At 36.0% G+C, this 57,473-nt stretch carries 65 protein-coding genes; 36 read left to right on the forward strand and 29 right to left on the reverse strand.

The annotated features are described in order from the left end of the window. Window positions 1-20: 20 nt before the first annotated feature. The 3 genes from NHE85_RS01405 to NHE85_RS01415 form a co-directional block, all read right to left on the reverse strand. On the reverse strand, window positions 21-1,340 hold the full coding sequence (locus NHE85_RS01405) for a dihydrolipoamide acetyltransferase family protein (RefSeq protein ID WP_252808976.1): 1,320 nt from the start codon (window positions 1,338-1,340) through the stop codon (window positions 21-23). Between the two features lie 112 nt (window positions 1,341-1,452). Further along, window positions 1,453-2,601: a glycosyltransferase family 2 protein gene (locus NHE85_RS01410; RefSeq protein WP_252808978.1), complete on the reverse strand. Its 1,149-nt coding sequence runs from the start codon at window positions 2,599-2,601 to the stop codon at window positions 1,453-1,455. 124 nt (window positions 2,602-2,725) lie between these two features. Continuing rightward, the gene (locus NHE85_RS01415; protein ID WP_252808980.1) at window positions 2,726-3,154 is read right to left on the reverse strand and encodes an Hsp20/alpha crystallin family protein; all 429 of its coding nucleotides are present in this window, start codon (window positions 3,152-3,154) and stop codon (window positions 2,726-2,728) included. 165 nt (window positions 3,155-3,319) lie between these two features. Between NHE85_RS01415 and NHE85_RS01420 the strand changes: the two genes are divergently transcribed. The 3 genes from NHE85_RS01420 (at window position 3,320) to NHE85_RS01430 (ending at window position 7,087) form a co-directional block, all read left to right on the forward strand. After that, window positions 3,320-4,498 carry a DUF1624 domain-containing protein gene (locus NHE85_RS01420; RefSeq protein ID WP_252808982.1) on the forward strand — a complete coding sequence of 393 codons (1,179 nt, stop codon included), beginning with the start codon at window positions 3,320-3,322 and terminating at the stop codon, window positions 4,496-4,498. A gap of 74 nt (window positions 4,499-4,572) precedes the next feature. Further along, window positions 4,573-6,441, forward strand: coding sequence for an ABC-F family ATP-binding cassette domain-containing protein (locus NHE85_RS01425; protein ID WP_252808983.1), 1,869 nt, complete (start codon window positions 4,573-4,575; stop codon window positions 6,439-6,441). Window positions 6,442-6,508: 67 nt separating this feature from the next. Continuing rightward, window positions 6,509-7,087, forward strand: a complete 579-nt coding sequence (locus tag NHE85_RS01430; protein WP_252808984.1) for a TylF/MycF family methyltransferase — start codon at window positions 6,509-6,511, stop codon at window positions 7,085-7,087. On the opposite strand, the gene NHE85_RS01435 is transcribed toward NHE85_RS01430, so the two are convergent. From NHE85_RS01435 to NHE85_RS01445, 3 genes are all read right to left on the reverse strand, one after another. Further along, complete coding sequence (locus NHE85_RS01435; RefSeq protein WP_252808985.1) at window positions 7,084-7,338, reverse strand: Rho termination factor; 255 nt, start codon at window positions 7,336-7,338, stop codon at window positions 7,084-7,086. The genes NHE85_RS01430 and NHE85_RS01435 overlap by 4 nt on opposite strands. Before the next feature lie 158 nt (window positions 7,339-7,496). After that, window positions 7,497-8,168 (reverse strand): hypothetical protein, encoded by a 672-nt coding sequence (locus NHE85_RS01440; protein WP_252808986.1) that lies wholly within the window; start codon window positions 8,166-8,168, stop codon window positions 7,497-7,499. 173 nt (window positions 8,169-8,341) lie between these two features. Continuing rightward, window positions 8,342-8,863 (reverse strand): DUF4833 domain-containing protein, encoded by a 522-nt coding sequence (locus tag NHE85_RS01445; protein WP_252808987.1) that lies wholly within the window; start codon window positions 8,861-8,863, stop codon window positions 8,342-8,344. Between the two features lie 178 nt (window positions 8,864-9,041). Between NHE85_RS01445 and NHE85_RS01450 the strand changes: the two genes are divergently transcribed. From NHE85_RS01450 to NHE85_RS01485, 8 genes are all read left to right on the forward strand, one after another. Further along, window positions 9,042-9,266, forward strand: coding sequence for a DUF2188 domain-containing protein (locus NHE85_RS01450; protein WP_252808988.1), 225 nt, complete (start codon window positions 9,042-9,044; stop codon window positions 9,264-9,266). A 106-nt stretch (window positions 9,267-9,372) separates the two neighbouring features. After that, window positions 9,373-9,639 (forward strand): hypothetical protein, encoded by a 267-nt coding sequence (locus NHE85_RS01455; protein ID WP_252808990.1) that lies wholly within the window; start codon window positions 9,373-9,375, stop codon window positions 9,637-9,639. A gap of 108 nt (window positions 9,640-9,747) precedes the next feature. Further along, window positions 9,748-10,449, forward strand: a complete 702-nt coding sequence (locus tag NHE85_RS01460; RefSeq protein ID WP_254004404.1) for an ABC transporter ATP-binding protein — start codon at window positions 9,748-9,750, stop codon at window positions 10,447-10,449. A gap of 34 nt (window positions 10,450-10,483) precedes the next feature. After that, the gene (locus tag NHE85_RS01465) at window positions 10,484-11,056 is read left to right on the forward strand and encodes a cob(I)yrinic acid a,c-diamide adenosyltransferase (RefSeq protein ID WP_252808991.1); all 573 of its coding nucleotides are present in this window, start codon (window positions 10,484-10,486) and stop codon (window positions 11,054-11,056) included. A gap of 211 nt (window positions 11,057-11,267) precedes the next feature. Beyond that, window positions 11,268-11,489, forward strand: coding sequence for a DUF2795 domain-containing protein (locus NHE85_RS01470; RefSeq protein WP_002986941.1), 222 nt, complete (start codon window positions 11,268-11,270; stop codon window positions 11,487-11,489). Window positions 11,490-11,585: 96 nt separating this feature from the next. Next, complete coding sequence (gene secA, locus NHE85_RS01475) at window positions 11,586-14,942, forward strand: preprotein translocase subunit SecA (RefSeq protein ID WP_252808992.1); 3,357 nt, start codon at window positions 11,586-11,588, stop codon at window positions 14,940-14,942. Between the two features lie 188 nt (window positions 14,943-15,130). Beyond that, window positions 15,131-15,838, forward strand: a complete 708-nt coding sequence (locus NHE85_RS01480) for a hypothetical protein (RefSeq protein ID WP_252808993.1) — start codon at window positions 15,131-15,133, stop codon at window positions 15,836-15,838. A 143-nt stretch (window positions 15,839-15,981) separates the two neighbouring features. Next, window positions 15,982-17,241 (forward strand): sodium:proton antiporter, encoded by a 1,260-nt coding sequence (locus NHE85_RS01485; protein WP_252808995.1) that lies wholly within the window; start codon window positions 15,982-15,984, stop codon window positions 17,239-17,241. Between the two features lie 13 nt (window positions 17,242-17,254). On the opposite strand, the gene NHE85_RS01490 is transcribed toward NHE85_RS01485, so the two are convergent. From NHE85_RS01490 to NHE85_RS01510, 5 genes are all read right to left on the reverse strand, one after another. Next, window positions 17,255-18,664, reverse strand: coding sequence for an FAD-binding oxidoreductase (locus tag NHE85_RS01490; RefSeq protein WP_252808997.1), 1,410 nt, complete (start codon window positions 18,662-18,664; stop codon window positions 17,255-17,257). A 47-nt stretch (window positions 18,665-18,711) separates the two neighbouring features. After that, on the reverse strand, window positions 18,712-19,143 hold the full coding sequence (locus NHE85_RS01495; RefSeq protein ID WP_252808999.1) for a DoxX family protein: 432 nt from the start codon (window positions 19,141-19,143) through the stop codon (window positions 18,712-18,714). Window positions 19,144-19,145: 2 nt separating this feature from the next. Then, window positions 19,146-19,676: a YceI family protein gene (locus NHE85_RS01500; RefSeq protein WP_252809001.1), complete on the reverse strand. Its 531-nt coding sequence runs from the start codon at window positions 19,674-19,676 to the stop codon at window positions 19,146-19,148. An 80-nt stretch (window positions 19,677-19,756) separates the two neighbouring features. Continuing rightward, window positions 19,757-20,980 (reverse strand): MFS transporter, encoded by a 1,224-nt coding sequence (locus NHE85_RS01505; RefSeq protein WP_252809002.1) that lies wholly within the window; start codon window positions 20,978-20,980, stop codon window positions 19,757-19,759. Between the two features lie 8 nt (window positions 20,981-20,988). After that, a complete protein-coding gene (locus tag NHE85_RS01510) occupies window positions 20,989-21,900 on the reverse strand; it encodes an AEC family transporter (protein WP_252809004.1) in 912 nt (303 codons plus the stop codon). 184 nt (window positions 21,901-22,084) lie between these two features. Between NHE85_RS01510 and NHE85_RS01515 the strand changes: the two genes are divergently transcribed. From NHE85_RS01515 to meaB, 3 genes are all read left to right on the forward strand, one after another. Beyond that, window positions 22,085-22,492: an Rrf2 family transcriptional regulator gene (locus tag NHE85_RS01515; RefSeq protein WP_252809006.1), complete on the forward strand. Its 408-nt coding sequence runs from the start codon at window positions 22,085-22,087 to the stop codon at window positions 22,490-22,492. Window positions 22,493-22,546: 54 nt separating this feature from the next. Continuing rightward, window positions 22,547-23,194, forward strand: coding sequence for an NAD(P)-dependent oxidoreductase (locus NHE85_RS01520; protein WP_252809008.1), 648 nt, complete (start codon window positions 22,547-22,549; stop codon window positions 23,192-23,194). 135 nt (window positions 23,195-23,329) lie between these two features. Further along, window positions 23,330-24,415, forward strand: coding sequence for a methylmalonyl Co-A mutase-associated GTPase MeaB (meaB, locus tag NHE85_RS01525; protein ID WP_252809010.1), 1,086 nt, complete (start codon window positions 23,330-23,332; stop codon window positions 24,413-24,415). A 115-nt stretch (window positions 24,416-24,530) separates the two neighbouring features. On the opposite strand, the gene NHE85_RS01530 is transcribed toward meaB, so the two are convergent. Continuing rightward, complete coding sequence (locus NHE85_RS01530; protein WP_252809012.1) at window positions 24,531-24,761, reverse strand: hypothetical protein; 231 nt, start codon at window positions 24,759-24,761, stop codon at window positions 24,531-24,533. 83 nt (window positions 24,762-24,844) lie between these two features. Then, window positions 24,845-26,227 (reverse strand): MATE family efflux transporter, encoded by a 1,383-nt coding sequence (locus tag NHE85_RS01535; RefSeq protein WP_252809013.1) that lies wholly within the window; start codon window positions 26,225-26,227, stop codon window positions 24,845-24,847. Window positions 26,228-26,421: 194 nt separating this feature from the next. On the opposite strand from NHE85_RS01535, the gene NHE85_RS01540 reads away from it, so the two are divergent. Continuing rightward, window positions 26,422-26,937, forward strand: coding sequence for a hypothetical protein (locus tag NHE85_RS01540; protein WP_252809015.1), 516 nt, complete (start codon window positions 26,422-26,424; stop codon window positions 26,935-26,937). Window positions 26,938-27,025: 88 nt separating this feature from the next. Further along, window positions 27,026-27,355, forward strand: coding sequence for a hypothetical protein (locus tag NHE85_RS01545; protein ID WP_252809017.1), 330 nt, complete (start codon window positions 27,026-27,028; stop codon window positions 27,353-27,355). A gap of 37 nt (window positions 27,356-27,392) precedes the next feature. Here NHE85_RS01545 and NHE85_RS01550 read toward each other — a convergent pair whose 3' ends face one another. After that, a complete protein-coding gene (locus NHE85_RS01550) occupies window positions 27,393-28,271 on the reverse strand; it encodes a PPK2 family polyphosphate kinase (protein WP_252809019.1) in 879 nt (292 codons plus the stop codon). Between the two features lie 71 nt (window positions 28,272-28,342). On the opposite strand from NHE85_RS01550, the gene NHE85_RS01555 reads away from it, so the two are divergent. From NHE85_RS01555 to NHE85_RS01575, 5 genes are all read left to right on the forward strand, one after another. Further along, a complete protein-coding gene (locus tag NHE85_RS01555) occupies window positions 28,343-29,188 on the forward strand; it encodes a hypothetical protein (protein WP_252809021.1) in 846 nt (281 codons plus the stop codon). A 161-nt stretch (window positions 29,189-29,349) separates the two neighbouring features. Next, complete coding sequence (locus NHE85_RS01560) at window positions 29,350-29,868, forward strand: RNA polymerase sigma factor (RefSeq protein WP_252813265.1); 519 nt, start codon at window positions 29,350-29,352, stop codon at window positions 29,866-29,868. A gap of 487 nt (window positions 29,869-30,355) precedes the next feature. Next, complete coding sequence (locus NHE85_RS01565) at window positions 30,356-32,683, forward strand: von Willebrand factor type A domain-containing protein (RefSeq protein ID WP_374676570.1); 2,328 nt, start codon at window positions 30,356-30,358, stop codon at window positions 32,681-32,683. A gap of 72 nt (window positions 32,684-32,755) precedes the next feature. Beyond that, complete coding sequence (locus NHE85_RS01570; RefSeq protein WP_252809025.1) at window positions 32,756-33,481, forward strand: carboxypeptidase-like regulatory domain-containing protein; 726 nt, start codon at window positions 32,756-32,758, stop codon at window positions 33,479-33,481. Window positions 33,482-33,485: 4 nt separating this feature from the next. Beyond that, the gene (locus tag NHE85_RS01575) at window positions 33,486-33,830 is read left to right on the forward strand and encodes a hypothetical protein (RefSeq protein ID WP_252809027.1); all 345 of its coding nucleotides are present in this window, start codon (window positions 33,486-33,488) and stop codon (window positions 33,828-33,830) included. Between the two features lie 52 nt (window positions 33,831-33,882). Here the strand turns inward: NHE85_RS01575 and NHE85_RS01580 are convergent, their stop codons facing one another. After that, a complete protein-coding gene (locus NHE85_RS01580) occupies window positions 33,883-35,517 on the reverse strand; it encodes an ABC-F family ATP-binding cassette domain-containing protein (RefSeq protein WP_252809029.1) in 1,635 nt (544 codons plus the stop codon). A 117-nt stretch (window positions 35,518-35,634) separates the two neighbouring features. Between NHE85_RS01580 and NHE85_RS01585 the strand changes: the two genes are divergently transcribed. The 4 genes from NHE85_RS01585 (at window position 35,635) to NHE85_RS01600 (ending at window position 36,877) form a co-directional block, all read left to right on the forward strand. Continuing rightward, window positions 35,635-35,865, forward strand: a complete 231-nt coding sequence (locus NHE85_RS01585; protein WP_252809031.1) for a hypothetical protein — start codon at window positions 35,635-35,637, stop codon at window positions 35,863-35,865. Next, on the forward strand, window positions 35,865-36,071 hold the full coding sequence (locus NHE85_RS01590; protein ID WP_252809033.1) for a hypothetical protein: 207 nt from the start codon (window positions 35,865-35,867) through the stop codon (window positions 36,069-36,071). Before NHE85_RS01585 ends, NHE85_RS01590 begins: the two co-directional genes overlap by 1 nt. Window positions 36,072-36,497: 426 nt before the next feature. Further along, complete coding sequence (locus tag NHE85_RS01595; protein ID WP_252809035.1) at window positions 36,498-36,695, forward strand: hypothetical protein; 198 nt, start codon at window positions 36,498-36,500, stop codon at window positions 36,693-36,695. Continuing rightward, window positions 36,692-36,877: a hypothetical protein gene (locus NHE85_RS01600; protein WP_252809037.1), complete on the forward strand. Its 186-nt coding sequence runs from the start codon at window positions 36,692-36,694 to the stop codon at window positions 36,875-36,877. The genes NHE85_RS01595 and NHE85_RS01600 overlap by 4 nt, the downstream gene beginning before the upstream one ends. Window positions 36,878-36,900: 23 nt before the next feature. Here the strand turns inward: NHE85_RS01600 and NHE85_RS01605 are convergent, their stop codons facing one another. The 9 genes from NHE85_RS01605 to NHE85_RS01645 form a co-directional block, all read right to left on the reverse strand. Next, a complete protein-coding gene (locus NHE85_RS01605) occupies window positions 36,901-37,398 on the reverse strand; it encodes a phosphoribosylaminoimidazolesuccinocarboxamide synthase (protein WP_252809038.1) in 498 nt (165 codons plus the stop codon). Next, a complete protein-coding gene (locus tag NHE85_RS01610; RefSeq protein ID WP_252809040.1) occupies window positions 37,388-37,822 on the reverse strand; it encodes a hypothetical protein in 435 nt (144 codons plus the stop codon). The genes NHE85_RS01605 and NHE85_RS01610 overlap by 11 nt, the downstream gene beginning before the upstream one ends. A 6-nt stretch (window positions 37,823-37,828) precedes the next feature. Beyond that, window positions 37,829-38,047, reverse strand: coding sequence for a putative signal transducing protein (locus NHE85_RS01615; RefSeq protein WP_252809041.1), 219 nt, complete (start codon window positions 38,045-38,047; stop codon window positions 37,829-37,831). A gap of 15 nt (window positions 38,048-38,062) precedes the next feature. After that, window positions 38,063-38,719, reverse strand: a complete 657-nt coding sequence (locus tag NHE85_RS01620; protein ID WP_252809043.1) for a DEAD/DEAH box helicase — start codon at window positions 38,717-38,719, stop codon at window positions 38,063-38,065. A gap of 158 nt (window positions 38,720-38,877) precedes the next feature. Next, window positions 38,878-40,041: a sigma-54 dependent transcriptional regulator gene (locus NHE85_RS01625; protein ID WP_252809045.1), complete on the reverse strand. Its 1,164-nt coding sequence runs from the start codon at window positions 40,039-40,041 to the stop codon at window positions 38,878-38,880. 117 nt (window positions 40,042-40,158) lie between these two features. Next, the gene (locus NHE85_RS01630; RefSeq protein ID WP_252813266.1) at window positions 40,159-41,457 is read right to left on the reverse strand and encodes an ABC transporter permease; all 1,299 of its coding nucleotides are present in this window, start codon (window positions 41,455-41,457) and stop codon (window positions 40,159-40,161) included. Next, the gene (locus NHE85_RS01635) at window positions 41,454-42,380 is read right to left on the reverse strand and encodes an ABC transporter ATP-binding protein (protein WP_252809048.1); all 927 of its coding nucleotides are present in this window, start codon (window positions 42,378-42,380) and stop codon (window positions 41,454-41,456) included. The genes NHE85_RS01630 and NHE85_RS01635 overlap by 4 nt, the downstream gene beginning before the upstream one ends. A gap of 204 nt (window positions 42,381-42,584) precedes the next feature. After that, the gene (gene dnaJ, locus NHE85_RS01640; protein ID WP_252809050.1) at window positions 42,585-43,700 is read right to left on the reverse strand and encodes a molecular chaperone DnaJ; all 1,116 of its coding nucleotides are present in this window, start codon (window positions 43,698-43,700) and stop codon (window positions 42,585-42,587) included. Window positions 43,701-43,736: 36 nt separating this feature from the next. After that, window positions 43,737-44,321: a nucleotide exchange factor GrpE gene (locus NHE85_RS01645; RefSeq protein ID WP_252809051.1), complete on the reverse strand. Its 585-nt coding sequence runs from the start codon at window positions 44,319-44,321 to the stop codon at window positions 43,737-43,739. A gap of 122 nt (window positions 44,322-44,443) precedes the next feature. Between NHE85_RS01645 and NHE85_RS01650 the strand changes: the two genes are divergently transcribed. Beyond that, window positions 44,444-45,124 carry a YceI family protein gene (locus tag NHE85_RS01650; RefSeq protein ID WP_252809053.1) on the forward strand — a complete coding sequence of 227 codons (681 nt, stop codon included), beginning with the start codon at window positions 44,444-44,446 and terminating at the stop codon, window positions 45,122-45,124. Window positions 45,125-45,139: 15 nt separating this feature from the next. Here NHE85_RS01650 and NHE85_RS01655 read toward each other — a convergent pair whose 3' ends face one another. Both NHE85_RS01655 and NHE85_RS01660 read right to left on the reverse strand, forming a co-directional pair. Further along, on the reverse strand, window positions 45,140-46,045 hold the full coding sequence (locus NHE85_RS01655; protein WP_252809055.1) for a TIGR01777 family oxidoreductase: 906 nt from the start codon (window positions 46,043-46,045) through the stop codon (window positions 45,140-45,142). 70 nt (window positions 46,046-46,115) lie between these two features. Then, window positions 46,116-46,568: a DUF4442 domain-containing protein gene (locus NHE85_RS01660; RefSeq protein WP_252809057.1), complete on the reverse strand. Its 453-nt coding sequence runs from the start codon at window positions 46,566-46,568 to the stop codon at window positions 46,116-46,118. A gap of 145 nt (window positions 46,569-46,713) precedes the next feature. Here NHE85_RS01660 and NHE85_RS01665 point away from each other — a divergent pair, with 145 nt between their 5' ends. The 8 genes from NHE85_RS01665 (at window position 46,714) to NHE85_RS01700 (ending at window position 52,756) form a co-directional block, all read left to right on the forward strand. Continuing rightward, entirely contained in the window at window positions 46,714-47,166 is a 453-nt protein-coding gene (locus NHE85_RS01665; RefSeq protein WP_252809059.1) for a DUF4870 domain-containing protein, read from the forward strand. Beyond that, a complete protein-coding gene (locus NHE85_RS01670) occupies window positions 47,166-47,558 on the forward strand; it encodes a hypothetical protein (protein ID WP_252809061.1) in 393 nt (130 codons plus the stop codon). Before NHE85_RS01665 ends, NHE85_RS01670 begins: the two co-directional genes overlap by 1 nt. Before the next feature lie 99 nt (window positions 47,559-47,657). After that, on the forward strand, window positions 47,658-48,416 hold the full coding sequence (locus NHE85_RS01675; protein WP_252809063.1) for a GIN domain-containing protein: 759 nt from the start codon (window positions 47,658-47,660) through the stop codon (window positions 48,414-48,416). Window positions 48,417-48,477: 61 nt separating this feature from the next. Next, the gene (locus tag NHE85_RS01680) at window positions 48,478-48,810 is read left to right on the forward strand and encodes a PadR family transcriptional regulator (protein WP_114757867.1); all 333 of its coding nucleotides are present in this window, start codon (window positions 48,478-48,480) and stop codon (window positions 48,808-48,810) included. A 2-nt stretch (window positions 48,811-48,812) separates the two neighbouring features. Continuing rightward, entirely contained in the window at window positions 48,813-50,555 is a 1,743-nt protein-coding gene (locus NHE85_RS01685) for a PspC domain-containing protein (protein ID WP_252809065.1), read from the forward strand. Window positions 50,556-50,570: 15 nt separating this feature from the next. After that, window positions 50,571-51,302 carry a head GIN domain-containing protein gene (locus NHE85_RS01690; protein WP_252809067.1) on the forward strand — a complete coding sequence of 244 codons (732 nt, stop codon included), beginning with the start codon at window positions 50,571-50,573 and terminating at the stop codon, window positions 51,300-51,302. 47 nt (window positions 51,303-51,349) lie between these two features. Then, entirely contained in the window at window positions 51,350-51,835 is a 486-nt protein-coding gene (locus NHE85_RS01695) for a nuclear transport factor 2 family protein (RefSeq protein WP_252809069.1), read from the forward strand. Between the two features lie 84 nt (window positions 51,836-51,919). Then, the gene (locus NHE85_RS01700; RefSeq protein WP_252809071.1) at window positions 51,920-52,756 is read left to right on the forward strand and encodes a GIN domain-containing protein; all 837 of its coding nucleotides are present in this window, start codon (window positions 51,920-51,922) and stop codon (window positions 52,754-52,756) included. A gap of 66 nt (window positions 52,757-52,822) precedes the next feature. Here the strand turns inward: NHE85_RS01700 and NHE85_RS01705 are convergent, their stop codons facing one another. Next, window positions 52,823-53,641 carry an alpha/beta fold hydrolase gene (locus NHE85_RS01705; RefSeq protein WP_252809073.1) on the reverse strand — a complete coding sequence of 273 codons (819 nt, stop codon included), beginning with the start codon at window positions 53,639-53,641 and terminating at the stop codon, window positions 52,823-52,825. Window positions 53,642-53,954: 313 nt separating this feature from the next. Between NHE85_RS01705 and NHE85_RS01710 the strand changes: the two genes are divergently transcribed. Continuing rightward, on the forward strand, window positions 53,955-55,166 hold the full coding sequence (locus NHE85_RS01710; RefSeq protein ID WP_252809074.1) for a DUF2254 domain-containing protein: 1,212 nt from the start codon (window positions 53,955-53,957) through the stop codon (window positions 55,164-55,166). 157 nt (window positions 55,167-55,323) lie between these two features. Here NHE85_RS01710 and NHE85_RS01715 read toward each other — a convergent pair whose 3' ends face one another. Both NHE85_RS01715 and NHE85_RS01720 read right to left on the reverse strand, forming a co-directional pair. Beyond that, window positions 55,324-55,830, reverse strand: a complete 507-nt coding sequence (locus NHE85_RS01715) for a DUF2231 domain-containing protein (RefSeq protein WP_252809075.1) — start codon at window positions 55,828-55,830, stop codon at window positions 55,324-55,326. After that, window positions 55,830-56,147 (reverse strand): hypothetical protein, encoded by a 318-nt coding sequence (locus NHE85_RS01720; RefSeq protein ID WP_252809076.1) that lies wholly within the window; start codon window positions 56,145-56,147, stop codon window positions 55,830-55,832. The genes NHE85_RS01715 and NHE85_RS01720 overlap by 1 nt, the downstream gene beginning before the upstream one ends. A gap of 799 nt (window positions 56,148-56,946) precedes the next feature. Between NHE85_RS01720 and NHE85_RS01725 the strand changes: the two genes are divergently transcribed. After that, entirely contained in the window at window positions 56,947-57,465 is a 519-nt protein-coding gene (locus NHE85_RS01725; RefSeq protein WP_252809077.1) for a contractile injection system tape measure protein, read from the forward strand. Window positions 57,466-57,473 lie beyond the last annotated feature (8 nt).

A 57,473-nucleotide genomic window follows, 5' to 3' on the forward strand; every position in this document is an offset into this window, starting at 1 on the left:
TTATTATCGTGTGCTGTTTCTTAATAATCCCTATTTACATCAAATGCTTCAAGGTAGTCTGCAACGCGTTTAACAAATGATCCTCCAAGGGCGCCATCTACCACACGGTGGTCATAGCTATGTGAAAGGAACATTTTCTGGCGGATGCCAATAAAATCTCCATCTGGTGTTTCTATAACCGCAGGCACTTTTCGGATAGCTCCTAGTGCAAGGATACCTACTTGCGGCTGATTGATGATTGGTGTACCAAACACACTGCCAAAAGTACCTACATTCGTTACAGTATAAGTACCACCCTGAGTATCGTCCGGTTTAAGTTTACCTGCTTTTGCACGATTACCAAGGTCATTAACTGCCTTAGCCATACCTACAAGGTTAAGCTGATCTGCATTTTTAATCACCGGAACAATTAAGTTACCATTTGGCAATGCCGCTGCCATACCAAGGTTTATATTTTTCTTTTTGATGATATAGTCCCCATCAACAGATATATTCATTCCTGGGAAGTCTTTCAACGCTTTTGCTACAGCTTCCATAAATATCGGAGTAAAAGTAAGCTTTTCTCCTTCGCGTTTCTCAAATGCACCTTTAACCTTATCTCTCCATTTTACAATATTGGTAACATCTACCTCAATAAAAGACTGCACGTGTGCTGATGTTTGAACAGACTGTACCATGTAACCCGAAATAAGCTTGCGCATACGGTCCATTTCAACAATCTCATCACCACCGTTAACAGAAACCGGAGCTGCTTTAGCTGCTGCTGGCTGGTTGTTGGCTGTCGGCTGCTGAACAGGAGCAGCTTGTGTTACTGCTGCCGGTTGTTGAGCTGGTTGGCTTCCGCGTGTTCTAATATAATCAAGTATATCATTTTTAGTTACCCTGCCTTCTTTACCTGAACCATTAATCGCTTCAAGTTCAGCAAGAGATATACCTTCTTCTTTTGCTATGTTTTTCACTAATGGTGAATAGAATTTTTCGGTATTAGAAAAATCTACAGGCGCTGCAACGGTAGCTGCGGCTGCTTGCACTGATTTTTCTATCACTTCAACATTAGCTGCGGTAGTTTTTTCAGCAGGAGCATCTACAACGACTCCACCTTCAGTTTCAATATAGGCAATAGTTTGCCCTACCTGAACCACATCATTAACCTGGAAAAGTACTTCTGTAAGTGTTCCTGAAACCTCCGATGGCACTTCAGAATCCACTTTATCTGTAGCGATTTCAAGCACAGCTTCATCAGCTGCAATATGATCGCCAACATTTTTTAACCAATTTGTTATTGTTGCCTCTGCAACGCTCTCACCCATTTTGGGTAATTTTAGTTCAAATTTTGCCATATTGTTAACCTAAAGGTAAAATTACTATTTCAGCTTGCGAATTTAATAAAAAAAACAACCCGATACCGTTTTTAGTATAATTATTCAACTACTATATCGTTTTTTCTTACTATCAAATTTCATCAAGCAGTATTACTTCCCCCCTGTCATTACTACTATTACTGCCTATTATAAATTTCGAGTCTGCAGGGCGTATTTTAAAAGTAAATCCACTATTTTTGTGCTCTTCAATAAAAGCAATGCAGTCTTTAAAACTTAACATCTCATTATCAAATACTATCTCAGCTTTTTTATTTTTAAAGGCAAGCACCTTTTCAATCAGTTCAGTACGTATTACCGATTTTCCCAATTTATACTGAAGTGCCTTCCTAAGCTTCTCATTCTTCGAAATTAAAATATAATGTTGAGGAATGTATAATGGGGCTGTTTTATTTTTTTTAGCTATCGCAAAAAAGAAAGCACCAATTTTCATAAGCAGTTCAAATTGTGGAGAACGCTTAAAATGCTTTTGATAAAAAAACTGCATGGCTTCCCTAAAACGCTTCATATAAGCACCGTCTTTCACAGTACTTTCTCCTTTATAATGCATTACTGAAGTTCCTGCAAAGTAATAATTATGAAGCCCTTTTTTAAGCACTGTGTATGATAAATCTACATCATCACTATACATAAAACAGTCTTCATCAAACCCTCCCACTTCCAGATAAAGTTCACGTTTCATAATCATAAAAGCCCCAACCAGTATATCAACTTTCCCGGTTTGGTCTTCCGTAATATGCTGTGCATAATAACGATTAAATATTTCCTTGCGCGGCAATAATTTATATAAGCCTCCTATCTTAGTAAATGCTACCCATGGTGTTGGCACTCCTCTTTTACTTTCGGGTAAAAAGAAACCCCTCCCATCTACAAGTTTTACACCCGCTATACCAAAATCTTTTTGTGCATTAATAAAAGTAAGAACTTTTTCAAAAGTATCTTCTGCAACAACAGTATCAGGATTTAATATACAAACATATTCTCCCTTTGCAGCATCGACTCCTATATTATTCCCTTTTGGAAAACCAGGATTATCTTTATTAGCTATAAGAGTTACTTCAGGAAAACGCTCCCTCATCATAGCACAGCTATCATCAGGCGAATTATTATCTACAACTATTATTTCTGCATCAATGCCTTTTATAGCCTGCTGTACGCTAAGCACACACTGCTCTAAAAAATAACGGACATTATAATTAAGTATAATTACTGACAACTGCATGGAGGCAAAGATATAAGAATTTAATAATTATGAAATTACTCGCGACAGCAATTTAGCTTGTTATAAAACAAAAAAAGCGCCCTTGTAAAGGGCGCTTTAACCAACTAACCAAATCCAATCATTATTATGAAATCTCTATTAATCTTTTTGCCTGTGGCAATTCTTCTTCTTTTTTAGGCAGATTTAAAACAAGTATACCATCCTGATAAGCAGCATTAATATCTTCAGATTTTACGTTTTCGGGCAGCTTGAACGACCTTTTAAATGATGCTGCACGAAATTCCCTTCTCATAAATTTACCTTCCTGTTCTTCTGATTTTTCTTCTTTAATTTCAGATGAAATAGTCAGCAGCTCCTTCTCAACTTCAATATTAAAGTTTTCTTTTTTTAATCCCGGAGCAATAATTTCAAGAGAAAAAGCAGTATCTGTTTCTTTTACATTTACCGGAGGAATAGCAGTTTTATTATATTCTGTTCCACCTAAGATGTCTTTAAAAAACTGATCCATAACTAATGGAAATCCGTTTGTACTGTTTCTTTTTACTACATTCATGATCTTTATTTTTTTATGTTTATTTCAAATATTTAATATGTAATAGTCAAGTTTTATTCCACTTTAAAAAACACAGACAAAATGACACTTATAATGACTTTTTGACACTTTTTAATTTTGAGTCTGAATTAAGTATATATTTATCCTACCAAAACAAACCAATAAGTGAACGCTGTAAAACAAAGAATTCAATCTATAGATGTATTGCGTGGATTTATAATGGCCTTAATGGCACTCGACCATACGCGCGATTACTTTCATATTGACGCCATGTCGCAAAGCCCAACCGATTTGGAAACCACAACCCCGATATTATTCTTCACAAGATGGATAACCCATTTTTGTGCTCCTACATTTGTATTTTTATCAGGCACTTCAATTTATCTGCAAAGTTTAAGGAAAACTAAAAAAGAACTCTCTTGGTTTCTATTTACAAGGGGATTATGGCTTATGATTGCCGAAATTACCTTTGTTGGCTTAGGCTGGAGTTTTGACATCTCCTTTAACTTCTTTTTTCTCCAGGTTATATGGGCAATAGGATGCAGTATGGTAATTTTATCAGCACTTATATTTTTCAGATACCGGATACTTTTAGTAATAGGAATTCTTATTACACTTTGCCATAATATAATGGACTATGTAACAATAACTAACGATAGCTTAGATATACTTGCTAATTTATTTCTCATTACAAAATTTGAATCTTACGCTTTAGGAAGCGTCCATTTTATGACAGCCTACGCCATATTGCCCTGGACAAGCATTATGTTGCTGGGATATGCAGCCGGAAGATGGTATAAAACCGAGATAAAACCGGAAACAAGAAAAAAACTACTTATCTTTTCAGGAAGCATGTTATTACTTTTATTTATCTGCCTGCGGTTTGCAAATAGTTATGGCGATCCTGCCCCATGGCAGGAACAGCATAATTTTACCTATACAGTATTATCTTTCCTGAATGTAACAAAATATCCACCATCACTAATGTATGCTTGTATGACATTGGGCCCTGCACTAATTGCATTGGCACTTATAGAGAATTTACGCAACCGTTTTACAGCAATATTCAATATATTCGGCCGCGTACCTTTCTTTTACTACATCATACACATTTACATTATACATATATTATGTGTATTTCTATTTTTTGCAGAGGGTTATTCACTTATGGATAACTACAAACTAAACATGGCTTTTGGTTTCAGGCCGAAAGAAAACTTCGGCTTTTCATTAGGAATTGTTTACATTATATGGCTATTTGTTTTAATATTATGTTATTTTCCAAGCCGTTGGTATAACAATTATAAAACCACTCATAAAAAATGGTGGCTCAGTTATATTTAAGGCATTAAACGTAAAACTGCCTGAAACTTGAAACCTGAAACAAAAAGTTTACTTTTGCAAAAAAATAAGCCACAGTGAATTATCTTTCAGTAGAAAACATCTCTAAATCGTTTGGTGAACGTACACTTTTCGAAAACATATCATTCGGTATAAACAAAGACCAGAAAATAGCTTTTGTAGCCAAAAATGGTACAGGAAAAACCAGCATACTTAAAATCATTAACGGTGAAGACATGCCGGATACCGGACAGATAGTTATTCGTAAAGAAATAAAAATGGCTTTTCTTTCTCAGGAACCCAATCTTGATCCTGAACTAACAATAGAAGAAAGCATTTTTGCATCTGACAATGAAATACTGAAAGTAATTGAACAGTACGAAAAAGCACTTGAAAATCCTGATGATGAAGAAGCTTACCAAAAAGCTTTTGAACGCATGGATATGCACAATGCATGGGATTTTGAAACTCAATACAAACAGATACTTTTTAAGCTGAAGCTGGAAGATATGAAGCTGAAGATTAAAAATCTCAGCGGTGGACAAAAAAAACGTGTTGCCCTCGCTATCATCCTTATCAGCAAGCCTGATCTTTTAATACTCGATGAGCCTACCAACCACCTTGACCTGGAAATGATAGAATGGCTGGAGAATTATTTTGCTAAAGAAAACATGACCCTTTTTATGGTTACTCACGACCGTTTCTTTTTAGAGCGTGTTTGTAATGAGATCATAGAACTTGAAAACGGTAAACTATACCAATACAAAGGCAACTACTCTTATTATCTTCAAAAAAAGGAAGAGCGTATAGCTGCGGAAAACGCAAGTATTGATAAGGCAAAAAATCTTTATGTGAAAGAATTAGACTGGATGCGCCGCCAGCCAAAAGCACGTACCACAAAGTCTAAATCACGTCAGGACGATTTTTATGTAATTCAGGAAAAAGCACATAGCCGCCGTAAAGATCACCAGGTAGAACTGGAAATAAACATGGAACGCATGGGCAGCAAGATTGTAGAGCTGCACAACATATCTAAAAAATTTGCCGATAAAACCATACTTGAAAACTTTAGTTTCAATTTTAAGAAAGGTGAACGTATAGGTATTATTGGTAAAAACGGAACAGGAAAATCCACATTCCTTAATCTTATTACTCAAACCCTTCAGCCGGATAGTGGTAAAGTTGTAACAGGCGAAACCATTAAAATAGGTTATTATACCCAAAGCGGTATTAACCCAAAACCTGAACAAAAGGTTATAGACATTATTAAAGAATTTGGCGAATATATTCCGCTTGCAAAAGGCAGAACAATTTCAGCATCGCAGTTACTGGAAAAATTCCTTTTTGACCGTAAAAAGCAGTATGACTTTGTTGAAAAATTAAGCGGCGGCGAATTAAAAAGACTATACCTATGCACGGTTCTTATTCAAAATCCTAACTTTCTTATTCTTGATGAACCTACCAATGACCTTGATATTGTTACATTAAATGTTCTGGAAAGTTTTCTGCTTGATTATCCGGGCTGCCTTATAGTGGTATCTCACGACAGGTATTTTATGGATAAAATTGTAGATCACCTGTTCGTATTCAGAGGAGATGGAGTTATTGAAGATTTCCCCGGCAACTACAGTGATTTCAGGGCTTACGAAGATAGCGCCGAGCCTGCAAAAGAAGACTTAAAACCTGTAGGCGATAACAAAAAAGCATGGAAACAAAATAATGTAAAAGCCGGCCTTACCTTCAATGAACAAAAAGAGTTTCAGAAAATTGAAAAAGAAATAAAAGACCTGGAGCGTGACAAAGAAGATATTGAAAAGCAATTTTCAGATGGCAATGTTGCAGATGGGGATATTGCTAAAAAAGCTGCCGACCTTGAAATTATACTAAAAAAGTTAGATGAAAAAACAGAGCGCTGGTTTGAACTTAGCGCCAAAATGGAAGAGTAATAAAGTTTAAATTTTGAAACCATTATCATATACACAGTTTCTTTGGAAATCCGTTAATTTACACGGCTTGCATTCTCCTTTTATATTTGCTTTTGCCGAACAGGGTTTATATAACAGGTATAATATAATAAAGAAACGCAAATATGATTTTGGCAACACAGGTTTAAATTACGAAATATTAAAAACACTATATAAAACCATCTTTTACTTTAAAGCCTACAAACTTATTGTATTAGGAGATAATGCTATTGCTGCAACAGAAATAATACAGGAAGCCGGAAAGGAACAAAATGCCAAAATATGGTTTTTTTCACCAAATGCACCTATCCCCGGAACTATAGACCTCGCGTATCTGTCAGGCAATAACAGCGAATCAATACAGAAGTCATTAGCACAACTATTACCAAACGTTAGCGACACTACAGTATGTATAATAGGGAATATTCATTCTTCTGCACAAATGGAAAAAGCATGGGATGACATAAAGAAAGACCCAAATGTTACAGTAACTATTGATACGTATCATTCAGGTCTTGTGTTTTTCAGGCGTGGGCAGGCAAAACAGCATTTTATAATCCGCACTTCAACTTCAAAATTTTTAGATGCTCTACTGGGCATAAAAAAACTTTGGGGGTTACTAGGCTAATTGTTTCGCAAAGCTTTTGCCAACTCGGCTTTAGTCATTTTAGAACGTCCTTCAATTCCCACTTTCTTAGCTTCTTCATAAAGGCTTTGCTTTGTGCGGTCTTCATATTTACCGGCTTTACCGCCGCGGTGTTCAGCACCTTTGCTGTTGGCTATCCTGGCAGACTTTTGTTTGCTGTAGCCTTTGTCTCTAAGAGCCTCATACTGGTCTTTATCTTTTACCTGTGGCCCTGGTGATTTTCTTCCTGGCATAATAGTAAAATTTAATTGGTTCAACACCACTAAATTACCAACAACGCGGCAAGTAATGCGTTAACTGCCAGTTAAATATAAATAAATGGTTTCATAAAAAAAGGTGTACCTAAGTACACCTTCTCACACAAATTTATATAAAAAACCTTATCTTTTTATTAGTTTGCTTTTTCTTTAGCTTCTTGATTTTCATCACTCTTAGCAGTCATACGTTCCCATTTAAATTTAGGAGCAAATTTAAGTTTAAGAGAGGCAATTTTACCATTATCCTCGCTGCTAAGGCCTTCTTTTTCTACAGTATTTTTACGTGCATCAAGTGCCTCATACCAAGCTTTAATTTTATCAAGATCCTGTCTTGAGTAAGTATCTTTGTTAGCATCAAAAGTTTCGTAAAACTTTTGGTATACACTTAAAATGTTGTCTTTGTTTACCCATGAAAACGTCATATCATCTCCTACAACATTTCCAGGTCCAAACAGCATATCTGCCATACCCGTTCCGGTGCTTTCCATACTTGCTTTTGCATCATTTTCAGCCTGCATTTTTACACCCTCATATTTAGATTTGCTTTCGTCAATCCTTTTTTGAGCTTCTGCATCATTGTTCAGGTCATTTAAAGCTGCTTCTGCTTCTGCAATTCTCTGCTGATATTCTGCTTCAATTGCAGCCCAGTTAGCAGATCTTTCTGCAGCATCCAGATTATTAACTGAATCTACGAACACAACATAATGATCTACATGGTTGTTTGCCATTTCTTTTTTCTCGTCTTTGCAAGATGTTAAACCTGCTGCTATAAGGACAGCGCCTAAAGCTAAATTGAATCTTTTCATGGTTGTTTTTGTATTAAATGTTACTTTGATGAGATAAAATTAGCCCAACCTTGAGCACATTTCAAAATAACTATTAATTTATTAAGAATACTTTAATACAATTAACTATACATTATGAATCATTAAGTATTCCTTAACAATTTAAGAAATACAAAAAGCATCAAATAAAAGATTTAATTATCTACCTCAAAGTTTTCGGTAACTTCTCTTCCGGTAGCGGCGTCTTTGCCGTAAAAGTTAATAGATGAAACACCTGTACCCAGCTTATTACAAAAAAGGAACATTCTGCGCAGGATAATTTTTTTTCCATTAATAAATACAGTTACGTAAGGAATAGCATCATTACTTACTTTTAAAACAAGTTTTTTAGCAGGATAGGCAGCAAGTGTAAAATCAAAAGTATTAGCAGCAGTTTTTACAAATGATATTCCATAAGCCATTCTACGCTGCAAATTACTTAACTCTTCTTTTATCCCTCCCTTTTTATAATTTATACGATGAATTTTTATAGGTTCATCATCACTAAGGTTTTTACCGGATAAAAAATTAGCTTCATAAACATAGGTATTATGATTATTTGCATGCTGAATATAAAAAAGCCTGTGCGGAGAATTAGGCGGTACAGGATAACCCTCCTGTGCAGAAATTTCCAGTACTGAAATCAAAAACAGAATAAAGAATACATGTCTTTTCATAAGCTTTTGGAATGTAATTTAAATGTAATGATTTTTTACTTACGATGTTACGAAAACGTTATATTTTACAATTTTAATATATAATTTCTCCACTTCAATGTGTTAATTAGCAATCCGTTAATACTCTTGCATTATTCCCCTTTGTAATTTTAAAACATCTAACTAAAAAACCTTAATTATGGTACGCAGGGTATATCACGTAATACGCAATGGCCGCGATGGATGGAAAGGCGTAATGGAAAATTCAGGACATGCTCCTGTAACAGGTATCCACAAACAGGATGTAATAAAGAGAACAGTAGCTATGGCAAAATGCCACAGCAGATGCTCTGTGATAATTCACAAGGCAGACGGCAGTATACAGGAAGAACAAAACTTCCCAAGAAGTGCTTCTAAAAGCTAATATAAAACCGCTTAAAGGCGGTTTTATATTTTATACTTCAAAATAAACCCTACAATATCAATTTGAATAATAACTTATTTTTCGGCATCTTTGTAAAAAAGTTATTATGCAAACAAAATCCATTTATGATAAAGGAATCCAGATAACAGCTATATTATTTTCTTTTAGCATGTTTGTAATAATAACAAATCCTTTAAAATTCAGTTGGATAACATCTATATTCGGTTCCTGCATGCTGTATTTTGCAATACAAAAATTAAGAAACGATAAAAAGAAAGGACAATCTATTGAAAAAGCCCGTAATCTTATAATTCTTGCAGGAGGCGGCGCTTTAATCAGCACTGCATGTTTTATAGCTTCACTATTTATATAAAGATCTTTCTATATTCATTTATAATGATGTTTAACAGCCACACTTAGGCTTTATCTCCTCTTTAAAAATAAAAAAAATCACTACTTTTAGGGCTCAAATCATCATTCAATGTCAGAACCAATAATCGAAATTAAAAACATTACCCGCGATTTTCCGCTTGGCAGCGAGATCGTTAAAGTACTTAAAGGTATAGATCTAAATATAAATAAAGGAGAATATGTAGCCCTTATGGGGCCTTCAGGATCTGGCAAGAGTACCCTGATGAACATTCTTGGCTGTCTTGACACCCCCACAGGCGGCAGTTATATACTTAATGGAAAAGACGTAAGCCGTATGGCAGACGATGAACTGGCTACCATACGTAATAAAGAAATAGGTTTCGTTTTCCAGACGTTTAACCTGCTTCCGCGTACTACAGCGCTTGACAATGTTGCTTTACCAATGGTTTATGCAGGCTTTAAAAAAGCCGAACGAAATGAGCGCGCCACCAATGTACTCACACAGGTAGGGCTGGAAGACCGTATGGATCACAAACCGAACCAGCTTTCGGGAGGGCAACGCCAAAGAGTTGCTGTAGCACGCGCCTTGGTAAACCATCCTTCTATAATTCTTGCCGATGAGCCTACAGGTAACCTTGACAGTAAAACATCGGTAGAAATAATGAAGCTTTTTAATGCTATACACGCTAATGGCAATACTGTAATACTTGTTACCCACGAAGAGGATATTGCTGCTTACGCCCACAGGGTAATAAGACTGCGCGATGGTATAATAGAAAGTGATAATATAAATCCTAATCCGCATATCTAGTTTACGCTTTACAGTAAACAGTAAACTCAAATAAATGAAAGTATATACAAAAACAGGTGATAAAGGTACCACTGCCCTTTTTGGCGGTACACGCGTACCAAAACACCATATTCGAATAGAAAGTTACGGCACTGTTGATGAGCTTAATTCCCACATAGGATTAATACGCGATCAGGATATAAACCCTAATTACAAGAAAATACTTGAGAGAATACAGGACAGGCTGTTTACTTTAGGTGCCATATTGGCAACAGCACCTGATAAAGCTGTTTTAAAGAACGGCAAAGACCGGCTTAATATTCCCAAAATTTCTGAAAGCGATGTAGAACTTCTTGAAAACGAGATTGACAGCATGGAAACTGAACTTCCGCCAATGACACATTTTGTATTGCCTGGCGGACATACAACGGTGTCATACTGTCACATTGCAAGATGTGTCTGCCGTCGTGCAGAACGCCTTTCTGTGCATTTGCATGAGCTTGAACCTACTGATGAGATGGTTTTAACCTACCTTAACCGACTTTCTGACTACCTTTTTGTATTGGCACGAAAGTTGTCGCATGACCTGCAGGCTGATGAAGTAAAATGGATTCCGGAAAAGCTGTAAATTACAGTTTATGATTTTCAGTTTACAACAATCAAAAACCACTTTGGTGAAAAGATAAATAGTAAGGTCTGCACACCTAAAACAGTGGGTTGTAAACACTAAACAGTGAGCCAAAAAACACGTTCTTAATTTTTTAAATAAAATAAACCAATTTTTACTTGACAATTTCAGTAGAAAATTTATTTTTGCATAAACTTTAATCGTTTAGAAGATGTATTGGACATTAGAATTAGCATCCTATTTAAGTGATGCTCCGTGGCCTGCCACCAAAGATGAGCTAATTGATTATGCCATCAGGACCGGTGCTCCTCTTGAGGTAGTAGAAAACCTGCAATCCATTGAAGACGAAGGTGAAATCTATGAATCGATGGAAGAAATATGGCCAGATTATCCAACGGACGAAGACTATCTTTGGAACGAGGATGAATACTAGGAAAAGATAAAATTCAATTGAAAAGTCTCTGCACGAGGCTTTTTTTTTTGTTAAATTTGTAACCTATTACAGTTAAAAATAAGTAATTACAAAATAATGAGTTTAATAAACAGCATTCTTAAAGCCTTTGTAGGCGATAAGTCGCAAAAAGACGTAAAGGCAATGCAGCCCCTGATCAATAAGATCAAGTCTTACGAAAGCGCTTTGGCACAGCTTAGCCATGACGAGCTAAGGGAAAAAACAATATATTTCAAAGACACTATCCGTAAGGCCCGTGCTGAAAAAGATGCCAAAATAGCATCTTACCTGCAGGAGGTTGAAAAAATTGAGGATATAGATGCCCGTGAAGATATCTATGCGTCTATAGACGCCCTTGAAAAAGAGGCCTATGAGATATCGGAAAAAACATTGATGGATATTTTGCCTGAAGCATTTGCCGTAGTTAAGGAAACTGCACGCCGCTTTAAAGAAAATACATCTGTAACAGTAACCGCAACTCCTAAAGATATGGAGTTTTCGGCTACTAAACCTTATATCACCATAGAAGGCGATAAAGCTATCTGGGCTAACTCGTGGAATGCAGCAGGGAAAGAAATTACCTGGGACATGATTCATTATGATGTACAGCTTATTGGTGGTATTGTACTACATCAGGGTAAAATTGCTGAAATGCAGACCGGTGAAGGTAAAACGCTTGTGGCTACACTGCCTCTTTATCTTAATGCTTTAACAGGTAACGGTGTACACCTGGTAACTGTAAATGATTACCTTGCAAAAAGGGATAGCTCATGGAAAGCTCCTCTATTTGAGTTCCACGGACTTAGTGTAGATTGTATAGATAACCACCAGCCAAATTCTGATGCCCGCAGGAAAGCCTATGCAGCAGATATTACTTATGGAACTAACAACGAATTTGGTTTTGACTACCTGAGAGATAACATGGCACATTCGCCAGGTGAGCTTGTTCAGCGCAAACACAATTTTGCTATTGTAGATGAGGTTGACTCGGTATTGGTAGATGATGCCCGTACACCGCTTATTATTTCCGGACCTGTACCTCAGGGAGACCGTCATGAATTTACAGAGCTTAAACCAAAAATTGATAACCTTGTAAACATGCAGAGAACGCTGCTTAACGGAGTTTTAGCTGAAGCTAAAAAACTTATCCGCGAAGGCAACACTAAAGAAGGCGGTTTCTTACTGCTTCGCGTTTACAGGGGATTACCAAAAAACAAGGCGCTTATTAAGTTTTTAAGTGAAGAAGGTGTAAAAGCTTTACTTCAAAAAACTGAAAATCAGTATATGGCAGACAACAATCGTGATATGCACAAGGTTGACGAAGCCCTTTACTTTGTTATAGAAGAAAAAAACAATCAGGTAGAGCTTACAGATAATGGTATTCAGTTTCTTTCTAAAGATACGGACAGCCAGTTCTTTGTACTTCCTGATATCGGCACCGAGATTGCCGCTATAGAAAAGAAAAAACTTTCTAAAGAGGAAGAAGCTGAAGTAAAAGAAGAATTATTTAAAGACTTCTCAATTAAGAGCGAGCGTATCCATACGTTAACACAGCTTCTTAAAGCTTATACCCTTTTTGAAAAAGATACAGAATATGTAATTATGGATAACAAAGTGCTTATTGTTGATGAGCAGACCGGACGTATTATGGACGGAAGACGTTATTCTGACGGATTACACCAGGCTATTGAAGCTAAAGAAAATGTAAAAATTGAAGCCGTTACACAAACATTTGCCACTATTACCCTGCAAAACTATTTCAGGATGTACAGCAAACTTGCAGGTATGACGGGTACTGCCGTTACAGAAGCCGGAGAGTTTTGGGAAATATATAAGCTGGATGTTGTAGAAATACCTACAAACAGGCCAATTGCCAGAAAAGATGAGCATGACCTTATTTACCGCACAATGCGTGAAAAATTCAATGCTGTAATAGAAGATGTATCTGCACTTTCTGCTGCCGGAAGACCTGTACTTATCGGTACAACATCGGTAGAAATTTCTGAACTTTTAAGCCGTATGCTTAAAATGAGAAATGTTCCGCACAATGTACTGAATGCGAAACTACATAAAAAAGAAGCCGAAATTGTTGCAGAAGCGGGTAAACCGGGAGTAGTAACAATTGCTACAAACATGGCAGGCCGTGGTACCGATATTAAGCTTACACCGGAAGTTAAAGCTGCCGGCGGACTTGCAATTATAGGCACAGAACGCCATGACTCAAGACGTGTTGACCGTCAGCTAAGAGGTCGTGCAGGCCGTCAGGGAGATCCGGGAAGTTCTCAGTTCTATGTATCGCTTGAAGATAACCTGATGCGTTTATTTGGTTCTGAAAGAGTTGCCAAAATTATGGACCGCATGGGCCTTAAAGACGGCGAAGTTATTCAGCACTCTATGATGACAAAATCTATTGAGCGTGCACAGAAAAAAGTTGAAGAAAACAACTTTGGCGTACGTAAGCGTCTTCTTGAATATGATGACGTTATGAATGCACAACGTGAAGTAGTTTATAAACGTAGAAAACATGCTCTTCATGGAGAAAGGCTTAAGGTAGATCTAGCTAACATGATGTATGACACTGCCGAGCTTATTGCTGAAACAAACAAAGCTACAAACGACTTTAAAAACTTTGAATTTGAACTTATACGTACATTCTCAATAAGTTCTCCTGTAACAGAAAGCGAATTTGCTAAACTTACTGAAAGAGAGCTTGCAGGTAAAGTTTACAAAGTAGTACTTGATCATTACAGTGAGAAAACAGAACGTAATGCCGCTGAAGCTTTCCCTGTTATTAAAAACGTTTATGAGAACAATAACGGACAGTATGAGCGTATTGTTGTTCCTTTTACAGACGGTATAAAAACACTTAATGTAGTAACCGATCTTGAAAAAGCTTATCAAAGCGAAGGCCGTACCCTTGTTAATGATTTTGAAAAAAATATCACTCTTGCCATAGTAGACGAAGCGTGGAAAAAGCACCTTCGCAAAATGGATGAACTGAAACAATCTGTTCAGCTTGCCGTGCATGAGCAAAAAGATCCATTACTTATTTACAAATTTGAGGCATTTAACCTGTTTAAGAAAACTATAGACGGCATAAATAAAGAAGTTATATCTTTCCTTTTCAAAGGCGATCTTCCTTCTCAAAACCCTGCCAATATACAGGAAGCAAGACAGGCTGTTCAGGAAAAATATACTGAAAGCAAAGATGACGTTATGAATACTGACGAAATGGCTGCTAAAGCACGTGAGGTATCTCAGCAAAGCCAGAGTCGCCCTCAGACAGTAGAAACTATAGTAAGGGATGCTCCAAAAATTAATCGTAACGATAATGTTACTATTAAACACGTTATGAGTGGCAAAACTGAAAGTATGAAATTTAAAAAAGCCGAGGCCCTATTAGCTACCGGCGAATGGATAATCGTTAACGAATAGTCCATACCAATTATATTACAGGAAAATATCCCTATGTGAAAGCATGGGGATTTTTTGTTTATTATTGTAACAACAATTTATCTTCCTAATCTAAAGTAATCTTGGTAAAAATAAGAATTAGGGCTTTAACACCATCATTCAAAAATATTAGTACTATTTACTTATATTTGAAAAAAACTAAACGTAACATGAAATCTAAACTATTTACCTTAGCAGTATTTATAACTACAGCGCTTTGCGGATTCGCTCAGGATAAAACCACCTTAAAAGAGGCTTTTACAAAAATGACTGATCTTACAAATCAGCAGGAATATAATGCTCTTGTAGAGGTAGCCTATCCAAGAATTTTTAATATGGTCTCTAAAGAAGATTATATTGCCGGAATAGAAAAAAAAATGAAGGGTGATGATTATACTATTTATATGATTACTACACAGCCTTCGGTAGACTATGGTGCTTTACAAAGAAGCGAAACCGGACTTTTCTGCCTGATCAATTATAATATTCAGATGAAAATTGTTCCTAATGAGAAAATTGAAGCGAAAGATCAGCAAAATGAAGAAAACCGCTTTAAAAAGTTATTAAATACAGAGGATGTATATTACAATACTGCAGAAAACAATTTTGACGCTAAGAACCGTCTCCTTGTTGTTGCAATTGCAGATGAATCTACAGGAAACCGCTGGACTTTTATAGATCCTTCAAGTCCTTATGCAAATGATATACTGGATGAAGCAGTAAGAAATGCTCTTGACCCAAATTACATACCTGAAACTACTACCCAAAATAATCCAACCATTAATAATAGAAAAACGGGAGTTCAGAAACTGGTAGATGAGCAGGCTGCTAAAAAAGCAGCTATTTATGAGCAGACTAAGAAAAAGAAAAAACAATAGTTTTTTCTAAAAAACACTCAAAAGCCCTGTAAAAACAGGGCTTTTATTATTACAAACCTCTATGAAATGTAGGATTAAATGCCGCAATTGGTTATATTTGTTGCTATTGGGGTCAAAATACCTTTAAATATCTTTTTACACCCATGGAGCTATATTATTCACTTTCAGTACTTATAGTACTGGCTTCTTTTTTTGCCTATTTTAATGTTCGATTTTTAAAATTACCATCAACAATTGGTGTTATGGTACTGGCAATGGCAGTATCTATAATTCTGGTAATATTTGGCAAAGTTTTCCCTAATCCTTTAAATGATGTATCAGCCTTAATAAAAGGTTTTGATTTTACAGAACTCTTAATGGGTGCTATGCTGAATTTTCTGCTTTTTGCAGGAGCTATTCATATTAATTTAAAAGACTTAAAAGAACAAAGGCTGCCTATAATGGTTTTCTCTACGGTAAGTGTTGTTATATCAACATTTGCTGTAGGATCATTACTTTATTTATTACTCCCGCTTTTGGCTGTTAAACTGCCTTATATGTACTGTTTGCTGTTTGGTTCACTAATATCCCCTACGGACCCTGTTGCAGTTCTGAGCATACTTAAAGAAGCCAAAGTAAGAAAGTCGCTGGAAACCAAAATAGCCGGTGAGTCTCTTTTTAATGACGGTGTAGCAGTTGTGGTGTTTGCTGTAATACTGCAATTAGCCCAGGATGGCCCCGACCCTACTGTGGGCTATGCAATATGGTTATTAATAAAAGAAGCAGGTGGAGGTTTTCTGTTAGGGGTAGCTTTAGGTATTGGTGCATCCCGTGCTATGCGTAAAATTGACGATTACAAAGTATCAGTACTTATAACACTATCGGTAGTAATGGGAGGTTATCTTATTGCTTCTACTCTACATATTTCGGGACCCTTAACAATGGTTTTTGCCGGACTTATTATTGGTAATTTTAAAAAAAGATGGGCAATGTCGCCCATTACAAAAGATTATCTTGACAAGTTCTGGGAACTGAATGATGAAATACTAAACGCCATACTTTTCCTTTTTATAGGATTTAATTTATTAGTGGTTAAAGACATAAACAATTACTGGCTCCCTGGCTTTGCCTGTGTTGTATTGGTATTATTTTCGAGATATGTTTCAATATGGCTGCCTACCAAGTTCATAAAGTTTCGCGAAAAATTCAGCAAGGGTACTATTAAAGTATTAGTTTGGGGAGGTTTGCGCGGAGGAGTATCTATTGCCTTAGCCCTTTCTATAGATGATGGGCCTTACAAGGACGCTATTATAGCAATAACTTATTTTGTAGTTGTATTTTCTATAATAGTGCAGGGACTCACTGTAGGCAAACTTGCAACAAAAGTTTTATCTGAAGAAAAAACAAAAAGCGTTTCTGTATAGAAACGCTTTTATATTATAAATTATCCGGTAATACCTTACCCGGATTGAGAATATTATTAGGGTCGAATATATTTTTTATACTCTTCATCAGTTGTAACTGCGTAGTATTAAAAGCTATATCCATATAATTTTTCTGAACATAACCTATACCATGTTCACCTGATAGTGTACCTTTTAATGATACAGTAAGTTCAAATATCTCTCTAATTCCTTTTGGCACTTCAGTACTCCAGTTTTCATCTGACATATCACCTTTAATAATGTTCACGTGCAGATTACCGTCGCCGGCATGCCCATAGCATACAGAATGAAATCCGTATTTTTTGCCTGCTGCTTTTATGCCCGCCAATAAGACTGGTAGTTCATAACGGGGCACTACAGTATCTTCTTCTTTATATACCGAATTAGATTTTACCGCCTCACCAACCGCACGACGCATTTTCCACAGTGCATTTTTCTGATCTTCAGTATCGGCAAAAAGTATTTCGTCAATTTTAAATTGCTCTAAAACTCCCATTATCTTTTCTGCTTCAGCAAAAAGCATATCAGGATAATTACCGTCAACTTCAATAAGAAGATGGGCTTCTACTTCCTCTTTAATATCCAGACTAACACCATCTACATATTTTAATGTCCAGTCTATTGCATCACGCTCCATAAACTCTAAAGCACTTGGCACAATACCAGCCCTGAATATCTCGGCAACAGCCTCACATGCCTGCCCCGCATTAAAAAAGGGTACCATCATTAATATATTATAGGTGTTTTTAGGAAGCAGTTTCATTACAATTTTTGTAATAACACCAAGTGTACCCTCACTGCCAACCATTAGCTGCGTAAGATTATAGCCTGTAGAGTTTTTAAGGGTATTGGCACCTGTCCATATAATTTCGCCAGAAGGCAAAACTACTTCAAGGTTAAGAACATAATCTTTAGTAACTCCATATTTTAAAGCCCTTGCACCTCCGGCATTTTCGGCAACATTACCACCTATGGTACAGCTCCCCTGACTGCTTGGATCCGGCGGATAAAATAACCCTTTTTCAAAAGCGGCCTCACGAAAAACCTGAGTGATTACTGCAGGCTCTACAATACCCTGAAGGTTTTTTTCGTCTATCTCTATTTTGTTGAAACGTTCCATAGAAAGGCCAATACCTCCATAAATACTGAGCGCACCTCCGCTAAGACCTGTTTGACCACCAATAGGCACAACAGGAATTTTATAGCTGTTGGCAAGTTTCATAATTTCTGAAACTTCATGGGTATTGCCGGGTTTAACTACTACAGATGGCGGAAAATTATAATCTTCAGTTTCGTCATGCCCATATTTTATCCTTGTATCTTCATCTAAAAAAAGAAATGACTGCCCTACTACTTTTTGTAGTGAAGCAATCATTTCCTGAGGTATTTTTATGTTTTTCATAGTATTCTGTAAGCGTGTAAACACTTCAAAAGTACTATAATTTGTGGTTAAGAAAACAGTTTAGGCCTTGACTTTTTATTTATAAGATGATCTACAGAATATTTACCGCTACCTATAATAAGTAATAAAACATATATTACAAGATACAGCCCGGGTAACTCCTGCCTGTCAAAACCGTCGGTATTATGCACAACAAAAACTATCACAAACATATTTATGATTGGCGGAATAACCGCAAGCCTTGTTGCAAAGCCAATGAGTATAAAAATTGAGCACACAAACTCTGCTATAAATGCAAGCACCAGAGTAAGTGTTTCTCCCAAACCAAACGGATCAGCAAATTTTATGGGCTCACCAGAAAAAAGCATCATAAATTTCTGGGCGCCATGTGTTAACATAAAACAACTTACAACAAGTCTTAAAAGCAACAGTCCGGTGTGGTATAATTTTTTATCTCTTGACGTATCAAATAACCACATAATTATTGTTGAATAAATTGCAGATGCGCTACAAGTTTTACCTCTTCGCTTACCGTAAGGCCGCCGCCTTCTATTACAGCATTCCAGTTAAGTCCAAATTCTTTGCGCATTAAAGCTCCTGTAACTTCAAGCCCCAGTTTTGTATTGCCATAACCATCTGTTGCCTGTCCGCCATATTCAGCCTTAAACTCTACCGTTTTGGTTGTTTCTTTCATGGTAAGTTCCGCTGTGATAGTGTAGTCATCATCACTAACCTGCTTTATAGATGTAGATTTTATAACTATATCGGGATACTTATCTGTTTCAAAAAATTCCGGACTTCTAAGATGTCCATCGCGTTGCTCATTATTAGTATTGATGCTGGAAGCCTTAATAGTTAAATTAATTTCGCCTCCTTCAAATGTATCCTCAGGAGTTGTTGCTTCGCCCGTAAACTCTTTAAAAGAACCCGTAACTGTAGAAATAACAAGGTGCTTTACCTTAAATTGTATTTCAGAATGTGCGTTATCAATAACCCATTTTTTTGTAGACATAGTATATAAGATTTGGTTTATCTTATAAAGTTAGGAAATGTGCTACAGACAGAAGTTAAAATTATGTGAACAATAGGTTTTTACAAGACTTTTTTCTTTTTTAGGTTTGGTAGAAACATTGCTATAACGCCTATAAGGGGTAAATATGCACATATAGAATAAACATATTCTATACCATTATGATCGGCAATGTTGCCTAATAATGCCGAACCAAGTCCGCCCATACCAAAAGCGAAACCATAAAACAACCCCGACACCATACCCAGTTTTTTAGGCAGCAACTCCTGCGCATATACTAATATTGCAGGAAATGCCGATGCAAGCAATGTACCTATTATTACAGAAAGTATACTTGTCCAGAAAAGATTAGCATGTGGGAGCATCAAAGCGAAAGGCGCAACTCCCAGCACAGAGAACCATATAACATATTTACGTCCAAATTTATCTCCCAGCGGTCCTCCCAAAAGTGTACCTATAGCTAATGAAAGCAAAAAAAGGAATAAATAAAACTGTGCTCCCTGGATGGTAAGGCTAAACTTAGCCATAAGGTAAAATGTAAAATAGCTTGTAATACTTGCTATATAAAAATACTTTGAAAAAATAAGTACCAGTAGAATAATTACAGATACTATTATTCTTGTGGGCGATACATCGGGTAATACAATATCTTTTTTCTTTCCGTAATTCAGGCTAAGGTGATTATGGTACCATTTGCCTATTCGCCATAATACTGAAAGCGCTAATAAAGCCGCTACAGCAAACCATATTATATAATGCTGATCGTTTGGCACTACAATCCACGCTACTAAAAGCGGGCCAATAGCTGTACCCATATTACCACCTATCTGAAAAATAGATTGTGCCAGCCCTCTTCTGCCTCCCGATGCAAGATAAGATACCCTTGAAGCTTCAGGATGAAAAATAGATGAACCAATACCTACCAGTATTACCGATAATAATATAATTTCAAAGCTTGAAGCATACGACAGTAATATTATACCTGATAGCGTAAAAAGCATACCATACATTTTAGAATAAGGCTTAGGATTTTTATCAGTATAAAAGCCAACAAACGGCTGAAGCAGTGAAGCCGCCATTTGATATGAAAAAGTAATAAATCCTATTTGGGTAAAAGTAAGATTGTATTTATCTTTAAGTATGGGGTAAGATGCCGGAATTACTGCCTGCAGCAAATCGTTAAGCAAGTGTGCTACTGCAATAGAAAAAAGTATAGAATACACTGTTTTTTGAACTGCATCCTGTTTATGGTCTTCGCTTACTATAGCGGTTGCATTATTTTTCATTGTAAAAATTAAAAAGTATTTAATATATAATACCAAATTGCAAGCGTAGCAAAAGATAGCGGTATTCCAACCCCTATCATCATTCCGGCAAGTTTTGGTTTTAGTCCGTATGCAGATGCCAGTATGGCGGCTGTAATCATGGGTGCCATAGCCGCTTCCATTAGCGACACATTAATTTCCTGATCGCTTTGCCCTAAGATAATTTTGTAGAGCACAAAAAGTATAGCAGGCATAAGTATCAGTTTATAAAAAAGCCCGAGTGAAAGAAATCCCCAATGCCTGTTGCGGCGTTGTATTTTAATCTGCATACCTACCGCAACCAAGGCTACCGGTGTAACAGTAGATCCCAGTTTTTGTAAAACAGGCTGAAAGATAGCTGCAAAATCTGTATCGCAAATATTCATTATCGCTCCGGCAAAAAATGCCAGAAAGGGAGGAAATAAAAGTATTTTTTTCAAGATTTCTAATACTCCTGCACTTCCTTTAGAATAGGAAGCGGCAACTATAATTCCTAATGTTGCCATAACTACAAAAGTGCCGGGCTGATCGGTAATAATAGCAGTTTCCAATCCTTTTTTACCATATAAAGCTTCAATTATTGGAAAGCCTACAAAAGATGTATTTCCTAATCCCGCAGTAAGCACCAGGCAGCCTATAAGTTTTTTAGACCATCCGAGCCATTTACCCAAACCACCAAAAAGCAGCCAGGCAAATAGAAAACCTATCCAGGCAACACCTAACGGATAAAGCAGTTTTGTGGTTACTTCAATTTTAGGAATATAATATAAAGCGAGTGCAGGAAGCGAAATGTAAATAACAAAGTTATTAAGCGCCATATGTCCGTTTGCAGGAACAGCTTTAATACGGCTTAGGGCTACCCCTGCCAGGAGGCAGATAAATATCAGAATAATGCTATCCATTAAATATGCAGGAGGTAATGTATTCTTAAAAGTTGCCCAAATTTACAGCTACATCGGCAAAACGTGAAATATTTACACACAAATATTTATGCTCTAAAAAAGTTTTAACTACTAAACATAATGATAATAATATATTTGGAGATATTGAAAACTTGCCTATATTTGTAACACAAATTATTACAGTATGATTTCAGGCAAATTTGCAATCACTTTGCATATACTTTCGTTGCTTTCAAAGCATCCGGAAGAGTTCCTGTCGTCTGAATATTTGGCAGGCAGTATGAATATTAATGCCGTACTGGTACGCAAGGAAATTGCAAACCTGAAAAAACATAATATGGTAGAAAGCCGTGAAGGCAAATATGGCGGAACACGCTTGCTTAAACCTGCTACCGAAATTACACTTAAAGATATATTCTGCATGACGTTTGAAACGGTTCATTTGGGCTACGCAAAAAATGACCCTAATCCTAACTGTCCGGTTGGGAAAGAGATAAACAATAATCTTAACGATTTATACAAAAACATAAACCAAAACATTAGCAGTCATTTAGAGAAAATATCACTTCTTGACTTTACAAAAGAATTTTAAAAATTTTTTACATAAAACTGTCACTTTTTTTATTACATATAATTTCTTACACTTATGAAAATAGCCATTATTGGAGCCACAGGTTTTTTAGGCTCAAACCTAGTAAAAGAGTTCTCCTCAAGAGGACACGAAATCACTGCCATTTCCAGAAATTCATCTGATGATGTACCTGAAAATGTAACTGTTGTAAAAGCAGATATTTTTAACACCGATGCTTTAGCTAATGTTTTAAAAGGTCATGACGCTATAGTTAGTGCTTATAACCCAGGCTGGACAAACCCCGATATTTATGACGATTTCATGAAGGGTTCTGCATCTTTACAGCAAGCTGTAAAGCAATCGGGCGTTAAGCGTTATATTACTATTGGTGGTGCAGGTAGCCTATACATAGCCCCAGAGAAACAGCTTGTTGACACACCTGAATTTCCTAAAGAGTATTATGCTGGCGCATCTGCCGCAAGAGATTATCTTACAATTCTTAAACAAGAAAAAGATATTGACTGGGTATTTTTTAGCCCGGCTATCGAAATGCATCAGGGAATCACTACAGGCCGTACAGGTAAATACCGTTTAGGACTGGAAAACCCTGTATTTGATGAAAACAAACGCAGTATTTTATCGGGTGAAGATTTGGCTGTTGTACTTGCCGATGAAGTAGAAAACCCTAAACACCATCAACAACGATTTACAGCAGCATACTAATTATTAGTACATTACTAACTATAAGTAAGTAATATATAAAGCTCCTCTGTTTATAGCAGCAGGGGCTTTTATTTATATAATTGGTGGCTAAAAAACCAGAGAAAAACCTTAATTTTACTTCTCTAATTAATTAACGTGGATAAGCCTAAAGCCCAAAAAACTGCATTGCATGAAGTAGATGGCATCAGCCGTCCGGAAAGCATCAGCAGGTCATCTATAGAACATGTAACCCGACTGAGGAAAAAACAGCCTACAGCACAGGAACTTGTAAACGGCATACTCGCCGGAGATAAAACTGCTCTGAGCCGTTCCATTACTCTTGTGGAAAGTACAAATCCGTCACATCTTGAAAAGGCTAATGATGTTATAAATCAGTGCCTGCCGCATGCCGATAAATCATTACGCGTAGGTATTACAGGTGTACCGGGTGTAGGCAAAAGTACTTTTATTGAAGCTTTTGGAAAACATCTTACTTCTTTAGGCAGAAAAGTTGCTGTACTGGCAGTAGATCCCAGCAGTTCGTTATCACACGGAAGCATATTGGGCGATAAAACCCGAATGGAAGAACTGGTTAAAGATGAAAATGCTTATATACGTCCATCTGCATCCGGAGATACATTAGGCGGAGTGGCACGTAAAACCCGTGAGGCTATTATTTTATGCGAGGCCTGTGGTTTTGATACTATAATTATAGAAACTGTGGGTGTAGGTCAAAGTGAAACGGCTGTACACAGTATGGTAGATTTTTTTCTGCTGCTTAAAATTGCCGGTGCCGGCGATGAGCTTCAGGGTATTAAACGCGGTATTATGGAAATGGCCGATTTAATAGTTATCAATAAAGCCGATGGCGACAACATCAAAAAAGCAAAACTCGCCAAAACCGAATTTAACAGGGCATTGCATTTATTTCCGGCTAAAAATTCAGGATGGCAGCCCAAAGTAACAACCTGCAGTGCCATAACGCATGATGGTGTAGCCGATGTATGGCAAATAATTAATGAGTATTTTGACTTAACAAAAAATAATGGTTTTTTTGGTCTGCGCCGAAGCGAACAAAACAGTTACTGGCTTAAAGAAACCATTAATGAGCAGTTAAAGAATAATTTTTACAGCCGTGAAGATATAGCTGCTTTGCTGAAGCAAAATAAAAAAGCGGTGCAAAATAACGAAATTTCGCCTTTTGCAGCCGCAACTATTTTATTGAAGAAGTATTTTGAGTAAGTTTGTCTTTTCATTGCGACAATAGAAGGAATCTATATTAAAATGATACCATTTACTTTTTGAGATTCTTCGACTTCGCTTCGCTGCGCTCGGAATGACAAGAGTGTGTATAACTTTATTGCTTTTCGTAACGTTCTACTTCCCTATCGTAGAAATTATTGGCAGCTTCAATAAGTCCTTCCATTTCAGCATTAAGTTCATTTTCATCAAGATCTTCCGGTTCTTCCATAAACTCAACCTCATCATCTTTAAGGTTAATTATAAAACGCGGATAATCTAAATGTATAATAAAGATATCATCCGGATAATCTGTATTATCAGCCAGTACAAATTTTGGTAATTCCATATATAGTCAAAAGTTTTAAAGTCGTAAATCTAATTGTGTGTCATTTTAACCGAAACGACAAAACGCATATAATTACTTCAGATTTAAGGTTTCCCTTCTTCTTCAATAAATCTACCCGTTAAATAATTAAAGCGAAGATACAAAAATATTGCAGCAACGGTAAGCCCTGCCAGCAGTCCTATCCATATACCTGTAGCTTTTAGTTCGGTATAAACACCAAGATAAAGCGATATAGGGAAACCTACTACCCAATACGCAAAAAAAGTAATAATTGTAGGGATTTTTACATCCTGCAACCCGCGAAGAGCACCCAGTACTACAACCTGTATCCCGTCGCTTATCTGGAAAATAGCTGCAACAATTAATAAGTTTGCAGCAACAGCAATAACTTCTGTATTATCAGCCAACTGAGTTACATCTTTCATATTTAAGAACAGATGCGGCAAGTACTTATGAAATGCAATAAACAGTATTGCAAAAACTATTTCCAGCAATATAGCCAGTAAAAATATTGAGCGTGCTACAATTTTGAGTCGTTTAAAATCTTTAAGCCCTTTTTGATTACCCACCCTTATCATAGCCGCAACACTAAGCCCCATGGCAAACATGAAGGTCATAGAAGCAAGGCTTAATGCAATCTGATTAGCAGCCTGCTCGGTTTTACCTAATGAACCCGAAAGCCATACTGCACAGGTAAAAAGAGCCACTTCAAAAAGCATCTGCATAGAAGATGGTATGCCAAGGTCTGAGATCTTTTTAAGTATGCTCCTTTTAATATCTTTAAAACTAAAATTGCTGAAATACACTTTTAGTTTTTCATTACTGCTTAAAATGTAGTGCATATAAATTACCAGGAATATCCTTGAGGCAACAGTACCCAATGCGGCCCCAATAATTCCCATTTCAGGGAAGATCCATACTCCGTAAATAAGCAGGTAGTTAACAACTATATTAATTATGTTAGATATAATTACCGCATACATAGCATATTTGGTTAACGATAATCCGTCGGCAAATTGTTTATAGGCCTGAAAAATTACCATAGGCAATAACGAAAAGGCTACCCAATCTACATACGGAGCTGCCAATACAACAACTTCTTCGGGCTGCCCCATAAGATGCATTAAAGGTTTGGCTACCCACACAATACCAAAAAGCATAATACCCAGCACAACACATAAAAGCAGGCCATGATGAAAATAAGATCTCACTTTTTGTATATCCTTTTCGGCATCTGCCTGTGCTACTATAGGCGTAATTGCAGTAGAAAACCCTATACCTACAGATATAGCAACAAATACCATACTATTACCAAGTGAAGCTGCTGCAAGCTGGGCAGCGCCAAGCTTACCAACCATAATATTATCTACAATACCGGTTATGGTGTGCCCTAACATTCCTAATATAACAGGATATGCCAAACGAATGTTTGCCCTAAACTCATTAAAATAAACCGATAAATTCACTGTGGAGATTTTTTGCAAAGGTACTGAGAAGGTTTTATAATAAAATTCTTTGACCTAAAAACTTTAAAATCAAAATATTACAGATAAACATATCTATTTTATGAATTATTTACAACTAATTAACAATTTGTTGGATTTTTTAATAAGAAACGCATACTAATTTTACTCCACTAACAAATTGAATTGAGAAGATTATGAAAATTGCAAGTAAATTAAAAGGAACACTATTAGCAGCAGCACTTATCCTTGGCGGTACAGCATGTGCACAGGAAGGAGCTTCTTCTTCAGACGGGTATGATCAGGGATTTCGTCTTGGTTTTGGTGTTAACGCCGGAGTAACAACGGGCGATTATTTTAACTGGTCATTAGGTGGGGATGTAAGACTGCAATATGACATGAGTATGAGAACATCTTTAACACTAACTACAGGTTATACTCATCTTTTTGGTGACGATAATGTGCCTGATCTTGGATTTATTCCTGTAAAAGCGGGTTTTAAAGCCTTTGTGTGGGAAGACCGTTTTTACGTGCTTGGTGAGGCAGGAGCAGGTTTTGCTGTAACCAATGATTATAACGAAACTGCCTTTATATGGGCTCCCGGTATTGGATATGCTAATGAGGTTATTGACATTAGCCTTAGATACGAGGGAATGACCGATTTTAATGCCGACCAGATTGCATTGCGACTTGCTTATGGCTTTAAATTATAACCCAATAACCTAAGTTCAAAACTAACCTTAAAACCTGCATTACAATAACGCAGGTTTTTTTACTTTTGTAATATCCAACACATTAGGCATGAAAATATTTATTATTGACTGGACCAAAGAACATACTACACCTCTTATAGATTACTGTAAAAAAAAGACTGACGTTGTTGGTATAGAGCTTAATGATGGTGCCGAAGCCTACAGAAAAACAGGCATACTGAAGCCCGATGTTATTGTAATAAACTACGCTAATAAACCATCACATGGGCGGCAGACAGCAGACAGTATACGTAAGCGTAAAACAACATCGCAGACTCCCATTTATTTTATTGATGGTGCCGAAGATGAAAATGAAATGGCAGAACACATTGGAATATGCCTTTCGCAGGAAGAACTGCAGGATTTGCTTGAAGATTAGTTAGCTATTTATCTGCGCTACTACCAATTCAGTTTAGCTACTCCTCGGTCTTAAGTTTATTTCTGTAAAACGAAATGTTTTCTAATACTTCTTCATCTACTTCCGGCTCTCTGAAATCATATTTTTTAAGTTCATCAAATATAATACTGGCCACCATTAACCGGGCAGCCTTTTTATCATCTGCAGGAATTACAAACCACGGCGCATAAGGTTGGGAAGTTTTTTGTATAGCCTCTTGATAATACTCCTGGTATTTATCCCATTCTTCTCTTTCATCAAGATCTCCCGCCGAAAATTTCCAGTTATGGCTTTTCTTTTCAAGACGGCGCAACAGCCTGGCTTTTTGTTCTTCTTTACCTAAATGAAGAAAAAACTTTAGCACTATTACCCCATTTTGAGATATATGTTTTTCAAAATGATTGATTTCCTTATAACGCATATCCCAAAAATCTTTAGGAATATCTTTTACATCTTCAATTCCGGGAAGGTTTTCTTTTAAAAGATAATCCGGATGTACACGTGTAACCAATACATTTTCATAATGAGAACGGTTAAAAACGGCAAACTTACCTTTTTCGGGCAGCGCAATATAGTGGCGCCATAAATAATCATGCTCCAGTTCTGCTGATGAAGGCTGTTTAAAACTATATACATTTACCCCCCTGGCATTAAAGTTCTTAAATACTTCCCTGATAAGGCTGTCTTTGCCCGACGTATCCATGCCCTGTAAAACAACAAGCACACTGTAACGGTTATTGGCATACATTTTATCCTGCTGTTTGCCTAATTCTTTACTTACCTCTTTAAGTGCATCTTTCTTTTGGTCATCAGTAAGTTCCAGGTCTATATTGGTAGCTGCATTATTAATAGCAAACTTTCCATCTGCCTTAAAATCTTTTGTGCGTATTGCTTTCATGGATAATTGGTTTATCTTTATATAAATGTAAGAATTTAAAGCATAAGCCATTTTTACAAAAACATAATATTATGCAAAAGTTTCAGTTGGAACTCCTGTTTCACATTATAGGCATTGGCTCGGCATCCGGCTTATTACTTAATGGCACCAATCTTTATATAATATCAGATAATAGCCATGTATTTTATGAATACAGCCTGATAGATAAAAAAACAACTCCTATAGCTATAGCACCCGAAAACTATAAAGGCCCTGTTGAAAATATACTCAAAGAAGACAAACCCGACTTTGAAGCACTTACAGCTATGGGTGATGAACTGTATCTTTTTGGTTCGGGCTCTACAGAAAAAAGAAATGCTATACTACATGTAGATTTACAATCTAAAAAAGTGCATCCGCCTATAGATGCTACATTTTTATACCTTGCTATGCAGGATTTTGGAGAAATAAATCCTGAGAACTTTAATATAGAAGCCGCCGTAAACAATGGTACTACATGGTATTTATTTAACCGGGGCAACGGCCCCAAAGGTCAAAATGGGGTATTTACCCTTGATGGCGATATAAACGAAACCTCATTTCAGTTTGTGTATAATGAAGTTGAACTTCCTACAATAAATGGTGCAGCCTCCAGTTTCACCGATGCTGTACTGGTAAACGGTAAACTTTACTTTTTAGCAGCTGCCGAAAAATCAGGCTCTACCTATAAAGACGGTGAAGTAGCAGGCACACTCATAGGACGAATGGATACAGAATCTATGGAAATAGAATTTACAGAAGTTATTTCGCTTAAAAATAAATTTGAAGGCATTACCCTTTATAAAAAAAACGACACTACGCTGGAGTTCCTGCTTTGCGAAGACACCGATTCTGATGCATCGGAATCGGATATTTATAAACTTACCCTTGAGAAATAATAGTCGGAAGTCCGGAGTCCGAAACTATCATCTGATGACGGACAATGAACACCGAATAAAAATATTTCACTTCCTTCCCAACCTTTTCATCGCTTTTCTAATCTATATATACAAAGAGACAAATTGTGATGGACGAAAAACTCATAACAGCATGCAGGAAAATGCACCGGGACTCCCAGAGAAAGGTGTATGAGCTTATGGCTCCTAAACTATACCACACCTGCAAAAGGTACCTGAAAAGCGAGGAAGATATAGAAGAAGCAATGGCCGATGCCTTCTATACTATTTTCACCAAACTTGATCAACTTAAAGAAACAAAAGCTTTTGAAGCCTGGGCACGCAAAATTGCCGTAAACCAGTGCCTTATGAGCCTTAAAAAAAATGTAAACTTCAATATTTATATTGAAGATATGAGCCGCAGCGCAGAACCTTCCGAAGCCCAATCGGCCGGGCTGGAAGAAGAGGATCTGCTCAACCTGCTCACGTATCTGCCCGAAGGCTGCAGGACAGTATTTAACCTGTTTGCCATAGAGGGTTACTCGCATAAAGAAATAGCCGCCATGCTGAATATTTCTGAGGGAACATCAAAATCACAATTAAACGTCTCCCGAAGTAAGCTTAAAGAACTAGTAAACAATGTTTATTATCAAAAAGAGAACAGTCATGGAAAATCAAGATAAGATATACGAACAGTTTAAAGAAGCAGCCGGCAAAGCCGAAGGCAAAGATTTTGCACGCATGGATGCCGTATGGAACCGAGTAGAAGAGAAACTGAATAACAAAAAACAGCGCAGAATAGCTACCTGGTGGAAATATACAGGCATAGCAGCAGCATTACTGTTGTTTATGACTGTAGGTCTTTTTGTTTTAAACACTGACAATAACAACACTATAGTTGCGCCTACTGTTACACCACAAAATAACGTAACCGTTATAGATACCCAAAAGGTAAAAGAAGCCTTTGACCCGGCTAAAGCTGAACCGAAAGAAAAGGTTGTAGATGCTGTGAAGCCACAGAAAACAATTCCCGATTTTAATGAAACTAAATCTACAAGTAAAGATTCTGTTTATTTCATAAAGGGACAACGTTTTGAAACATCAAAAGATAGCAGCAACTCATTAGCTAAAGGTTATGCTGCTACCGGAACAAAAGAAAAAGTACAGCCCATTGCTTCTACTGCTTTGCCTACTTCAGAAAGTAAAAAAATTACCGGAGTAATTACCGACAGCCAGGGACTGCCTGTACCGGGAGTTACAGTAATGATTGAAGGAACCAGTAAAAGTGTAAGCACTGACTTTGATGGTAAGTACATGATAGATGCCAAAGAAGGTGAAAAACTAATTGCTTCTTTTGTAGGTATGGAACAAATGGCTGTTACCTTAGGGAAACAAAAAAATGTGAACCTACAGCTTAAAGATAATGCAATGATGTTGGAAGACGTTGTAGTTGAAGCATACAGAACAACAACCAGAGCTACCAGTAATGTAGCTGTTACTACTATTTCATCTGCTGATGCAAGGCGTCAATCAAGATTAGAGAAAAAGAAAGCAAAAAATGACGCAATTGCTTCTGCTAAAGTGTCTTCTACAACTCAGCCAATAAATAATCCTTCAGCAAGCTATGTTAGCAATGATAAACACGTAACAACTCTTGCCTCTAAAACTATTGATGGCAGACCTAATGCGAATTTTATACAAACACTACAAGGACAGGTGCCAGGCTTAAATATAGCTACAGGCTCAGGACAACCGGGTGCTAACAGCACTGTAATTTTAAGAGGGATTGGGTCTATTAATGGCAATGCTGAACCTTTATATGTTGTTAACGGAGTACCATTAAGTTCTGCCATCTTTAAACAAATAAATACTAACGATATTGAAAGCATCAGCGTAATTAAAGATGCGGGGGCAACATCTATTTATGGTAACAGGGGCAGAAATGGTGTTATTATCGTTAAAACAAAAAAAGCACTTTCTAAAAAAGAGCTGCGCAAACTGGCACGTTTAAATAAAAAACTGGAGCAACAAAAGAAAAAACATCCGGAGATGATTCATTTTACAGAACCTTCTAAACCTCACCCAATAGAAGTAGATCAGGAAGAGTATGAAAATTTTGTAGAAAACCAGTTTGAAAACCCTGCCACTACCCCACTTTCTACTTTTTCTATAGATGTAGATAATGCTTCATACACTAACATAAGACGTTTTATTAACAACGGACAAACTGTACCAAAAGATGCAGTACGTGTCGAGGAAATGATCAACTTCTTTAAATACCAATACCCACAGCCTGTAAAAAACGAGCCTTTCTCGATCAATACCGAGTATAGTGATGCTCCATGGAATCAGCAGCATAAGCTATTAAAAATAGGGCTACAGGGAAAAATCATTCCCGATGATAACTTGCCTGCTTCTAACTTTGTTTTCCTTATAGATGTATCGGGTTCTATGAATGATCAAAATAAACTTCCCCTGCTAAAACAAAGCATGAAGCTATTGGTAAACCAGATGCGTAAAAAAGACAAAATAGCAATAGTGGTTTATGCAGGTGCAGCAGGACTGGTGTTACCATCTACAAGCGGTGATGAAAAAGAAAAAATTTATGCTGCTCTTGATAATTTGAGTGCCGGAGGAAGTACTGCCGGAGGGGCAGGTATAGAACTGGCCTATAAAACAGCCGAAGAAAATTTTGCAAAAGGGGGTAACAATCGTGTAATACTGGCAACCGACGGCGACTTTAACGTAGGAGCTTCATCTAATACAGACATGCAGACACTTATTGAAGCGAAACGTAAAAGCGGTGTATTTTTAACCTGTTTGGGTTACGGCATGGGCAATTATAAAGATTCTAAACTTGAAACTCTTGCCGATAAAGGCAATGGTAACTATGCCTATATTGACACTATGCAGGAAGCTGACAGGTACCTCAATAAAGAGTTTAAAGGTTCTATGTATGCTATTGCAAAAGACGTTAAAATACAAATTGAGTTTAACCCTAAGCATGTACAATCATACCGACTTATAGGTTACGAAAACCGTAAACTTCGTGATGAAGATTTTGCAAATGATGCTATTGATGCCGGAGAACTTGGCAGTGGACACACCGTAACAGCACTGTATGAAATTATACCTGTAGGTGTAAAAAGTGACTACTTTACTGCCGCTCCCGACTTAAAGTACAGCCAGCCAACAGCAACAGGTAATCAGTTTAATGATGAGCTGGCAACAATTAAATTCAGATCTAAAAAGCCGGATGAGGATAAAAGTACCGAGATCGTAAAGGTAATACCTAACACTCCGCTGGCTATACAAAATACTTCAGCCGATTATAAATTCTCTGCTGCTGTAGCTTGGTTCGGACTAAAACTCAGGGATTCTAAACTTATTCCGAACAAAAAAACTGATGATATAAAAGCACTAGCAAAACAAGGCCTGCAAAATGATCCTGACGGATACAGAGCTGAGTTTATAAGGCTGGTAGAAATGGTAAAATAAATCTTTTTTAGTTTAGCTTAACGCTGCTGCCCGGCAGCGCCATAACTGCCGGGCTTTTTAAAAACTCATATTATGAAAAAAATTATCATCATACTTTTTATTATTAATTCTTTGTTTGTTTCAGCACAGGAAAAAATTACAACAGAGGGAAGTCAAAAAATCACAGGAGTGATTACAGACAATGATGGTATAGCTATACCTGGAGTAAGAGTAATGATAAAAGGCACTAGCCAAGTAGTATTTACTGATTTTGATGGTAACTACATTATAAATGGCAAAAAAGGCAAACAATTAGTTGCTTCATACAATGGCATGATTCAGGAAACAATAACTATCAATAAGCAGAATACTATCGATTTTAAGCTTCGGGAAGATCCTGATTTTATCGAAAATACAGTTTGGAACGGTAACTGCTTTGGGCCATATATAAAAACTACAGAAAAAAACATAGGAATATCATCGCCAAGCATAACTAAACAGGAAAATATAAGTACAGATGCAATGTGTCTTGAGATTAACGCTCCGGTTGTTATTAGATGCGTTGGTTCTATAAATGGTGATTGCAAACCATTGTATATTATTGACGGAGTTCCATTAAATGAAGACAATTTTAAACAACTCAACCCTAACGATATTGTAAGTGTAAGCTTCCTCAAAAATGCAGAAGACACATCTGTATTTGGCTGTAGAAGAACAGGCGAAGTCTTCATCGTAAAAACAAAAGATGGCTTAACAAAAAAGGAGAAGAGAAAACTGAAGAAAGAACAAAAAAAGAAGGAGAAGACGAAAACAAACTAGGATCATGAAATCACTATTTATAACATTGCTCTTTATAACCAGTTTTGTCATTGGAAATGCGCAACAAACACCTCTTGAGAAATTTGACAAAGACATTAAAAATAATAAGATCACTTTGTACATTTTAGGAGGCATTGCTTCACGCCATTATCCGGGTGAAAAGGATTTCCAAACAAAATATAAATTGCATTACCACGATTTTGGATGTATTGCCCCTGCTAATCTTAGTTTCTATAAAGACTATAATTTTCTTGTACTAACACATCTTAAAAATATATTTGGCAATGAATGGAAAAAAGATATCCGGAAAGATATATTAGGTTGGGAAGAATGGCAGAAAAAGAATTAAAAAATGCAGAAGTGAGAACTTCTGCATTTTCAATTTTATTCAGTACTAAAAATTACTTCTTTTCTATTTCTCTCAGGTTTTCCATCTTTTTCATTTCAAGGAAACCTTTTATATCTTCAAAATGTTCTTTAACACGTTTGTTGCCAAATTCAAATACTTTAGTAACCAGTCCATCTAAGAAATCCCTGTCGTGAGATACTAATATAATAGTTCCGTCAAAAGCTTTAAGGGCATCTTTAATAATGTCTTTGGTTTTCATATCAAGGTGATTCGTAGGCTCATCAAGAATAAGAAGGTTGACAGGCTCAAGCAACAGTTTTATCATTGCAAGGCGTGTTTTTTCACCACCGGAAAGTACTTTTACTTTTTTGGTAGTATCATCGCCACTAAACATAAAAGCTCCTAAAAGGTTTTTTATCTGGGTACGGATCTCACCTACAGCAATCTGATCTATAGTTTCAAATACAGTAAGGTTTTCGTCAAGCATTGCTGCCTGATTTTGTGCAAAATAACCAACCTGAATATTGTGGCCCAGTTCCAGTTTACCTTCAAAATCAATTTCTCCCATTATGGCTTTGATCATGGTAGATTTACCCTCACCATTTTTACCTACAAAAGCCAGCTTTTGTCCACGCTCTATAACCATAGATGCATCTTTAAAAACCACATGGTCGCCATATGCTTTAGAGAGCTCATTTACCACTACTGGATACTGTCCTGAGCGCGCAGCAGGAGGAAACTTTAATCGTAATGCCGATGTATCCACTTCATCTACCTCTACAAGTTCCAGTTTTTCAAGCATTTTTACACGCGACTGCACTTGTAACGTTTTAGAGTAAGTACCTTTAAAACGCTCTATGAACTCCATATTCTCGGCAATCATCTTTTGCTGCTCGTCATAGGCCTTTTGCTGATGCGCACGTCGATCTTTACGCAATTCAAGATAATGCGAATATTTAGCTTTATAATCATAGATCCTTCCCATAGTAACTTCTATGGTACGGGTAGTAATATTATCTACAAATGCCCTGTCATGCGATATTACCATAACAGCCTTAGCACTGTTTACAAGGAAATCCTCAAGCCATTGAATACTCTCAATATCCATGTGGTTGGTAGGCTCATCTAAAAGGATAAGATCCGGCTTTTGTAAAAGTATTTTAGCAAGCTCAATACGCATTCTCCAGCCACCACTAAACTCAGAAGTTGGACGATTAAAATCTTCTCGGCTAAAACCCATACCTACAAGCACTTTTTCTACTTCTGCTTCATAATTCACTTCTTCAATAGAATAGAATTTTTCACTCAGCTCAGATACCTTTTCGATGATCTTATAATATTCATCCGATTCATAATCGGTACGCACAGTAAGCTCTTCATTAAGTGCATCAATTTCAGCCTTCATTTTAAAAATACTTTCAAAGGCTTTAGATGTCTCCTCAATTACAGTAGCGTTATCTTCGGTAAGTAAATGCTGTGGCAGGTAAGCTATAACCGTACCCTTAGGTGCTGATATATTACCCGTTGACGGTTTACTTACTCCTGCTATAATTTTAAGCAGTGTACTTTTTCCGGCTCCGTTTTTACCCATAAGGGCTATTTTGTCTGTTTCATTTATTGAAAAGGAAACATCACTGAAAAGTGTGGTACCGCCAAATTGTACCGAAAGCGCATCTATAGTGATCATGAATGTTTTTTTGAAGCCGCAAAGATAGGATAATTAGGCAATTGCGCAATGCCGCTTTAATTGCAGGGCTTAAAAATATTGGCTATATTTGAAAGTATAAATTTGTAATTGTTTTTTATGAAACCCTGGGTTAAAACCGGACTGTTTTTTGCCATTTGGATGTTTGTTTTTATGACATTCATTGCTCCGTATATTTTTGTGCTGATTGGAATGCAGGATGAAAATGAGCCTAAATTTCCATTAGCTAAAATTGTTATTAATGCTGTTGTATTTACCATTGCCGGATTATATATTGGTTACAGAAGCAGCATGAAAAAAAAGAACCCTAAGAAACAAATAAATTCATAATGAAAAGCTGGGTAAAATTTGGCCTTTTTTGGGGTGTATTCATGGCACTATTTATTAATGTAGTCTTTCCTTTATTTGATGGTACAGAAATTATACCCATGAAATTATTAGTCAGCATACCGGTATGGCTGGTATTCGGATTAATTTTTGGCTATGTATCGCGTAAAAAAGACCCTAAAAATAAAGTTAGAGACAGCAATGAGTAAATTAGAGACAGCAATGAGTAAACCTGTACGCTTAATTATTATAAAATATTTATTCTGTTATATAATTGTAGTTTTTATAATGCCTTTTGTAGATAATGATACTTCATTTGCCTCTGATTGGAAAAAAGCATTTTTTATGTTTATAATCTGGGCAATTATATGTTTAATAGAGATTTATTTTGAAAATAGAAAACAGAGAAAGGTCAATAAATAAGACCAATATTAATATGAAAAAATATATTAGAGCATCTGCCATATGGTATTTTATATGTTTTTTATTTACAACATTTATTTCTCCGTTATTAGGATGGAGTGACAATGGGATTGGCTGGTCGCAAATAGTCATAAATTTTATTCTGTGGTCTGCAGTATTTGCAATTGTTATTTACTTAGAAAAAAAACGTATGAAAAAACTGAATAGAAAACATGAAAAAATGGGTTAAACAAAGTTTTGTTCAGGCTTTTTGGGTGCTGATGGTATTGGGAGTAGTATTCCCATTGATAGATGACACTTTTTCGGTAACAAAACTGATAATAGCCATACCTGTTTTCATAGTTTTCGGCTTGCTTTTGGACTATTTTATGTACGGAAGAGATACAACTAAAAAAATTACAGAATCATGAAAAAATGGGTACGATCAGGATTAGTTTGGGGAGGCATACTTTACTTTATAACTATGGTTCTTTTTCCCCTTTTTGACCATGAAAGATTTACATTAACCAAAATACTTCTTGGCATTCCGCTATGGATTGTGGTTGGCCTTATTATAGGCTACCTGATAGTAAGGAAGAAAAAGAAAACCTAAGATTACAAAACTATAACAACACCTTACTTAAAATTATTCTTTAGCAAACCTTCTCTTTTCATAATTTCAAGAGCTTTAATAGTTTCTTCTGCTCCGCCTGTAAGTGAACCTGGCATCATAATAATTCTCTTCTTTATCTTCCCATTTTCATTAAAGAAAATGCTGAAGTAAGAACGGCGTAACCACGGGATAGCTTTTGTAAATTGTACCTTTTCTATATCTTTTCTTTCTATTACAGGAGCAGAAGAATTATTTATACTTGTAATTACTACATATAACAGAAACAGTCCAAAGCCTCCGAATAGTACCGTAAAAAAATTATCATTATTCCTATAACTTATATACCCCTGATAAATAAGGCAAAGTGATAACAAACCATACATTGTAAGCCTTTTCATGACACTTCCTGAGGTTGGTACCTGAAAAACAGTGTGAGGATTACTATTTGCACTTAACAAAATTTTGTCCGGCATCACATGACAATAACCCGTTTTAGTTCTGAACGTTGTATTATTTTCCATAAGACGCCAATGTCTTTTTAAAATTCTCTATTGCATTATAGTCTTCCATACCTAAAATGGCTATAAGATGCATAAAATCCAGTTTCCCTGACAAATGATATTGTATTAACTGTTCTCTTATATCACGTATTTGGTAACGATGATCTAACTGGAAATAATAAATATTCTTTTCTCCATTCTTACTATATATCCCGATGCTATTATTTACACCTTTTGAGATTTTACCATTTACTGTATCTATCTTTCCTACATAATCATCAAAACAGGAAAATTTTATACCACTAAGGGCATCTATACTGAATATTTTATCATTTACAATAATACGATTGTCAAGAAAAGTGATCTCACCATTTAAGTGACTTTCTTCTTTTTTTCGAAAGAAAGTAAACCGGACATCTTTTGTATAAATTTTAAAAGGGTTCATTTATATTTAGTTACCCATTTTAAAATCTTCAATTGCCTGAGCTGCTTTTTCCTTATCTCTATCGTCTATAAAAACTTCTACGGCCTGGCCTAAAGAGCCAAACCCTGCCATATTTGAAGATTGTATATTATTCTTTACAATTACAGCTACACCAACTCCTTCAATCCTTGCTTTAAGCGACTGTGCTAAAATTTCACTTCCCGAAAATACTTTTACTAACGCCATAATGGTTTCGTTTTATTAATTATTATCTGTTTCTTCCTCTTCGTTAAATTCCTCATCTTCTTCATCAAATTCAAAGAAAACAGGTTCTACCATTATCTTATCGGCAAGTATCTCTACCCTGTCTGTAATAACATCGGTAAAAAACAGGCGTTGGGTTTTGGCAATACTGTCTGACATTCTCACGATCTTAGTTTCCATCCTTACTTTTAGCTGATCTTCAATATCATCTACAATAAACATCTTAAGGCGGTTTACGTCAAACCCTGCCGAAGAAAACATATCGTTAAGTTTAACAGCAGTTCCAATAAGTACATCTATACCGAGAGATATTTGGTTTTTATCATAATCTATATCACCCTGCTCGTATACACCATATACGCGAAGATTATTATAATTACCATACTTTCTGAAAAGCTCCATCATTTCAACTACCTTGGTTTTATCCTTCACAATAATCAATGCACGTGGAGATTCTTCAAAAGCTTTCTCAAGGCGCTGTATTACATTAATTACAATTGTGGTAGTTTTACCCAAATCTGAATCGGCCAAAAAAACGCAGTCTGCGCCGCTTTTAATGGTACTCCAGCTTTCTTTCTGCAGTTCGGTAGGCTCATTTATGCCTGCTTCTTCTAAAGCAAGTGCAAGCTTTTCATTTATTTTTTTTAAAAACATATTCTTTATTGATATTACTCAGAAGTCAGCGTGAAATTCTGTATTCAGACTCTACTACTCTCCTGATAAAAGAGATCACAAAAGTAACAAAAAGAAAAAGAAAAACCCCGGTAAGTACCCGGGGGCAGTTTCCTGAATATCTATATTGTAATTTTATATTATTTGCTTGCAAAAAGCTTTACATCACTTTCGCTGATTTCACTGCCTCCTAATATTATAAGGCGTTCAACTACATTGCGCAGTTCTCTTATATTACCCGTCCAATCATATTCCTGCAGCAGTTTTACAGCATCTGCAGAAAACTTTTTGGATGCAGTTCCCTGTTCTTCGGCTATCTTTTCGGCAAAATGGTTTATAAGCAACGGAATATCATCTCTTCTCTCATTAAGCGCAGGTACTTTTACAAGTATAACCGCAAGACGATGGTATAGATCCTCTCGGAAATTACCATCGGCAATTTCTTTTTTAAGGTCTTTATTAGTAGCTGCAATCACACGCACATCTACTTTGATATCTTTTTCTGCACCTACCCTTTGTATCATGTTTTCCTGAAGGGCGCGTAATACCTTTGCCTGAGCAGGCAGACTCATATCTCCTATTTCATCAAGAAATATTGTTCCTTTATCGGCTGCCTCAAACTTACCTGCACGATCTTTAACCGCACTTGTAAAAGCACCTTTAACATGACCAAACAATTCGCTTTCAATAAGCTCAGAAGGGATGGCAGCACAGTTAACTTCTATAAAAGGGGCAGCAGCCCGTTCACTCTTTTCATGCAGCCAGTGTGCCACAAGCTCTTTACCCGTTCCGTTAGGTCCGGTAATAAGTACTCGTGCATCGGTAGGAGCTACTTTTTCAATAATTTCTTTTATATGGTCTATAGGTCCGCTGTTGCCTATCATTTCATAATTCTTGCTTACTTTCTTTTTAAGCATCTTGTTTTCTACAACAAGAACCTTACGGTCAAGAGCATTACGTACAGTATTAAGAAGGCGGTTTAAATCCGGTGGTTTAGAAATATAATCAAAAGCACCAAGGCGCATTGTATTTATAGCTGTTTCAAGATCACCATGACCGGATATCATTACAAAAGGAATTTCGGGCTTGATTTTCTTTACAGCTTCAAGTACCTCAACACCATCCATTTTCGGCATCTTTATATCGCAAAGCACCAAATCATAGTCTTCATTTTTTATTTTTTCAAGGCCCTGCAGCCCGTCTTCGGCTTCTTCAACTTTATAAGCATCATTTTCTTCAGATAATATTTTACCCAATACCCTGCGAATAGCGGCTTCGTCTTCTATTATTAATATCTTAGACATATTTTGTATCGATTTTTTTTGACTGTTGCTACAACCTGTTATCTATAAATATATTGCTTTATACTTAAATACACATAGCTATTAACAAATAACTAACTGTGAACTTATAGCTGCAAACTAATATTTAAGCCACTTGAATATTTCTTTATAAGTTGGTTTTTTGCCATACATAAGTATACCTATGCGGTATATTTTTGATGCAAACCAAACTACAAGGAAAAAAGTAGTAAACAATATTGCAACAGAAAGAATAAGTTGCCATAACGGCACGCCAAACGGAAGGCGCATCATCATTACTATTGGCGATGTAAGCGGTATAAGTGAGAAAACAGTTGCAACAGTACCGTGAGGATCGTTAATTACTGTAAAGAAACCTACGTATACCCCAAGCATTAAAGGAAGGATAATAGGCAGCAGAAATTGTTGTGAATCTGTTTCACTATCTACAGCAGCACCTATAGAAGCATATATTGAGCTGTAAAGAAAAAATCCGCCAATAAAAAATACCAGAAATGAAATAAGCATTGTTGCCCACGGAAGCGTTAATAATTCAGGTATATAACGCTGCCATTCGCTTACAGAATTTTGGCCGGCTTCAATCATTTCGGGAGTAATTACACCACTATCCATTTTAAGACCGAGAGCGCTGCTCGCTATAAAAATAAGTGCCGATCCTAATACGGCCCATATTAAGAACTGCAATATACCTGCCATTGAAGTTCCTATAATTTTACCCATCATAAGTTTAAAAGGCTTAACCGAAGAAATAATAATCTCTATAATACGATTTGTCTTTTCTTCTATAACACTTCGCATAACCATATTACCATAAATAATTATGAACATCATGATAAGGTAACCGAAAGCAAAGCCTATAGCTATTTTAATAGCATTAAACCATTTAAGGCTTTCTTCTCCCGAAAATTTACTCAAATGAATATCGGCTTTAGTTTTAGCTTTCTCTATCTGTTCAAAATTAATATCGGCTTTTTCAAGGTTGTATTTAAACAATTTATCATTTACCACATCTTCCATGCCTTCTATAAAATCCATTGAAGGGCTTTCGTTAGATATGTATTCTACTTTATTCACAAGCTCTGCCGGGTTTGATACAGAAGGCACATAAATAAGGCCCTCATAGCTTTCAGCCGCTTTTTCTTTAGCAACAGCTAAAGACATTTGTGAAAGATTTACATATTCTATTTTTTTAGAATCTTTAAAATCGGGTTCAAGTAATCCTGACTGGTCATGAATAGCCACTTTAATAACATCATCATCATTAACACTTGCCAGATAGCCTACAAGCACAGCCATAGCCGTAAACAGCAATGGGCTAAGAAATGTCATTACGATAAACGACTTATTACGCACTTTTGCGTTAAATTCCCGTTTTATAATTAAGGATAGGCTCATTATCTTTTGCTTACAGTTTGAATGAATATATCGTTTACACTTGGTATTTTCTCAACAAAATAAGTTACATCACCCCTTTGAACAAGGTCATTTAATAACTCTCGTGAAGTTACACCTTGAGGGAGAGTAATCTGGAGCTTTAATTCGTCATCAAGCGTTTTAAAATTTGCCGGAGCTACCTCATACTTCTGACTTAATTCGCCACTTAACTGATGATTATTACCTGTTACTACACCTACTTCAAAAGTATTGGTACGATATTCTCTTTTAACCTCATTAAGCTCCCCTTCAATAAGCTTGTTTGACTGATGTATAAGTGCAATATGATCACACATTTCCTCAACACTTTCCATTCTGTGGGTAGAAAATATGATGGTAGTGCCTTTATCCCGAAGTGCCAGTATCTCATCTTTTATAAGATTTGCATTTACCGGATCGAAACCGCTAAAAGGCTCATCAAAAATCAGCAGCTTGGGTTGGTGAAGTACAGTAACAACAAACTGTATTTTTTGAGCCATTCCTTTAGACAGCTCCTGTATTTTTTTATTCCACCAGCCTTTTATTTCCAGTCTGTCAAACCAGTAATCCAGCTGCTCTTTCGCTTCTTTTTTAGAAAGTCCTTTAAGTTGTGCAAGATATAGGGCCTGCTCGCCTACCTTCATGCTTTTATAAAGCCCCCTTTCTTCAGGCATATAACCAATATTTGCTATATGTGCGGGGTTAAGCTTTTCACCATCAAGTAAAACTTCCCCACTATCCGGCATTGTTATTTGGTTTATGATTCGTATCAGGGAGGTTTTCCCCGCTCCGTTAGGGCCTAAAAGCCCATAAATACTGCCACGCGGCACTTTTAACGAAACGCTGTTAAGAGCTGTATAATTGCCATATTGCTTAACAACATTCTTTACTTCAAGAATTGGTTCCATTCAAAATTTTGATTGAGAATGTAAAAGTAAAGAATAAGATGTAGATAATATAGATTATAAAGCATTTTAAGTATTTTTAAAAGAAATCAAATGCTTATAAAGCAAAAACCCACCCTTATTTGCATAAGGATGGGAAAAATTGCTATGAAAAAGAAAAATTCACTATTTGAATAGTGAAATCCAAATATATAAAATTATCTTAAATTATGAAAACATATCCTTAACTTTTTCAAAAAAAGATTTATCCGACTTTTCAGGGTGCGGAATAAAGTTTTCATCTGTAAGTGATTTCTCAAAAAAATGTCGTTGCTCTTTATTCAAAGTCTTTGGAGTCCAAACATTTACATGCACAAGCAAGTCTCCGTTACCGTATGAGTTTATACTAGGGATACCCTTACCTTTCAGCCTTAATATTTTGCCCGATTGTATTCCTTCTTCAAGTTTTATCCTCACTTTACCGCTTACAGTCTCAATATCCCTTGATGTACCAAGAGCAGCTTCGGCAAAACTAATATATAAATCAAGATGAAGATTTTCTCCTTCACGTTTAAGTGTTTCATGTTCAACCTCTTCAATCGCAACAATAAGATCGCCCGGTATGCTATTATTACCCGGAGCATCATTACCTTTTCCGGTAACTTTAAGCTGCATACCATCTACAACTCCTGCAGGTATTTTTATTGATACAGTTTCATCTTCCATTACCATACCCTGTGCATCGGCATGATTAGGTTTTGATTCTATGATCTGACCTGTACCTCCGCAAGTATGGCATGTAGCGGCAGTTTGCATTCTTCCCAAAATAGTATTGGTCACTTTCATTACCTGACCGGCACCATTACAGGTAGGGCAGGTTTTAAAAGTAACACCTTTAGCCTGTATCTTTCTTTTAACTTTTACTTTTTTCTCTACACCGTTGGCTATTTCTTCAAGTGTAAGCTTAACCTTAATTCTAAGGTTGCTTCCTTTCATTCTGCGCTGACCTCCGCCACTGCCGAAGCCGCCAAAGCCTCCGCCAAATGCACCACCAAAAATATCCCCAAACTGGCTGAAAATATCATCCATATTCATGCCGCCTCCGCTAAAGCCTCCTGTTCCATCAAATGCAGCAGAACCATATTGGTCATAACGTGCCCTTTTATCAGGGTCGCTAAGTATTTCATATGCTTCAGCAGCAGCTTTAAAGTTTTCTTCAGCTTCTTTATTTCCCGGATTTTTATCAGGGTGATATTCTATGGCCTTCTTTCGGTATGCTTTTTTTATCTGTTCGGCACTGGCATTTTTATCTATACCTAGTACTTCGTAAAAATCTTTCTTCATTTTGCGGGTTTTTACCGTATTGCTTACAGCTTTATATTAATTACCAATAACAACTTTAGGGAAACGAATAATTTTATCTCCCAGTTTATAACCTTTTTCTACAACGTCTACAATTTTCCCTTTTAGCTCTTCTGTAGGCGCAGGAATTTGAGTTATAGCTTCAGCAAAATCTGCATCAAAAGTATCGCCCGCTTTAAGATCAACCTGCTCCAGTCCTTTAGACACTAGTGTATCTTTAAGCTTATTATGAATAAGCTCTACTCCTTTCAGCAGCACTTCATCTTCAGATTTTGAAATTTGGGTCATTGCCCTGTCAAAATCATCCAGTACAGGTAATAAAGCCTGCAATACCTCCTGATTTGCTGTTTTAAAAAGTTCAAGCCTTTCTTTAGAAGTTCTTTTCTTATAATTTTCAAATTCAGCAAAGAGACGTAAAAACTTATCTTTTTCTTTAGCCAGTTCTTCGCCCAGCCTTTCTTCAACAGATAATTCTTCAGCAGATTCTACACCATCAGTCTGTGCAGTTGCTTCATTTTCATTTACTAATTCGTTCTGCGTTAAATCTTTTTCTACGTTTTCAGAATTCTCCTGGCTCATATTCTTAAATAATTTCTTAAACATTATTTTGTTTTGGTTCGCTTTAGCGAAATGCAAAAGTATTGCCAAAACCTGTAAAATGTCAAATTGTCATTGCTAATTTTATTATTTTTATTTCCTGGCTCTACATTTTAATTCCCATAACCATGAAAACATTACACTTTTTGTTAGTTATTGCTATCGCAGCTACAGGCATTTCCTGCAAACGTGAAAGTAAAGCTGCACCGGCTAAAATTACAGAGGCCGAAACTCCTAAGCCTATTACACCTGCTGCCAAAAAATATATTGTAGACACCATAGCTTCATCAATTAGCTGGACAGGCTCTAAGCCCACGGGAAAACACATGGGAACAATTAGCCTTAGCAAAGGAGAAATTTTCGCAAAAAATGATACTGTAGAAACCGGTACTTTTACTATTAATATGAAAAGCATTACCGTTACAGACCCAAAAGAAGGTAAAGACAAAATAAATCTGGAAAATCACCTGAAAGGTCTGGGCGATAAAGCAAACGAAGACCATTTTTTTAATATCAACAAATATCCCGCAGGAACGTTTGAAATTACCGGTATTATAAAGCAAAATAATAAAACAATGGTTGAAGGTAACCTGACACTTAAAGGAATAACAAAAAATATCGCTTTTCCGGCTTTTATAAGCGTTAACGATACTTTAGCTGTAATAAACAGTGAAACCTTTAAAATAAACAGGGTATTATGGAATATAAATTACAACTCTAAAAGTGCCCTTGAAAATTTAGGAGACCATTATATACATGATGATATAGAGCTAAAAGTAAGCGTAACTGCAAAAAGAAATAATAAGTAGAACCTATTAAAGAATTTAAGTAAGTTCAGCTTTAAGTGCTTTTTCTAAGGAAAGGTATTTAAACTGATAGCCCTGGCTTATAATTTTTTTGGCACTGACATTCTGGCTGTCAAATAAAATTGTATGCATTTCACCTAATGCTATTTCCATAGCAAATTTTGGTACGTTAGGCATAAAATAGGGCTTATCTAATACTTTAGCTATTTGTTTTACTAATTCAGTATTTGTAACCGGATATGGAGCCACAGCATTATATATTCCTTCAAGCTCATGATTTAAAATATAGGCATAAATACCTGCAAGATCATCCAGATGTATCCACGACTGCATTTGATCCCCAGAACCAAAGGCCGCCGCAAAACCGTATTTAGCCGGAGCAGAGATTTCTTTTAACACGCCGCTTTTTCCTGATAGTACCAAGCCTGTACGTACTTTAGAAACCTTAATTTTAAGTTCTTGTATTTTATCTGCTTCCTCTTCCCATTTCTGTACAACCCTGCTCAGGAAAGAATTATCAAATTCAGTTTCCTCTTCAGAATATATTTTGCTTAAGCTATCCGGATATATACCAATAGCTGATGCAGAAATAAAATGGTGAACATTATTAGCTTTAGATTTTAAGAGCTGATGCAGAACAGCTATAGAAAGAACCCTGCTTTCTATAATCTCTTTTTTATATGCTTCTGTCCAGCGTTTAGCAATAGGAGCACCCGCCAGATTTATAATAACATCAACATCATCCAGACAATTTTCGTCAATATCGCCGGCTTCAGGATTCCAGTAAAAACCTTTATAGTTGGGCTCGTTTTGAAGTTTATTTTTAGAGGTAGTCAGGTAATGAATAAAATAACCATTTTTTAAGAGTAACGATACGAGTTCTGTACCTACAAGACCTGTTGCTCCCGTAATTAAAATTTTCATACCTTTTTGTTTATTGCTCAAATTTAAAAATCACAATGTAATAAATGAAAGGTTTAACTAATATTTATGGTTACTTAACTTTTATACTCCATTCAAATTCCATGTGTGACACCTGATCTCCGGCTTCATCCTTACCTATAGAATTCATCCAAAAGGTCTGCCCTTCACCGGTAGCAATAGCACGGTTAATAGCTTCCTCAATCTGGTGCCCGTCATTACATATAAAGGTTATTCTTCCTTTAGCTTTTTTACTAAAATTGCCTTTATTATTAGCCACCAGCATAGATATCTTTCTTCCGCTTTTTTTTATATGAAGCATTACTAAAGCCCCTGTGGTAAGTTCTGCTGCCATAGCCTGTACTGCAAAATACATAGAATTAAAAGGGTTTTGGTTGAACCATCTATACTTTACTTTGGCAGTACACGAAGTATCTGACAGATGTTTAACTCTGACTCCACACCAAAATGCTGAAGGCAATTTGAAAAACAGGAAAGTATTAAGTGCTGAAGGCGTAAATTCCATTGTGTATTGATTTTCAGCTAAAATACTGATAAATAACGGAAGAATAAAATGTTAAAAATATGTTAAACATTAGTACTTTGTATTGCATAATACCTTTCAATCAACATATATTTGCATAGAATATTAATAGACATAAACCTATACTATGGAAACTATAGCAAATAAAAATACAGCTACCCTGTTGCAGTTAAGTGCATTAACACAATATTTTTTCCCGCTAGGCAACTTTATATTTCCTGCTTTAATATGGAGCCTTAAAAAAAATGATTCAGAATTTATAGATTATAATGGCAAACAGGCTATAAATTTTCAGTTAAGTTTATTTCTTTATTCGTTCCTGCTTATTGTTATTGCGGCTCCAATTTTTATTTATACCCTGTTTAGCGGAATGAGTGTAAATGTTTCTACTAACGAAGACTGGATAGTTGAACATTTATCAATGGGTAAAATAACAGGATTAGTACTTATTGCAATTATCGCCTGCTGTTTAGTTATAGGTTTAAAAATAGCTGAGCTTTTTTTAATACTCTATGCATCGGTAAAAAGCAATAACGGGGAGCGTTATGATTTTCCTTTAACCATAAAATTTATTAAGTAATGAAAAATATAATTTTAGCAGTATTTCTAATTCTTGTATTAGTATCCTGCAATTCAAACGACAGCCACATAAAATATAGTTACTCTTTTACCAAAGAAGGTGATATTAAAAGAGAAATGATCACTAAAAATGCTACAAACGATATTGAAATTAAAATGGAAGGCACAGCCTCTTTTACTGCTGATGGTACAAATTTTAAAGGACTGACTAAAGGAGGATTCATAGAATACAGAAATAAAGAAACCGAATTAAAAGTAAGTTACAAGAATAATGGTTTAGCAATTACAATAGAACAAAATGGAAGAAAAATTTCTAACACCAGTGATACCGGAAAAGAAATTATAGCCGAAGCCATTAGGGATATAAAAAAGGTACAGGAAAAATATAAATAAACGGAGTTCAATCAATCAATCAATCAATCAATCTCTGCTCTTAATCACAGCAGTAATCAAATCAATCAGAGTTTAATCATCAATTAAAAACGAACAGTCATGAAACAATTATTAATTACCATGCTTTTGGCAGTAACAGGCTTTAGCACACAGGCACAAAAAAGTGAAACACGAAAAAGTGAAGACTTTACAGCACTTGAAGTACAAAATGGAATAGAAGTTATTTTTTCACAAAGTACATCAACAGGGTTAAAGGTAGAAACAGATGATAACCTTGAAAATATTGTTACAGAATATAAAAGAGGTGTGCTAAAAGTTTATATGAAAGAAAACAATAAAAAAATAATTCAGGGACATGCCAAAGTATATGTATCTGCAAAAAACGTAACAGATTTTAAAGTTAGTACAGGTTCTTATATTAAAATACAGGGAAAACTGGTTTTAAATGAGCTTACGGTAAAACTAAATACAGGAGCATCATTTGCCGGAGAAGCGCAATGCTTAAATAAATGCAAAATTAAGGCTGAATCGGGCTCTATGTTTAGAGGCATTATTAAAACTACAGAATTTGAAGCTATTGTAACAGGTGGTGCCAGTATAAAAGTTACCGGAAATACTGACTCTTCAATTGTTTTTTGTAATAGCGGATCTTTACTGGCAGGAAAATTTATAAGTAACAATGCCAATGTAAAAACCATTAATGCATCAACAGCTTTTATAAACACGAATAAGTCTATAACTGCTAATACAGATAACTCATCATCAATAACTTATTTTGGTGAACCTGCAGATGTGAATTTAGGTGAAAATACGTATTCTATAAAAAGAGATAATCTTAAATTAGCCTTAAATAACTAGGCCTTAGGATAAAATGCGGCAGATGCCAAAAAAGAAAGTGAACCAAAAAATATGAAAAATAATGAATATTGAGAACACCAAGGCCCAGATGCGCAAGGGCGTTTTGGAATTCTGCATACTGTGTGTATTAAAAGAAAAAGATGCATACACCTCAGAAATTCTGGATACGCTAAAAAACGCTAAGCTGCTTGTAGTAGAGGGTACGGTTTATCCGCTGCTTACAAGATTAAAAAATGATGGACTGCTCAGCTACCGTTGGGAAGAATCTACATCGGGTCCGCCCCGTAAATATTACGGACTTACCGATGAAGGCAGAGAATTTTTAAAAGAACTAAACATTACCTGGACGGAGCTATCCGATGCAGTAAACATAATAACCAGTCAAAAAGCATAGTCATGAACAAAACAGTTAGTATTAATTTAGGAGGGTTCTATTTTCATATAGATGAAGATGCCTACCAAAAGCTAAATCGCTACTTTGATGCTATAAGGCGCTCACTTTCCCCAGACGGAAAAGACGAGATCATGAGCGATATAGAAAGCAGGATAGCCGAACTACTGTCTGAAAAGCTAAAAAGCGACAAGCAGGTTGTAGGAACTAAAGAAGTAGAAGAGATCATGGCTGTGATGGGCCAGCCAGAAGATTACAGAATAGATGAAGAAACTACAGGCGAAAAAACAACTTATAATGCACCGGATTATATATATACATCTAAAACCAAAAAGTTTTACAGAGATGGTGAAAAAGGTATGATAAGCGGCGTATGTGCAGGTTTAGCCCACTATTTTAGAATAGACCCTTTATGGATAAGAATAATATTTATCCTTTCATTATTCATTTCTTTTGGTTCAAGTATATTTATATACATACTGCTATGGATACTTATCCCAAAGGCAGTTACCACTACAGAAAAGCTGGAGATGACAGGAGAACCCATTAATATTTCTAATATTGAAAAAAAAGTAAAGCAGGAAATTGACCTTATTGCGGGAAAGTTGCAAAATGTAGATTATGACAAGCTGGGTGCCAATGCAAAATCTGGTGCAGAAAAACTTGGAAGTGGTATAGGTGCAGTATTTTCAGCTCTTTTTAAAGGCTTTGCTAAAGTTATAGGTGCGCTCATTTCTGTTTCATCTGCTATAATGCTTGGCGTAGTGGTTGTGTTTTTTATGTCGCTTTTGTTTACAGCATCGCTTAAAAACTCTATGTGGCATCCATGGATAGGAGGTTTTAATTATACAGAAACTCCTGTATGGTTAATGGGTACAGCAGCATTTTTTGCTATAGCCATTCCGCTTTTCATATTATTCCTGTTAGGACTTAAAATATTAGTAGACAACTTAAAACCTATAGGCAACATTACAAAGTTTACACTTTTGGCTATATGGCTGTTATCTGTAATATCACTAATATATTTCGGAATAAATCAGGCTACAGAAATAAATGAAGAAGGCAAAACAGTATCTAAAAGCGAAATTAACCTGCCGAAAGATGAATTGCTGCAAATTAAATTCAGATACAATGATTATTTCTCAAAATCTGTATATGGCAGGACTGATTTTAAATTCACTCAGGACTCATTAGGTAATGACGTTATTTATTCTAACAAAATAGCATTTAATATTCTAAAAACTGATGAAGATAAGCCTTATATTCAAATTGAAAGAATAGCAAACGGCAGGTCGTCTACCGAAGCAAGGATGAGAGCCGAAAAAATAAAATATGGATTTGAATTTGAGGGAAATACATTAACTTTAGACAATTATCTGGTTACAGATCTTGGCAACAAATTCCGTAATCAGGAAGTAGAAGTTTATTTATACTTACCCGAAGGGACAGAATTTAAATGTGATGACAGTGTGAAGGAATATGACAGTTCTGACAATTCTTTCTTCGACTTGTGGTGGGATGATGATAGTTATACTTACAGAATGGAAGCAAATAAGGTAAAATGCCTAAACTGCCCTATTGAAGAAGATGGAAATGAAGATGAGCTGCCTGAACCTCCAATGACTCCGGGACCTGGACATGTGAGGGTGAACGGCTCAGGCAATGGGGAGATTAATATTTCAGGAGAAGATGTTAACCTTCATGTAAATGTTGACAGCTTAAGTATTACAACTAAAAGAAGAAAATAACTAAATATATTAATCATGGTAAAAATTGTTGTTCAGCTAGCCAAAGTAGTAATTGCAGTAGTGGTTTCTGTACTTTGCTTTTCATGCGGATTTGATTTTAACGTTGTTAACGGTACCGGAAATGTTACTACACAGGATCGTACTACCTCGGAAACCTTTAATTCTGTATCTGCCGGAAGAGGCCTCGAAGTAATTATAGAACAGGGAAATGTAACATCTGTAAAAGTTGAAGCAGATGAGAATTTGCAGGAACATATAAAAACCACAGTAAAAGGCAATGAACTTACAATAACTGCCGATGTTAATATAGGCGATGCCGAATCTAAAAAAGTAACTGTTGTTTTACCTGAAATAAAAAAACTTGAAGCTGCAGGCGGATCTTCAGTAAACACTAAGGGTACAATAAAATCTGATAAACTTAAAATTGATGCCAGCAGCGGAAGCTTTATAGAAGCGAAAATTGATTCAGGACACGCAGATTGCGAAACTTCAAGTGGAAGCAGCATTACATTAATGGGCACTACAAATTACCTAAATGCCAAGGCATCGAGCGGAAGTAATATTGATGCAGCTAAACTCAATTCAAAAAAGGTAAAATCGGGGGCTTCAAGCGGAGCTCATATAACTGTTAATCCCTCACTTAATTTATCAGCTGATGCTTCAAGCGGCGGGCATGTATATTACATAAATACACCTGACAAACTGGAAAAAGACGAAAGTTCAGGAGGTTCAGTATCTCAAAAATAATATTTACTAAAGCCTCCGTCATTGGAGGCTTTTTAATTAAACGGGTTATGAAAAATTTATTTTTAGCAACTATATTGTTTATCAATACAATGAGCTTTGCTCAAAACGAAACCTATCCTCTATCAGAAAAGGCGTTGGAAAATAAAATACTGTCATTAGACAGTGAAGCTTTCATTTGTTTCAATACGTGTAATCTGGACAAGTTTAAAAATTACTTTACTGATGATCTTGAGTTTTACCATGACAAAGGAGGTTTTAGCAAAGGCATAGCTCCTTTCTTGGAAGCAACCCGTAAAAATATTTGCAACAATCCCGATGGGAAAATATTACGCAAGCCTGTAGCGGGAACTTTAAAAGTTTATCCACTGGAGGGATATGGTGCCATATTAACAGGCGATCATGACTTTTACATAGTAAACAACGGCATAGAGAAAAAGACAGGAACAGCAAAATTTACCCATGTATGGCTGCTTAAAGATGGCTATTGGAAAATGGCCCGTGTACTGAGTTACAACCATCATGCAGCAGAATAAAAAAACCAAGCCAATAGTTATAAAACATCAGCCCCGCTGGTGTTTTTTTATATATTTGCCTTAACCAATAATGACTACTACAAAATGAAAAAAATTCTTCTGCTACTATTTACCCTGCTTTTTACTGTTTTTACATTTGCACAAAAAAAGGAAAAGATAAAGGGCAGCAAAATTGTTACGGTTACCCAAAAAGAAATTGAAACTTTTGATAGTCTGGAAGTTGAAGATAACATTGAGATATTTTTAATTAAAGGAGCTGCAGCAAGTTTAGAAATTGAAGCTGATGATAATTTACACGATGTAATTGTAAGTGAAGTGAATGGCACAACATTGCGCCTTTATACCAATAAAAATGTTACCTCTTCCAAAAAATTCAGTGTACGTGTTACTTATACAGAAAATTTAAAAAGCATAACTGCTAAAAATGAAGTTATACTTAATTCACTTGCCGATCTTCAACTGGAAAATATAACTATAAAAAATCTGGATTATTCTAAATCCTATCTAAATGTAAAATCTGCCAACTTTACACTTATCATGAATGATAAAACAGAAACCCAGTTAAACTATCAGGGAGATACTATTACTGTTGAATTAAGTAAAAATGCAGAACTCAAAGCCCTTATAGCTGCGGGACAATCGGCTAAAATAGATTTATACCAAAAAACAACTGCCGAAATAGAAGGCGATGCTGCTCAGGCAACAGTACGGGTTGACAACAATGCTACATTTACAGGTAAAAAATTTACTGCAAAAAGCATGCAGCTTACCGCCGAGGGATACACTACCTGCAACGTTAATGCCGCAGAAACAATAACTATAGCGGCATCTGGCAAAGCTGAAATTGAGCTTTTTGGAAAACCAAAAATAGAAGTTACAAATTTTGCTGATAGTGCCATTATTTATAAAAAGGAAATGTAAACAATAACTTAGTAAATAAAATGGCTGCCAAATCTGGCAGCCATTTTTAGTTAAACTATATATTTATTATGACTGAATAAATGCCAGTATATCTTCATTTATAGTTTCTGCCTCAGTAGTCGGCATACCGTGAGGGAAGCCCGGATAAGAAATAAGCTTACTATTTTTTAAAAGCTTTGCTGCTTTAGGAGCCTGGTGATAAGGAACGATCTGATCATCTTCACCATGCATAACAAGAACAGGAATGTCTAAACTTTTAAGGTCTTCTGTAAAATCTGACTCAGAAAAAGCTTTTATGCCTTCATAATGTGCCAACACAGAACCCATCATCCCCTGGCGCCACCAGTTATGCCTTATTCCCTCAACGATTTCTTTTCCTTCGCGATTCCATCCGTAAAAAGGAATAGGAAAATCATAATAATAATCTGCCCTTTTAAACCCGGTTCCTTGTCTTATTTCATCAAAAATTGATAATGGTACACCTTCCGGATTATTTTCACTCTGAATCATAATAGGCGTTACTGCACTAATGATTACTACCTTTGCAACACGGTCATTTCCGTATTTAGCTGCATAGCGAATAGCTTCTCCCCCGCCTGTTGAGTGCCCAATATGGATTGCATCCTTTAAATTTAAAGCAGCAGTTAATTCTGCAATATCAGCTGCATAAGTTTCCATAGTATTCCCCTCAGAACTTTGTCCTGAACGGCCATGTCCTCTTCGGTCATGCGCAATAACCCTATAGCCTTTTTTTAGGAAAAACATCATTTGTGCATCCCAGTCATCACCAGACAAAGGCCATCCATGATGAAAAACAATAGGTTGTCCAGTTCCCCAGTCTTTGTAATAAATTTCGGTTCCGTCTTTTACTGTAAATTTGCTCATTTTTTTAAGTTTTAAAATTAATAATTTTAGAAAGATGGTTATCTTACTCTAAGGTAGTCAATTTTAAAACCACAACAACAAATCACTACAAATCAATAACTTAAACTTAAAACTAAGCATTTATACTTACGATATATCGTAGTTTTATATTTTATTGTCTCTTTTTTTTAGACAAAACCTAATACACTTTGACCTCAACAGCATTTTAAATACTTTAAAAGTTAATTAGGCCTATTAATCATAGTTTTATTGTAAATTGAGAGTTTAAAAAAATACAGTAGATACGTATTATATAATATATATTATTAGTTATATGAATTTGAACAAGCTTTTTAGGATTTATTATGCAAAAATAATAACGAGCATAGCCTTTATACCCGGTGTTATTGCTGTAGGCTACCTTTTACTTACATGGGGAATGCTTGAGATTGATTTTTCAGAATTCGGAAAGCACTTAAAATCAAATGCGGGATGGCTCAGTCTTAGAGATGCAAGTACAGCCAGAACAATTATTGCAACTATTGCAGCTGCTGTGCTTTCACTTACTGTATTTAGTTTTTCAATGGTGATGATAGTACTTAACCAGGCAGCATCTCAAATGAGTAATAGGGTGCTTACCAGCATGATACAAAACAGATTTCAGCAGGTGATACTTGGGGTATATATTGGTACAATTGTTTACGGGCTTTTTTTATTAAGCACAATACGTGATACTAATAAGGGAATATATGTTCCTTCCTTAAGTATATATGTACTCATTTTTTTTACAGTAATTGATATTTTTTTGTTTATTTATTTTTTGGATTATGTTACCAAAACTGTGAAGTATGAAACAGTTATAGATCGTATTGAGGGAAAAACACTGGATACTATCTCTAAAACCTTTAAACAAGAGAAAGTTGAATCTTTTTCTGCAGGCAATCTTCCATTTATTACTATAACAACACCTTCTTCAAATTATTTTCAGAGTTTGAACGAGGATAGCTTGCTTAAAATTGCTGTTGAGAACAATATCTATTTCAATTTTATGTACAAAAGAAATACTTATCTGGTAAAAGATATTTTCTTTCTTAAAGTTCATAATACCCATACCCTTGAACAGGATATTATAGATGAAATATACAGTCATATTGATTTTTATAAAGGCCAGCCTATAAACCGAAATGCCGATTACGGCTGCATGCAGCTTGCAGAAGTAGCCATTAAAGCCCTTAGCCCGGGTATAAATGACCCTGCAACTGCGGTAATGAGCTTAAATGCATTATCTACTATACTAGCCGAGCGTATGTATATTAATATACCTCAGACTATATGTGATAATAAAGGTGAAGTAAGAATTTACTGTCCGGCATCGGGGTTTGCCGATATTTTTGAAGAATGCCTTCTGCCCATATGGAACTATGGAAAAGAAGATAAATACATTAGAGATGCAATGATAATGACAGTTAAACAATTACAGGAAAGAGACACTCAAAAAAAATATACTGACTTATTTAATAATTTCATTTTTAAAATGGGAGCATAAAATAAAGCATAAAAGTATAGCTGCGTTTAGGCAGCTATACTTTTATAAGAATTATATATACTAATTTTTAGGAATTACCTAAAACTCAAGTGTACCCTATATATATGCAAGCGGTAGCATTCAGAAAAATAAAGTTTTTACTTTTTTTGACTTTCTATTATTTTACAATGTAATCAGAACAGTCATTTTTTGGTTTAAAAACACCTGCTCCCTGGCGATAAACTACTTCAGCACCTAAATGTCCCGCATACAATAAACCAGCAAGCCCTGTCATAAGTAATAAGCCATAGAAAACGGAAATAACTTTTGTTATTGACTTGCTGCCGAACCGTTCCTGCAAAAACAGGAGCACCAAGGCAACAGTATAAGCTATTATAGTAAAATAACTCCACCACTGATGCTGCTGAAGCATTTTGGGGTCACAAATTTTTCTTACTTCTATATTATAAGCTAGCTGTCCTGTGTAAATTGCGGCCCATCCGGTTACCACGCCGATGAGGAGGAGAGCCCCTGTAAAACGGCGCATAAACTTGCGCCATTCGGCATTAGATACTGTATATGAAAACAACCCTGCTACCGAAGCAAGCAGCAGGGTTGCCACTGGCAAATGGACTATAAGCGGATGCCATAGTTCAGTCTGCCACATAGAGGTTGTATTATTCATTAGTCCAGTATAGTTACAGCTAAGGGTTCCAGTTTATTACCCTTTTTCTCAACTTTAACCTCTACATTACCTCCCTCATGGAGCTGATCAAATTCTACAGCAGCACCATCTTTTGTAAGTGTGGTTTGATCTGTAAAATAAAGCTCGAGGAGCTTATCGTCGGGTGTACGCACATAAATTTCCTTTTCATCGGCATCAACCTCTTCGGCCTTACCCTGATAAGTTCCAGATGGTACGATGTCTGTGTCTTTGTTTTCTCCGCAGGATGTTAATAATGACAAACCTGCAAAGGCAAAAATTGCAATTGCTTTTTTCATGATATATAAATTAAATTAATAAACGAATGTGTTATTCCTTTGGAAAGGATAGTAAAATATAGTTAAGGCAATGGATTTAGTATCGAGGAGGCCTTAGTAGTAAGTTATGGTGGACAATAGAGCAAAGCTGCTTTGGCTGGCGTATACTTTTATGAGATATCATCTGCGTGATAAAATTAAAGGATCCTATTATATCACCAGGTAAAAAAATAAACTGAAAAGAATGAGAGTCAGTATGTTTAAATGGCAATTCATTATCTTTTTTCTGATCTTTATCATCTATATCATTACCTAAATAATGCATAGCCAAAAAATTATAAACATCAAGCGTATCATCGGCCTGTTTGTGTTCTGAGAAGTGTTGACAAAGCAAAGGCAACCTTAATACCTGCTGAAAACAGTAATTATTAAGGCTTACTAAAAAAATGAGTATATATATTTGTAAAATACGCATTTACCAAAAGTAAGCCCGTTTAAGAAAACAAACAAAAATGTTTTATAAAAAATAACATTTACATTCTAAATATAATCATGCCACTTTGTAAGTGTGAACAGGACTTTCAACCAAAAATGTCTCGTGTGTAATGGATTATCTTTTAAGTGAGATATGCGCTTTAAACTCCATTGTTACCATTGCGGCACCTTCAAATTGAGTGTAGGTAATATTATAATCGTGAATTAATATGTAATGTCGATATAGCCTGCCTATATACAGATGATAGCGCAAAACAGGTAGATTTACTTACCAGAGACAATTGTATAAGCACTACTTTAGCCTTTTAACTTTACGAAAGTTTATATGGATAATTCTCAATCTACAACTATTGTTAAAAATGCAGGGATTGTAATAATAACTAGCTTTATACCTTCTCTTTTTACACGGCTCGATTTAACTGTAGGTAAACAATTTAAAGACAATGAAAGCCGTGAAAAAGCTGCTTTATATTTGCAATACTTAGTTACCGGACAGCAAATTAATGATGACTATTTATTACCCTTGAATAAGGTTTTATGCGGCTTAGCTATGAATGAACCCATAAAAGAAAGCATTGAAGTAACCAGTACTGAAAAAGAACTGGTGGAAGGCCTATTAAAAGCTACGGTTAATTATTGGCCCTCAATTGGGCAGACTTCTGTTAACGGTTTTAGAGGCAACTGGCTTGTAAGGGATGGATTTATAATAGAAAATGAGGAACGCTGGGAACTAGTTGTAGAAAAAAGAGCGTATGATATGCTACTTAACCGTTCACCTTTTACATTTTCAATTGTTAAGTTTCCCTGGATGAACAAGCCCTTATATGTTAATTGGCAGTATTAATCGGAGAT

The organism is Flavobacterium sp. NRK1, assembly GCF_024054175.1.
Classification (GTDB): Bacteria; Bacteroidota; Bacteroidia; order Flavobacteriales; family Flavobacteriaceae; genus Flavobacterium.

Coding starts and splice junctions, on each gene's coding strand:
- dnaJ (WP_252809050.1), bottom strand. CDS start 43,700: ATGAAGAAAGATTTTTACGAAGTACTAGGTATAGATAAAAATGCCAGT.
- NHE85_RS01575 (WP_252809027.1), top strand. CDS start 33,486: ATGAAATCACTATTTATAACATTGCTCTTTATAACCAGTTTTGTCATT.
- NHE85_RS01660 (WP_252809057.1), bottom strand. CDS start 46,568: ATGGAATTTACGCCTTCAGCACTTAATACTTTCCTGTTTTTCAAATTG.
- NHE85_RS01585 (WP_252809031.1), top strand. CDS start 35,635: ATGAAACCCTGGGTTAAAACCGGACTGTTTTTTGCCATTTGGATGTTT.
- NHE85_RS01725 (WP_252809077.1), top strand. CDS start 56,947: ATGGATAATTCTCAATCTACAACTATTGTTAAAAATGCAGGGATTGTA.
- NHE85_RS01615 (WP_252809041.1), bottom strand. CDS start 38,047: ATGGCGTTAGTAAAAGTATTTTCGGGAAGTGAAATTTTAGCACAGTCG.
- NHE85_RS01695 (WP_252809069.1), top strand. CDS start 51,350: ATGAAAAATTTATTTTTAGCAACTATATTGTTTATCAATACAATGAGC.
- NHE85_RS01690 (WP_252809067.1), top strand. CDS start 50,571: ATGGTAAAAATTGTTGTTCAGCTAGCCAAAGTAGTAATTGCAGTAGTG.
- NHE85_RS01665 (WP_252809059.1), top strand. CDS start 46,714: ATGGAAACTATAGCAAATAAAAATACAGCTACCCTGTTGCAGTTAAGT.
- NHE85_RS01625 (WP_252809045.1), bottom strand. CDS start 40,041: ATGTCTAAGATATTAATAATAGAAGACGAAGCCGCTATTCGCAGGGTA.
- NHE85_RS01580 (WP_252809029.1), bottom strand. CDS start 35,517: ATGATCACTATAGATGCGCTTTCGGTACAATTTGGCGGTACCACACTT.
- NHE85_RS01520 (WP_252809008.1), top strand. CDS start 22,547: ATGAAAATAGCCATTATTGGAGCCACAGGTTTTTTAGGCTCAAACCTA.
- NHE85_RS01510 (WP_252809004.1), bottom strand. CDS start 21,900: ATGGATAGCATTATTCTGATATTTATCTGCCTCCTGGCAGGGGTAGCC.
- NHE85_RS01415 (WP_252808980.1), bottom strand. CDS start 3,154: ATGAATGTAGTAAAAAGAAACAGTACAAACGGATTTCCATTAGTTATG.
- NHE85_RS01410 (WP_252808978.1), bottom strand. CDS start 2,601: ATGCAGTTGTCAGTAATTATACTTAATTATAATGTCCGTTATTTTTTA.
- NHE85_RS01470 (WP_002986941.1), top strand. CDS start 11,268: ATGTATTGGACATTAGAATTAGCATCCTATTTAAGTGATGCTCCGTGG.
- NHE85_RS01675 (WP_252809063.1), top strand. CDS start 47,658: ATGAAACAATTATTAATTACCATGCTTTTGGCAGTAACAGGCTTTAGC.
- NHE85_RS01620 (WP_252809043.1), bottom strand. CDS start 38,719: ATGTTTTTAAAAAAAATAAATGAAAAGCTTGCACTTGCTTTAGAAGAA.
- NHE85_RS01720 (WP_252809076.1), bottom strand. CDS start 56,147: ATGAAAAAAGCAATTGCAATTTTTGCCTTTGCAGGTTTGTCATTATTA.
- NHE85_RS01435 (WP_252808985.1), bottom strand. CDS start 7,338: ATGCCAGGAAGAAAATCACCAGGGCCACAGGTAAAAGATAAAGACCAG.
- NHE85_RS01590 (WP_252809033.1), top strand. CDS start 35,865: ATGAAAAGCTGGGTAAAATTTGGCCTTTTTTGGGGTGTATTCATGGCA.
- NHE85_RS01605 (WP_252809038.1), bottom strand. CDS start 37,398: ATGGAAAATAATACAACGTTCAGAACTAAAACGGGTTATTGTCATGTG.
- NHE85_RS01495 (WP_252808999.1), bottom strand. CDS start 19,143: ATGTGGTTATTTGATACGTCAAGAGATAAAAAATTATACCACACCGGA.
- NHE85_RS01505 (WP_252809002.1), bottom strand. CDS start 20,980: ATGAAAAATAATGCAACCGCTATAGTAAGCGAAGACCATAAACAGGAT.
- NHE85_RS01540 (WP_252809015.1), top strand. CDS start 26,422: ATGAAAATTGCAAGTAAATTAAAAGGAACACTATTAGCAGCAGCACTT.
- secA (WP_252808992.1), top strand. CDS start 11,586: ATGAGTTTAATAAACAGCATTCTTAAAGCCTTTGTAGGCGATAAGTCG.
- NHE85_RS01445 (WP_252808987.1), bottom strand. CDS start 8,863: ATGAAAAGACATGTATTCTTTATTCTGTTTTTGATTTCAGTACTGGAA.
- NHE85_RS01450 (WP_252808988.1), top strand. CDS start 9,042: ATGGTACGCAGGGTATATCACGTAATACGCAATGGCCGCGATGGATGG.
- NHE85_RS01515 (WP_252809006.1), top strand. CDS start 22,085: ATGATTTCAGGCAAATTTGCAATCACTTTGCATATACTTTCGTTGCTT.
- NHE85_RS01550 (WP_252809019.1), bottom strand. CDS start 28,271: ATGAAAGCAATACGCACAAAAGATTTTAAGGCAGATGGAAAGTTTGCT.
- NHE85_RS01405 (WP_252808976.1), bottom strand. CDS start 1,340: ATGGCAAAATTTGAACTAAAATTACCCAAAATGGGTGAGAGCGTTGCA.
- NHE85_RS01555 (WP_252809021.1), top strand. CDS start 28,343: ATGCAAAAGTTTCAGTTGGAACTCCTGTTTCACATTATAGGCATTGGC.
- NHE85_RS01480 (WP_252808993.1), top strand. CDS start 15,131: ATGAAATCTAAACTATTTACCTTAGCAGTATTTATAACTACAGCGCTT.
- NHE85_RS01570 (WP_252809025.1), top strand. CDS start 32,756: ATGAAAAAAATTATCATCATACTTTTTATTATTAATTCTTTGTTTGTT.
- NHE85_RS01560 (WP_252813265.1), top strand. CDS start 29,350: ATGCACCGGGACTCCCAGAGAAAGGTGTATGAGCTTATGGCTCCTAAA.
- NHE85_RS01530 (WP_252809012.1), bottom strand. CDS start 24,761: ATGGAATTACCAAAATTTGTACTGGCTGATAATACAGATTATCCGGAT.
- NHE85_RS01490 (WP_252808997.1), bottom strand. CDS start 18,664: ATGAAAAACATAAAAATACCTCAGGAAATGATTGCTTCACTACAAAAA.
- NHE85_RS01485 (WP_252808995.1), top strand. CDS start 15,982: ATGGAGCTATATTATTCACTTTCAGTACTTATAGTACTGGCTTCTTTT.
- NHE85_RS01685 (WP_252809065.1), top strand. CDS start 48,813: ATGAACAAAACAGTTAGTATTAATTTAGGAGGGTTCTATTTTCATATA.
- NHE85_RS01455 (WP_252808990.1), top strand. CDS start 9,373: ATGCAAACAAAATCCATTTATGATAAAGGAATCCAGATAACAGCTATA.
- NHE85_RS01600 (WP_252809037.1), top strand. CDS start 36,692: ATGAAAAAATGGGTACGATCAGGATTAGTTTGGGGAGGCATACTTTAC.
- NHE85_RS01670 (WP_252809061.1), top strand. CDS start 47,166: ATGAAAAATATAATTTTAGCAGTATTTCTAATTCTTGTATTAGTATCC.
- NHE85_RS01595 (WP_252809035.1), top strand. CDS start 36,498: ATGAAAAAATGGGTTAAACAAAGTTTTGTTCAGGCTTTTTGGGTGCTG.
- NHE85_RS01500 (WP_252809001.1), bottom strand. CDS start 19,676: ATGTCTACAAAAAAATGGGTTATTGATAACGCACATTCTGAAATACAA.
- NHE85_RS01460 (WP_254004404.1), top strand. CDS start 9,748: ATGTCAGAACCAATAATCGAAATTAAAAACATTACCCGCGATTTTCCG.
- NHE85_RS01710 (WP_252809074.1), top strand. CDS start 53,955: ATGAATTTGAACAAGCTTTTTAGGATTTATTATGCAAAAATAATAACG.
- NHE85_RS01645 (WP_252809051.1), bottom strand. CDS start 44,321: ATGTTTAAGAAATTATTTAAGAATATGAGCCAGGAGAATTCTGAAAAC.
- NHE85_RS01465 (WP_252808991.1), top strand. CDS start 10,484: ATGAAAGTATATACAAAAACAGGTGATAAAGGTACCACTGCCCTTTTT.
- NHE85_RS01715 (WP_252809075.1), bottom strand. CDS start 55,830: ATGAATAATACAACCTCTATGTGGCAGACTGAACTATGGCATCCGCTT.
- NHE85_RS01705 (WP_252809073.1), bottom strand. CDS start 53,641: ATGAGCAAATTTACAGTAAAAGACGGAACCGAAATTTATTACAAAGAC.
- NHE85_RS01610 (WP_252809040.1), bottom strand. CDS start 37,822: ATGAACCCTTTTAAAATTTATACAAAAGATGTCCGGTTTACTTTCTTT.
- NHE85_RS01440 (WP_252808986.1), bottom strand. CDS start 8,168: ATGAAAAGATTCAATTTAGCTTTAGGCGCTGTCCTTATAGCAGCAGGT.
- NHE85_RS01700 (WP_252809071.1), top strand. CDS start 51,920: ATGAAAAAAATTCTTCTGCTACTATTTACCCTGCTTTTTACTGTTTTT.
- NHE85_RS01650 (WP_252809053.1), top strand. CDS start 44,444: ATGAAAACATTACACTTTTTGTTAGTTATTGCTATCGCAGCTACAGGC.
- NHE85_RS01545 (WP_252809017.1), top strand. CDS start 27,026: ATGAAAATATTTATTATTGACTGGACCAAAGAACATACTACACCTCTT.
- NHE85_RS01635 (WP_252809048.1), bottom strand. CDS start 42,380: ATGGAACCAATTCTTGAAGTAAAGAATGTTGTTAAGCAATATGGCAAT.
- NHE85_RS01680 (WP_114757867.1), top strand. CDS start 48,478: ATGAATATTGAGAACACCAAGGCCCAGATGCGCAAGGGCGTTTTGGAA.
- NHE85_RS01655 (WP_252809055.1), bottom strand. CDS start 46,045: ATGAAAATTTTAATTACGGGAGCAACAGGTCTTGTAGGTACAGAACTC.